This is a genomic window from Dokdonella ginsengisoli, from assembly GCF_042652785.1.
Classification (GTDB): domain Bacteria; phylum Pseudomonadota; class Gammaproteobacteria; order Xanthomonadales; family Rhodanobacteraceae; genus Dokdonella_A; species Dokdonella_A ginsengisoli.
In genome coordinates, this window is sequence record NZ_JBHSHD010000003.1 from 392,681 (window position 1) to 449,876 (window position 57,196).

The following is a 57,196-nucleotide window of genomic DNA, read 5'->3' on the forward strand; positions in this document are numbered from 1 at the left end:
TCTTCTCGGTGTCGAGCCGATAGCGGATCAGATCGGCGATCGTGCCGATCTTGAGGCCGTGCTTCGCCGCGAACGCCTCCAGCTCGGGGCGCCGCGCCATCGAGCCGTCCTCGTGCAGCACCTCGACCAGCACGCCGGCCGGCTCCAGGCCGGCCATCGCGGCGAGGTCGCAGGCGGCCTCGGTGTGGCCGGCGCGCGTCAGCACGCCGCCGGGCTGCGCGGTCAGCGGAAAGATGTGGCCGGGCTGGGTCAGGTCCTGCGGCCCGGCGTCGGGGCGCACCGCGACCTGCACGGTGTGTGCGCGGTCGAACGCCGAAATGCCGGTGGTGACCCCTTCGGCCGCCTCGATCGAAACGGTGAAGTTGGTGTGGTGCGGCGAGGTGTTGTCGGCAACCATCGGCTTCAGGCCGAGCTGGCGGCAGCGCTGCTCGTTGAGCGCGAGGCAGATCAGGCCGCGCGCCTCGCGCGCCATGAAGTTGATGTCCTCCGGGCGCACCTTGGCGGCCGCCATGATGAGGTCGCCCTCGTTCTCGCGGTCCTCGTCGTCGACGATGACGACCATGCGGCCGGCGCGGATGTCGGCCACCAGCTCTTCGATCGTGGCGAAGCTCATGCCGCCACCCCGCGCTCGCCGTACAGCCGCTCCACGTAGCGCGCGACCAGGTCGACCTCGAGGTTCACCGCGTCGCCCGCCTTGCGCGCGCCGAAGGTGGTGGCTGCCAGCGTGTGCGGAATCAGCGTGACGCCGAAGGTGTCGGCGGAGACTTCGTTGACGGTCAGGCTGGTGCCGTCGACGCAGATCGAGCCCTTGACCGCGATGTAGCGCGCCAGCGCCGCCGGCGCGCGGAACGTCCAGCGCTGCGAGCCGCCGTCGTCGTGGACGGCGGCGACCGCGCCGACGCCGTCGACGTGGCCGGACACCAGGTGCCCGCCGAGGCGGTCGGCCAGGCGCAGGGATTTCTCCAGGTTGACCGCGTCGCCGGCGTCAAGCGCGCCGAGCGTGGTCAGGCGCAGCGTCTCGGCGGAGACGTCGGCGGCGAACTGCGTGCCGTCGAGCGCGACCGCGGTCAGGCAGACGCCGGCCACGGCGATGCTGTCGCCGAGCGCAACGTCGGCGAGGTCGAGCGCGCCGGCGTCGATCACGATGCGTGCGTCGCCGCCGCGCTCCTCGCGCCGGGCGATGCGGCCGACGGCCTGGACGATTCCGGTGAACATGGCTACTCCGTTGCTTGATTCGGGGGCCGCAGCAGCAGGCGCAGATCGTCGCCGACCTGGCGCCGCTCGACGCTGCGCAGGTGCCAGCGCGACGCCATTTCCGACAGCGGCGGCAGAGCCAGCAGGGGTCGCGCCGTGTCGCCGAGCAGCACCGGCGCGACGTACAGCAGGCACTCGTCGACCAGGCCCGCGGCGAACAGGGATCCGCTCAGCACGGGCCCGGCTTCGACCTGCAGCTCGTTGACGCCGCGCCGGCCGAGTTCGGCCAGCACCCGCGACAGATCGAGGCCGCCGGCGCCGGTTTCAACCGCGACGCACTCGACGCGGCCGAAATCCGCCGGCGCCGGCCGTGCCGCCGGAGCGTGGAAGATCAGAGTCGGCGCGCTGCCGTCGAGCACGTGCGCGCCCGGCGGCGTGCGCAGGTCGCGGTCGAGCACCGCGCGCAGCGGCGGCGGACCTGCGTATTGCAGTCCGCGCACGGTCAGCCGCGGATCGTCCGCCAGCACCGTGCCGATGCCGGTCAGCAGCGCCGAGCTGCGCGCGCGCCAGCGCTGCACGTCCGCACGCGCCGCCTCGCCGGTGATCCATTTCGACTCGCCGTTCGCCAGCGCCGTGCGTCCGTCCAGGCTCATCGCCAGCTTCAGGCGCAGCCACGGCCGGCCGCGCTCGACGCGGGCGAAGAAGCCGCGGTTGAGCTCGCGCGCGGCGTCGCGCATCAGGCCGGTCTCGACCACGATGCCGGCGGCGCGCAGGCGTTCGATCGCGCGCCCCTCGTTCTGGAACGCATCCTCGCTCGCGACCACCACGCGCGCGACGCCGGCGCCGATCAGCGCGTCGGCGCACGGCGGCGTGCGGCCGTGCAGGCCGCAGGGTTCGAGCGTCACGTAGGCGGTGCCGCCGCGTGCGTGATCGCCGGCCGCTTGCAGTGCATGTACCTCCGCGTGCGGTTCGCCGGCGCGCCGGTGCCAGCCTTCGCCGACGATGCGCTCGCCGTGCGCGATCACGCAGCCGACGCGCGGGTTTGGTTGCGTCGTGAACAGGCCGCGGTCGGCCAGGCGCAGCGCGCGCGCCATCAGCGCGTGGTCGACCGCGGAAAAGTTCATGGTGCGACCGGCCGCCGCCATCGCCGCGACCGCAACTTGATCCTGTCCGGCTCGGGAAAAGCGCGAGCGATTCCCGCGTTCGCGGGAATGACGGCGGGATGAGCCGATCCCTTCATCCAGGGACTCAGCGCTTCCTGGCAGGAGCGGCGGCGGCGGCTTCGCCGAGCAGCGGCAGCTGCAGGCCTTCGATGGCCGGCAGGTCGCGCTCCAGGCGCTCGATCTCCTCGCGGAACGCCTGCACGTCCTCGAAGCTGCGGTAGACCGAGGCGAAGCGCACGAACGCCACCTGGTCGAGCTTCTTCAGCGTGCGCATGACCAGCTCGCCGATCTGCCGCGACGGCACCTCGCGCTCGCCGCTCTTGCGCAGGTCGTCGATCACCGCGCGCATCGCCGCGTCCACGGCGTCGCGCGGCACCGGCCGCTTGTGCAGGGCGAGGTCGAAGCTGGTGCGCAGCTTGCGTTCGTCGAAGGCTTCGCGGCGGCCGTCGTTCTTGATCACGCTGGGCAGCTTGATCTCGGCCGTCTCGAACGTGTTGAACCGCTCGCCGCAGCGCTCGCACTCCCGCCGGCGACGGATCGTCGCGCCGTCCTCCGACACGCGCGAGTCGATCACGCGGGTGTCTTCGTTCTGGCAGAAGGGGCAATGCATGGAAGCGGCTCGGCCTCGGTGCGGGGCGGCTTATCCGCCGTAGACGGGGAACGAGGCGCACTGCGCCTCGACCTTCGCGCGCACCTGCGCGATCACGTCAGCGTCGCCGGGCGCGTCGAGCACGTCGCAGATCCAGTTCGCCAGATCCACGCAGTCCTGCTCGAGGTAGCCGCGCGTGGTCACCGCCGGCGTGCCGATGCGCAGGCCGGAGGTGACGAACGGCGAGCGCGGATCGTTCGGCACCGCGTTCTTGTTCACCGTGACGTGCGCCTGGCCGAGCGCGGCCTCGGCGTCCTTGCCGGTGACCTCGCGGCCGATCAGGTCGAGCAGCATCAGGTGGTTCTCAGTGCCGCCGGAAACGATCTTGTAGCCGCGCGCGAGGAAGGTCTTCGCCATCGCCTGCGCGTTCTTCACGACCTGCTGCTGGTAGGTCTTGAACTCCGGTTCCAGCGCTTCCTTGAAGGCGACCGCCTTGGCCGCGATCACGTGCATCAGCGGGCCGCCCTGGATGCCGGGGAAGACGATCGACTGCAGCTTCTTCTCCAGCTCCGCGCCGAGCCCCCTGGCGACGATGATGCCGCCGCGCGGGCCGCGCAGGGTCTTGTGCGTGGTCGAGGTGACGACGTGCGCGTGCGGCAGCGGGCTCGGGTACACGCCGGCGGCGACGAGGCCGGCGATGTGCGCCATGTCGACGAAGAGATACGCGCCGACCTGGTCGGCGATGGCGCGGAAGCGCGCCCAGTCCAGCACCTGCGAATAGGCCGAGAAGCCGGCCACGATCATCTTCGGCTTGTGCTCCAGCGCGAGCTTCTCGACCTCGTCGTAGTCGACCTTGCCGGTCGCCGGGTCGATGCCGTACTGCACCGCGTTGAAGATCTTGCCCGACAGGTTGACTTTGGCGCCGTGCGTGAGGTGACCGCCGTGGGCCAGGCTCATGCCGAGGATGGTGTCGCCCGGGCTCAGCAGGGCGAAGTAGACCGCCTGGTTGGCCTGCGAGCCCGAGTGCGGCTGCACGTTGGCGTAGTCGCAGTCGAACAGCTGCTTGGCGCGCTCGATGGCCAGGCTCTCGGCGATGTCGACGTACTCGCAGCCGCCGTAGTAGCGCTTGCCCGGATAGCCCTCGGCGTACTTGTTCGTCAGCACCGAACCTTGCGCCTCGAGCACGCGCGGGCTGGCGTAGTTCTCCGAGGCGATCAGCTCGACGTGATCCTCCTGGCGGCGCCGCTCGGCGGCGATCGCCTGGGCGAGCTCGGGGTCGAAACCTTCGATACGGGCATCCTTCGGGAACATCACGGGAACCTGTGCAAGCCGCGGGGGAGCGCATGTTACCGCTTTGTGGCGCGGCATATGGCGCGTCGGGCGGCCGGAACATGACGCACCGGCCGGCGATCGGCGATAATGCGGGGATTTCCCGTTCCCATCGGACCCGGCGCTGCCACCAGCGCCGCCGCGTCCTTCGCCCGGAGTCAGGCATGCAATACATCTACACGATGATCGGCGTCAGCAAGGTCGTTCCGCCGAAGCGGCAGATCATCAAGGACATCTCGCTGTCGTTCTTTCCCGGCGCGAAGATCGGCCTGCTCGGCCTGAACGGCGCCGGCAAGTCGACCGTGCTGCGCATCATGGCCGGCGTCGACAAGGACTTCGTCGGCGAGGCGCGCCCCAATCCGGGCACCAAGATCGGCTACCTCGAGCAGGAGCCCAAGCTCGATCCCGAAAAGACCGTGCGTGAGGTCGTCGAGGAAGGCGTGTCGGAGATCATCGGCGCGCAGAAGCGCCTGGAAGAGGTCTACGCGGCCTACGCCGAGGAAGGCGCCGACTTCGACAAGCTCGCCGCCGAGCAGCAGCGTCTGGAGAACCTGCTCGCCGCGAACGACGCGCACGCGCTGGAACGCCAGCTCGAAGTCGCCGCCGACGCGCTGCGCCTGCCGCCGTGGGAGGCCAACGTCGCCAAGCTCTCCGGCGGCGAGAAGCGCCGCGTCGCGCTGTGCCGCCTGCTGCTGTCCAAGCCGGACATGCTGCTGCTGGACGAACCGACCAACCACCTCGACGCCGAATCGGTCGAATGGCTGGAGAACTTCCTGCACGACTTCCCCGGCACCGTCGTCGCGGTCACCCACGACCGCTACTTCCTCGACAACGCGGCCGAGTGGATCCTCGAACTCGACCGCGGCCGCGGCATTCCGTGGAAGGGCAACTATTCGTCCTGGCTGGAGCAGAAGGACGAGCGCCTGAAGCAGGAAGAGAGCCAGGAAAAGGCGCGCCAGAAGGCGATCCAGCGCGAACTGGAATGGGCGCGCCAGAACGCCAAGGGCGGCCGCTCCAAGGGCAAGGCGCGCCTGGCCCGCATCGAGGAGCTGCAGTCGGTCGACTACCAGAAGCGGCAGGAGACCAACGAGATCTTCATCCCGCCGGGCGAGCGCCTGGGCAATTCGGTGATCGAGTTCAAGAACGTGTCGAAGTCGTTCGGCGACCGCCTGCTCATCGACGATCTCAGCTTCAACGTGCCGGCCGGCGCGATCGTCGGCATCATCGGGCCGAACGGCGCCGGCAAGTCGACTCTGTTCAAGATGATCACGGGGCAGGAAACGCCCGACAAGGGCGAGATCGCCAAGGGCCAGACCGTCAACATCGCCTACGTCGACCAGAGCCGCGAGAAGCTCGAAGGCAACCACAACGTGTTCCAGGAAGTCTCCGGCGGCGCGGACATCCTCACGATCAACGGCATCGAGATCCAGTCGCGCGCCTACATCGGCCGCTTCAACTTCAAGGGTCCGGACCAGCAGAAGCTGGTCGGCACGCTGTCCGGCGGCGAACGCGGCCGCCTGCACCTGGCCAAGACCCTGCTGCAGGGCGGCAACGTGCTGCTGCTCGACGAACCGTCCAACGACCTCGACATCGAGACGCTGCGCGCGCTCGAGGACGCCCTGCTGGAGTTCCCCGGCAACACGTTCGTGATCTCGCACGACCGCTGGTTCCTCGACCGCATCGCCACGCACATCCTCGCCTTCGAGGGCGATTCGCACGTCGAATTCTTCCCCGGCAACTACCGCGAATACGAGGAAGACAAGAAGCGGCGTCTGGGCGACGAGGCGGCGCAGCCGCACCGGTTGCGCTACAAGAAGCTGGTCTAGGAACCGGAGTTCGGAACGGGTTGTTGCGTCATTCGCGACGGCGAGCAAAACGAGCGAATGGCGAAGCCGGTCAGAGGGTGGACGCTCGGGGCGAGTCGAGCGGGAATCCATCCCCTCCGGTCAAGGCGGACATGGATGCCCGCTTTTGCGGGCATGACGGCGGCAAGAATGACGGGCGAATTTCGATGACGTTCATGCAATCGCTGCAAGCCGCTCGGCGAGGGAATGACTCGCTGGTCTGCATCGGCCTCGATCCCGAGCCGGCGAAGTTTCCCGCCGCGCTGCGCGGCGACCCGGATGCGATCTTCGCGTTCTGCCGCGCCATCGTCGACGCGACCGCGGATCTGGTGTGCTGCTTCAAACCGCAGATCGCGCACTTCGCCGCGCACGGTGCGGAGGACGCGCTGGAACGCCTGATCGCGCATATTCACGACGCGCATCCCGGCGTGCCGGTGATCCTCGACGCCAAGCGCGGCGACATCGGCTCGACCGCGCAGAACTACGTCGTCGAGGCGTTCGACCGCTACGGCGCCGATGCGGTCACGGTCAATCCGTATCTGGGCTGCGACTCGGTGCAGCCGTTCCTCGACCGCGCCGACAAGGGCGTGATCCTGCTCTGCCGCACCTCCAATCCCGGCGCGCGCGACCTGCAGGATCTCCTCGTGCGCGGCGGCGACGGCATCGAACGCAAGCTGTACCAGCACGTGGCCGAAATCGTCGCACGCGAGTGGAACGCCAACGGCAACTGCGCCCTCGTGGTCGGCGCGACCTACCCGGAAGAACTCGCCGACGTGCGTCGCCGCGTCGGCGACCTGCCGCTGCTGGTGCCCGGGGTCGGCGCCCAGGGCGGCGACGTCGCGGCGGTCGTCAAGAACGGCAGGACCGCGGACGGTGGCGGGCTGATGATCAGTTCCTCACGCGCGATTCTCTATGCGGGCAGCGGCGAGGACTTTGCGGCCGCGGCGCGAGCCGCGGCGCAGGACCTGCGCGAAACGATCAATCGTTACCGATGACTGCCATCAGGCGCAGCACAAGGCGCTCGCGCGGCACCGTCGCGACCGCTCCAGCCGCCCGCACGGGCACGCGATGAATGCGGCATCGAGTGTCCTGATGCTGCTGGGTTTTCTGGTACCCGGCGGTGTCATCTGCCTGATTCATCATCGGCTGCTGCGGAAACCGCGCTGATGTACATGGGCCACTTCGGCATCGCGCTCGGTGCGCGCCGCTGGCTGCGACCGCTGCCTCTGGTATGGCTGCTGTTCGCTTCCATCGCACCCGACTTGTACGACGCCCTTGCCGGATTGATGCCGGCCCTCGATACCGGCGGCATCTCGCATACTTTGCCCGGTGCGGTCGGCGCGGCGATATCCTTCGCGCTCGCCACCGCGTTGATATACCGCAACGGCACGCTCGCTCTGGGTGTCGGATTGCTGGCGCTGTCCCATACCGCGACCGACTACCTCACCAGCCGGATGCCGGTATGGCCCGATGGCCCGAGCACCGGACTGTATCTCTATGCGACGCCGTGGGCCGATTTCCTGCTGGAGAGCGCCGTGATCACCCTCGGGTTGCTGCTGTACGCCCGCTCGCCCGACCTGCGCCACCCGGCCCGCGCCGGCCTGATCGGCATGGGGGCATTGATGATCGCCTTGCAGGGCGTATGGAACTTCGTCATTGCCGGCCGCTGATGCGGCCCTGTAGCCAACCGACGATGAACCCCGCAACCCATGCGAGCGGCGGGACGCTACCGAAGCGACGGCGGGTGCTGCGCGAGGAGATCCGTCATTTCAGAGCGGTGAAAGTCGGGGCTTAAAGGCGCATGCCGTTTCCTCTCTCTTACGTGCGGGAGAGGGTTGGGGTGACGGCGCTCTTGCGCGGCGCTTCACCACGCTTCCCTCACCCGCCGCGCTGCGCGCGTCGACCTCTCCCGTAACGGGAGAGGTGAAAGCTGCTCAATCGTCGCCGAGTTCCACGCCCGGAAACAGCACCTCGGCGAAGCCGAAGCGCGAGAAGTCGGTGATCCGCATCGGATACAGCTTGCCGATCAGATGATCGCATTCGTGCTGCACGACGCGGGCGTGGAAACCCTCGGCGACGCGGTCGATCGGCACGCCGTCGGGATCGAAGCCGGTGTAGCGGATCGACGACCAGCGTTCGACCACGCCGCGCAGGCCCGGCACCGACAGACACCCTTCCCAGCCCTCCTCGCGCGCGTCCGACAGCGGCACGAGCGTGGGATTGAGCAGGATCGTGCGCGGCACCGCCGGCGCGTCGGGATAGCGCTCGCTGCGGTCGAAGCCGAAGATCACCAGTTTCAGGTCGACGCCGATCTGCGGCGCGGCCAGGCCGACACCGCCGGCGGCATGCATGGTGTCGAACATGTCTGCGATCAGCTCGCGCAGCTGCGGCGTGCCGAACTGCTCGACCGGCTGCGCCACGCGCAGCAACCGCGGATCGCCCATCTTCAGGATTTCGTGAATCATGCGGTCGCCCGCCCGGTCTTCATCGTCGGATTATCGCGCAGCCCGCCGTACTGCGGTGCACCTGCGCCGGCGTACGGACGCCCGCCGCGTGACGCCCGGCGGGGCTTGTGCTTTGATACGGCAGCGGACCGCGCGGTGCTGTTCGCGCGATCATCACCTGCAAGGGGCAGTGCATGAATTCCCAACCCGTCGCGACCCAGCCCGTCGCGCAGCTCACGGCGCGCGCCGTGATCCTCTCCGTCATCCTCGCGGTGATCCTCGCCGCGGCGAACGCCTACCTCGGCCTGTTCGCCGGCCTGACCATCGCGACCGCGATCCCGGCCGCCGTCGTGTCGATGGGCGTACTGCGCCTGCTCGGCGGCGGAACGATCTTGGAAAACAACATCGTGCAGACCGGCGCCTCGGCCGGTTCGTCGATCGCCGCGGGCGTGATCTTCACGATCCCGGCGCTGGTCATCCTCGGCTACTGGCAGGATTTCCGCTATTCCTGGGTGCTGGCGATCGCCGGCCTCGGCGGCCTGCTCGGCGTGCTGTTCTCGGTGCCGCTGCGCCGCTCGATGATCGTCGAGGACCCGCTGCCGTTTCCCGAAGGCAAGGCCGCCGCGGAAGTCCTCAAGGCCGGCGAGAATCCGGGCCCGGGCCTGAAGATCCTCGGCCTGTCCGGCGCGATCGGCGCCTTCGTCAAGCTGGCCGCCGAAAGCGGCCTGCGCATGATCCCCGACGCCGCCGCCGGCGGTACGTACGTCGGCAAGTTCATCGCCTACCTCGGTACCAATCTCTCGCCCGCCCTGCTCGGCGTCGGCTACATCGTCGGCCTCAATGTCGGCATCGTCGTTCTGTCCGGCAGCATTCTGTCCTGGCACATCGCGATCCCGCTGTACAACGCGTTCTTCCTCGACGGCAACACCGCACTCGCCGCGCAGCTCGCAGGCAAGGACGCGGTCACCACCGCCTTCGCGATCTGGAGCACCCAGGTGCGCTATCTCGGTGTCGGCACCATGCTGATCGGCGGCGTGTGGACCCTGTTCTCGCTGCGCAAATCGCTCGCCTCCGGCATCCGCAGCGGCCTGGCCGCCGCGCGCAAGGGCAGCGGCGGGGTGGTCGCGGAAACCGAACGCGACCTGCCAATGAAGTGGATGCTGGTGGCGCTGGTCGCCTTCGTGGTGCCGCTGGCCCTGCTCTACCAGGCGATCGTCTCCAACTGGGGCGTGAGCATTCCGATGACGATCATCATGATCGTGGCCGGCTTCCTGTTCGTCTCGGTCTCCGGCTACCTGGCCGGCCTGGTCGGCTCGTCGAACAACCCGGTGTCGGGCATCACCATCGCGACGATCCTGTTCGCCTCGCTCGTGCTGGTCGCGCTGATGGGCCGCGACTCGCAGATCGGCGCGGTCGCCGCGATCATGATCGGCGCCGTGGTCTGCTGCGCGGCCGCGGTCGGCGGCGACAACCTGCAGGACCTCAAGGCCGGCTATCTGGTCGGCGCGACGCCGTGGAAGCAGCAGGTGATGCTCGCGATCGGCGCCTTCTCCTGCGCGCTGATCATGGCGCCGGTGCTGAACCTGCTGGCCACCGCCTACGGCATCGGCGCGCCGACGGCCGAGCACCCCAATCCGCTGGCCGCGCCGCAGGCTACCCTGATGGCGTCCGTCGCCAAGGGCATGTTCGGCGGCCACCTGCCGTGGACGATGATCGGCATCGGCGCCGTGATCGGCGCGGTGGTGATCGCGCTCGACGAATGGCTGAAGTCGCGCAAGTCGCACTTCCGCGTGCCGGTGCTCGCCGCCGCGATCGGCATCTACCTGCCGCTGGAACTGATGGTGCCGATCTTCCTCGGCGGCCTGATCGCGCATTTCGTCGAACGCAGTCACGGCATCGATCCGCACAACGAGGCCGAGCGCGACCGCGTGCATCGTCCCGGCACGCTGTTCTCCGCCGGCCTGATCACCGGCGAGGCGCTGATGGGCATCGCGATCGCGATCCCGATCGTCGTCAGCGAGCGCGCCGACGTGCTCGCGCTGCCGGCATCGCTGCATTTCAACCAGTGGGTGGGCCTTGTGGTGCTCGCCTTGATCGGCTGGCTGCTGTACCGGGTCGCGACGAAGCGGCACGCTTCGTAGGCCGCAATCCCCGCATAGGAACGGGCGGCGGTCCGCCGCCCGTTCCGGCGACGGCAGCGCGCCGATCGCCTCAGTTCACCGTGTTCTGCACATTCACCTTGCACAGATTGCCGCTGCAATCGGGGTGGGACGCGTCCGGCGTCGTCAGGACGATGTTGATGTAGTAGTCCTGCCCCGGCGTCAGCGCGCAGGCATTGACCGCCGGATTGCCCGTGCTGATCTTCCAGGCGGCAATCCGCGCGCTCGGCCCCCGATTGGTCGTCAGGCAGTAGGGCGCCACCGGCGCGAAGTCGCCGCAGACGGGGCTGATGGCGGTGGTCAGATTCGGGCCGGGATAGTTCTCGCCGTGGAAGAAGGCTCCACTGAGCGTCGGATCCACGCCGGCGGGCACGTGGAACTTGACCGAGACGAACTTGTTCCGCTCGAAATTCTTGAAGACCGTGTAGAAATTGACGCCGGGCCACGAGCCGGGAGGCTGACCTGCGGAACTCCTTCCCCACACCTCGTCGAAGTTGTTGACGTTGGCTCTCACGTCGGGAAGCAGGGTCACCGTGTAGGCGAGATTCGAGAACTCCTGACGCAGATCGGAATAGTCGAAGGAGCTGCGGAAGAACGTGTCCGACGTGGCTTCCTGTGCCGCGCAGTAGTAGTCCTGTATCGCCGTGATCTGTTGCTCTTCCGTCGCATGGGCATGCGGCGCCAAGGCAAACACGAGCGACAGGACGGCAGCCGTTTTCGTTCCGATTCGATCCATCTGAAACCTCCCTCGCAGGGCCACAAGTACGAAATTTGATGTAATCCGCTTGCAGCGCGCCCCGACGCGCTCATGGCTCAGGCCGGCGACCATCGTACCCGGCGCGCCGCGCGCGATCTTTGCATCACGCACGTAAACGAAAAGTTCAGAGCCGCTCAGCTGCGCCGGGCGCGGAGCGCGGAGCGCAACGGATGCACGGCGACGACGACGGCGAAATGCGACCAGATGCCGAACCAGACCGCGGCGCTCGCCAACGGATTGCCGGCGAGGGAATCGAACTTCCGGAAATAGCGCCACATGCCGCGGTGCTTGTGGCGGGAAACGAACACCGGACGCGAGCGGCTCGACGAACCCTGCGCATGCACGATGCGCAAATCGCCGGCCATGGCGACGCGCCACCCGGCGTCGCGCGTGCGGCGGCACAGGTCCAGGTCTTCCACGTGCAGGAAGTAGCCCTCGTCGAAACCGCCGATCGACTCGAAAACCGCGCGCGGCATCGCCATGCAGGCGCCCGAAACGGCTTCCACGAACTCCACTCCGGAGCCCCCCGCAGGCGACGGCGGCATCTCGACGCCCTGCAGCGATGGCCAGCGCGACTCGAAGCGCGCCAGTCCGCTCAGGCTCGCCAATGCGCGCCGCAGGGTCGGGTCGCGACGCCGGTTGCCGCGCGCCGGCGTACCGTCCGCATTGCAGACCGCGACCCCGAGCAAGCCGATCCGGTCATCCGCGTGCAACGCCTCGCGCATGCCGCCGATGCTGTCCCCGAGCAGCTCGCAATCGGGATTGAGAAATACGAGCACGTCGCCGCGCGCCGTCGCCGCGCCACGATTACAGGCCGGCCCGAAGCCGAGGTTCGCGCCGTTGCGCAGCAGGCGAAGTCTCGCGTCCGCGACGTGTTCCGCGGCGACGCGCTCGACTTCGCCGTCGCTCGAGGCGTTGTCGACCAGAATCACCTCGACCGGGACGGACGACGCCAGCGCGGTGCCGACGGATTTCGCCAGCAGCGGGCCGCTGTCGGCCGCGACGACGACGATGCTAGTCAGGCCGGGGACGACGTCGGGCATGCCGCCCCCTGCGGACTCAGATTGCGCCGAGCAGGCGTTCGCCCTGCTCGCTCGCGTGCTCCCACAGGTCCGGCCACGCCTCGTAGGCGTCGGCGAGCAGCGAGGTTTCCTCGCGCAGCAGGGTCGCGCAGGCGGCGGCGTCGACCGATTCGTTCCAGTCGCCCAGGCGCGGCGCACCCTTGGCGATCAGCGCGCGTCCATTGGCTTCGATGATCGAGCGCACGTCGGCCTGCCAGTAGACCGGCGCGTCCTGCGCCCCGTCGTACTGCTGCTGCAGGCGTTCGATCAGGTCGGCGCGCACGTAGGCGAGGTATTCGCGCAGCTGATGCAGGCGGCCGCGTTCGCTGGCCGCTCCGACGTCGCGCAGGTGCGCGGCGAGCAGGCGCAGCCGCTGCGCCGGCGCCTCGGCGTAGAACTCCGACAGCTGGCGCTGCACGAAGTCGGTGACGAAGTAGTTGAAGCGCGGCGTATGGGCGGCCAGCGTGCGCGCCGAGCGCGAACGCTGGCCCTCCTGCACGTGACCGATCGCGACCGGAAGCTCCAGCGTGAGCGCGTTCGGATGACACAGGCGCACGACCTGCGAGAACAGCGCGTCCTCGCCGCGACCGAACGGATTCGTGCACGGCAGCATCACGGTGTTGTCGAGCGCGAACGGCGTGAACGTGGCGGCGATCGCCGCGCGCGCCTGCCGATAGCCGTACCAGATGCTGCCCAGTTCGACGTTGCGCAGGTAGCTGTCCCTGTCGCGCACGAACTCGGCGCGCTCGGCGGGCGGGAGCTGGTAGAGCCACGTCCCCGATTCGGAGCGGGAACTGCCGTAGCTGCCGTGATGCGTGGCGAGGATCGGGGCATCGCCGTCGAGGTGATCCAGACGGCTCAGCGGCAGACCGCGCAATGCATTGCGCTCGATCGCGTACTCCGTGCCGCCGGTCAGCGCGCCGAGCGGTCGGCCGACGGCCGCGAGGTGCAGTTCGAAGGGATCGACGTCGATCTCCTCTCCGGCGCCGAGCGCGTTCTCGATGTTGCGATAGAACTGCGTGCTCGCGCGCGACGAGGGATTCGGATCGAGCCCGGTGCTGGCGCGTTCGGCGCGGCGCAGCGGCAGGCGGTGATCGTCGTCGAACAGGGTCAGGCGGGCACCTGCCGACAGCAGCAGGGCGAGATTCCAGCCACGCCCGCCGCCGAAGCGCGCGCCGTCGCTCGTCCCGCCCAGCAGATGCGGCAGGATCGTGGCGGCCTTCGGCACGGCGCGGGCGAGGCGCGTGATCAGGCGCTCGCGCTCGGAACTGCCGATGTAGGTCAGCTTGCAGCCGGACGAACGCGCGAACTCGCGCAGCAGGTCGCGGTGCCGGTTCGCCGCCTCGCGCGTGGCCGAATCGTCGAGCAGGACGTAGTGACGGTTCGCGCGGAAACGGCGCTCGTACTCGGCCAGCGAACCAAGCAGGTGCTCCAATTGCGCCGGCCGATCGCACGCGCGGATGAACACGGCGCGCATCGGCGCCGGTTCGCGCGAGCCGGCCCGCGCCAGCCGATCGAGGAAGCCGCGGTCGGACAGCATCAGCCCGCGCGCGATCAGGCCTTCGAAGACACGCGCCACGCCCTCGCGCTGCGCCTGCAGGCCCGGCACGGCCGCCATGACGCGGGCGACGTGCTCGTCCAGCGTGCGGAACTCGCGACTCTGGTCGAGCGCCTGCAGCACCTGGAAGGTCATGACGTGCGTGTCGCCGTTGCGCTTGACCTGGAAGATGCATTCGTTGTTCGACAGCGAGGCGACGACGCCGTCCTCGGACGCGTACAACGGCGCATCCGGATCCGGCCGCGTCCGCTGCGGGGTGGCAGCGAAGCTGCCGTAGTCGATCTGGTAGTTGAGTTCTGTGCTCATTCGTTCGGTCGTTTGCCACGCCACCAGGGCCAGGCGCGTCGGGGGGCGGTCGCTTGCGGCGATCGGCTTTCTTCCACCTGGGTCTTCAGTCGCGCGAGCTCGGCTTCGAGCTCGGCGATGCGCGCGCCGGCACCCATGTTCTTGCGAATCTCGTGATTGTAGTGCTCGTACACCGCTTCCCGGCGGTCGCCGAAGAACGAGTGTTCCGGCAGGTCCGGCGGCAGCTCCCCGCGGGTGCAGACGGCCACGTAGTAGATCGGCTCGTAGCCGAGGCCCGCGGCGATCGCGCCTTCCTGCTCCGCGGTCCAGGTCTCGCTGCGGCCGGAGGCCCCGTCCAGCGTCCACAGTACGGACTGGAACAGCAGCTTTTGACCGTACAGGCGAATATGGGGGAAATGCGGCTTCAGCAGCGCGAGCAGCTCCTCGCGGTAGAGCTCGCGCACGTGGAATTCGTTGCGGAATCCCGCCGCCTCACTGTAGGTCCGCTTGTCGGGCGAGGAAATGACCAGCACGCCGTCGTCCGCGAGCACGCGGGCGAAGCCGGCCAGCAGTTCTTCCTGCGCCGCGAGGTGCTCCAGCGTTTCGAACGAGACGATCACGTCGAAGGACTTGTCCGCGAACGGCAGGTTCGTCGCATCGGCCCGCTCGTAGCGCAGACGCGGCTTGGCGCCGTAGCGCATGCGTGCGTGGCCGATCGTCGCCTCGTCGACGTCCACGCCGATCACGTCGGCGGCCACGTCGGCGAGCAGGGCCGAGCCGTAGCCTTCGCCGCAGGCGGCATCGAGCACGCGCTTGCCGGCGGCCAGCGGCCGGGCGAATGCGTAGCGATGCCAGTGTTCGTACCAGATCTCGCGCACGCATTCGGGCGTGAAACGTTCGCCGGTGAACGGCAGTGGGTTCTGTTCGCCGCTCATGATCCGGAGCCGTTTGCGCAGACGTGATTCCAGCGATGGGCCAGGCGCACCAGGCCGAATTCGCGCGAGGCGCCGCGCACGACGAAGCTGCGCTCGATCGTGTCGAAGATGCGCACGCCTTCGGTGTCCATCGGATGCACGCGGATGCGATAGCTTCCCGGCAGCAGCGGGAGTCCGTCGAGCTGCAGCTCGCACAGGTACTCGCCTTCGGCGACGCGCTCGGGCGCCACCGCGTCGATTTCGGTGCTGGTGCCGTAGACCGCCGTCCCGTCCGCGCGCACGATGCCGACCATCACGCCGGGCGTGCGGCCGTCACGCGAGCGCACGCGTGCGCGTATACGCAATGCGTCGCCCAACTCCAGCAAGGCCGGGCGCTCCGATTCGTCGTCGTTCACCGCGACCGCGATCACGCTGAATTCGACGCCCGCCTGCGCGATCTCGCGGCGCTCGGCCACCGAAGCGGATTTTCGCTCGTGATAGGCGAGATACGCCTGGGTCACGTCGAACACGTCGCCCTGCATGGCGATCTCGCCGCCGCGCAGCCAGCACGCGTGCCGGCAGAGCTTCTGGATGTGGTACATGCTGTGCGAGACGAGGATCAGCGTGCCGCCGCCGGCAAGGTAGTTCTCGATCCACTGCACGCATTTCTTCTGGAACGATTCGTCGCCGACCGCGAGCACCTCGTCGGTGACGAGCAGGTCGGGCTTGAGCGTGGCGATGACCGCGAAGCCCAGGCGCACGACCATGCCGGACGAATAGTGTTTGACCGGTTCGTCGATGTACTGGCCGATGTCGGCGAAGTCGATGATCTCCGGCAGGCGCTCGCGCAGCTCCGTGCCGGAAAGGCCGTGCAGCGCGGCCGCCATCGCGACATTGTCGCGGCCGCTGTATTCCGGATGGAAGCCCGCACCGAGTTCGAGCAGGGCGCCGATCTCGCCGCGCACGCGCACGCTGCCGGTGGTCGGCGTCAGCACGCCGGTGATCAGTTTGAGCAGTGTGGATTTTCCGGCGCCGTTCTCGCCGACGAGCCCGAGCGATTCGCCGCGGCGGATCTGCAGATCCACGTCGCGCAGCACGCTGATCCGCTCGGCGCCCCGGCTGCTGAACAGCAGGCGGCCGAGCGAGCGCAGGCGATCGCTGCTGCGATGGACCTTCGGATAGGCCTTGCCAAGACCCTGCGCCTCGACCAGCAGCTCGCTCACAGGAAGTCCTCGAAGTGGCGATCGAGGCGGCGGAACGTCCAATGGCCCACGAGCAGCGCGAGCAGCGCCGTCAGCAGCGCGACAGCCAGCCTGGTCGCGTCGAACTGGCCGTAGTCGAGCAGCGCGACGCGGAACGATTCGGCGTAGAACGTGAAGGGATTGAAGTCGATCATCCCGCGGAACCGTTCGGGAAGCAGATCGCGCGCGTAGTAGATCGGCGCCGTGAACATCAGCAGCGGAAGGATCTGGCCCAGCGCCTGCACGAGATCGCGCACGAAGACCTGCACCGCCGCGCACAGCAGGGCGCAGCCGAGCGCGAGCGCGAACAGCGGGACGTAGAGCAGCAGCGCGAGCGGGACATGACCAAGCTGCAGGCCGTAGCCCAGGGCCGCCAGCACGAGTACGACGGCGAGGAAACCGACGATGTGGATCGCGAAGCTCGACGCCACGCTGGCGACGACGAGGATCTCGCGCGGCAGAGCCACCTTGCCGATCAGTGCGGCGTTGTCCTGGATCGCCGTCGTCGAACGCAGCACGGCTTCCGCGAAAGCCGTCCACGGCCAGAACGCGACGGCCAGGAAAGGAATGTAGCCGGGGCTGTCGGCGCCGGGGACGCGCGCCTTGAACACGTGCACGAAGACGAAGCTCGTGATCGCCAGCTGCAGCAAGGGCTGCAGCAGCGCCCACAACCCGCCCGAGAGGCTGCCCGCGAAGCGATTGCTCAGCTCACGACGGAAGAAGCGCGAAATCAGCGTCGGAGCGAACATGGATCCTGGCCAGTCCCGAAATGACGCTCCGCACAGCGGATTCGCATCCGCTTCGTCGTCCGCGGAGCGTCGAGCGGATGCGGTCTCGACGCTTCGGGCCGGGTCATCGCAGCGAACGAGCGCCGCGCGACCTCGTCATGGCGATTCCGCTCAAGGCGTCTTGGCCGGCGCGGCAGCATTGGCCGGCGGCTGCTTCACGTAGCGATCGCGCAGCGAAGCGACGACGTCCGGATTGGCGTCCATCTTCTGATTGCGCAGCTGATCGGCATAGTTCTTGACCTGCTTGTCGACGTACTCATTCGACATGCGGGAGATGATTTCCTCGCGTACGTCCGCAAAGGATCGCTGCTGCTGAGGGGTGCGCGCGATCAACTTGATGACGTGATAACCGAATTTGGTCTTCACGATCGGGGAAATGTCGCCTGGATTCTTCAGGGCTTTTGCCGCATCCGAAAATTCGGAGACGTATCGACCACTGTCCACCTGGGACATCAAGCCGAGATTGGCGGTCTTGCTCGGATCTTCGGAGTACTTCTCGACCAGGGCGTCGAACTGGTCCGGATTGGCTTTCGCTTCCTTCTCCACCGTCTCAGCGAGCGCCTTCGCTTCCTCATCGGTGCGGTTGTTCGTCGTGATCAGTACGTGCTTGACGTCGAACCTGCCCGGCGTCACATACTTTTCCTTCCGCGCCGAGTACTCCTCCTTGGCCATGGCGCTGAAGTCCGGCACCTTGATCTCCTTGCGCAGGCGCTCGAGACGAACCTTGCTCAAGGTTTCGTCCGCTGCGAGTTCGATCTGGCTCTTGACCACGGGATCGTTCTGCAGACCCGCCTTGCGCGCTTCGGCGGCCATCTGCTTCTGCACCAGCTGGTTGGTGATCAGCATTTCGATACGCTGCGGGCTGTTGAAGAACCCTGCGCGGTCCTTTTCGGGAATGCGGGAGGCCGCATACGCGTCCAGCTCGCCGAGGGTGATGCTCACTCCCCCCTGACTCGCAACGACGGCACTGGAGTCGTCTTTTCCCTTCGCCACGTCCTGCGCAGACGCGAACAGCGTCCACGCCATCGCCATACCTGCGCCGACAACCATAACGGAGCGCAAAATCATGCTCATGAACATCTCTTCGAATCAGCGGAATGAATAAAGCACAACCTCCGCGTCGCTCGAGCTCTGGCTCGAGTGACGCGGAGGTGTGTTGAAACCAAGCTGCGAAATTCGGGCCTTCGCGCTATTGCGAACGATTCTGCACGTTCATCTTGCAGATGTTGCCCGCGCAATCTGCGTTCGGAGCGGCCGGATCCGTCACCTTGATATTGAGGTAGTACTCCTGCCCAGGCGTGAGAGCGCAGGCGAATACTCCGGGCGACCCGGTGGTGAGCTTCCACTTCGCGAGCACGGCGCCCGCGGCACCACGGTTCGTGGTCAGGCAGTAAGGCGCAATGTTCGCCTGATTGAATTCGCCGCAGGTGGTGCTAATCGACGTCGTGACGTACGGACCGATGTAGTTTTCACCCTTGCTCAAGGATCCGACCGTGGCGGGGTTGAGCCCGTTCGCCGGCACGCGGAACTTGGCGCTGATGTACTTCGTCCTGTCGAGCGTCTTGAAGATCGCGTAGAAATTCACACCAGGGAAATCGACGATCGTGTCGGACGTGGACTTGCGGCCCCAGATGTTCTTGAACTGCGTCAAGTCGACGTTCTTGGGATTGGTGGGTGCATCGTTGAAATTGACGCTGTAAGCGAGATCTCCGATGTTCTGCAATCCGGCAGGACAGGAAGTCGTGTTCTGCGTAACGGCAACTGTCGCATTCTGGCTCGTCACGGAGCCTGCCGTGTTCTCACAGCGCATGGACAGAACGTAAGACCCTTCCTGCGAGGCCGTCACGTTGCGAGGCGAGCTGGTCGTCTCGACCGTGGTCCAGCCGCTCAAGGTCACGGCAGCGCCGTCCTTGGTCGCCGTTCCTACGCACTTCGTCGCATTCTGAACGGCCCAGGAAACCTGGAACTGCTCGTTCACACCGACGCTCGTCGGAGCGGTGAGCGCGAAGTTCGCCGGAGTCGGAGCACCGACGCCGGCATTCACGCCGGCGCTCGCCGTGCCGGTCGAATTCGTGCACGTCACGCCGAACGTGTAGGCACCGGACGAGGTGATGGTCACCGGAACATTATGCGAACCCGCGCAGGCCGCCCCCGTACACGCGCTGGCTCCGACATTCCATCCGGACACACCCGACGTCGATCCGCCGTAGGTGCAGGATGTGGCCGCCGATGAGGCCGACCAGGTGACATTGAACGAACCACCGACCGTCGCCGTGGGCGGAGCGGTGACGGCAACCTGGTAATCGTCAGTCTGGCCTCCGGAGCCCCCACACCCCGTACCGGAAAGACTGACGCCGGTCGCCTGCAAATCCGTGCTTCCAGGAACAAGCTGGAGCCCGCTGGCGTCGGTGGTCGCGACACAGCTGGTCTGCTGCGTCGTGGTCATGCGGACGACGGCTTGCGCATGCGCCGACGATCCGGAGGCCAGGAGCATTGCGCCGGCCATCAGGGGCGCGCTCCGGAAGATCACTGAATGCATTTTCGATGACATGGAGTGTTATTCGACTGCTGGGAGGGGGTTGGCGCGCGATTGTACCCCCCCTGACAAGCGGCACGCCAGCCACATCTGAGACATGCGTAGCATCAAAAAAAAGGGGGTCGCAATGCGACCCCCTCTGGAACTTACTTTTTACCTTCAACCGATCAGGAGCAAGCGGCACCAGCAACGGTGCAGCTGCGGCTGGCGCGGTGACGGAACAGACCACCGTAGTTGGCCAGAACGCCGTTCTGCACGTTGTTGTTGACCAGGCTGTAGGCCATGAAGCCGGTGACCGGCAGACCGTGCAGCACCTTGCCCGCCACGTCCGGACGCAGCGCATGACCGCCGTCACCCGAAGCGAGGTCGAAGGACGCCCAACCCGTATCGGCATACGGCGGGATGTTCGGACGCAGGAACGAACCGAACACACCGGACGGCTCACCCGCACCCGTATCGGCCAGCCAGCTGATCACGTTCACTTCGAACGGCAGCGAGTTCGGGCGCGAGCTGATCGGCGGCGAGATGTCGTCCTGCGTCGTGCCGTGACCTTCTTCGCGGTCATACACAACGATGCCGATCTCGACGTTCGATTCGCCGTCGAACTCTTCCACGAACGGCGGGATCGCGCCGGCACCCAGGGTGTAGTAGGTGTCGACGTAGAAGCGCTTGGTCGGGAAGGTGACGACCCAGTCGGTGTTCGAACCAACGTTATCCGAAACGATGTACTCGTTGTAGATGTTGTTGGCCGTCAGCACCGCGCTGACCGCGTCGATGCCGTCCGCGTAGTCGAGCTGGACCAGCGTGCCGCCGCCCGTGAAGACGTAGGCGAGAGCGCCCAGCGCGGTCGACGCGTTGTTGTTGGCCTGAGCCAGCGACGGCGTCAGCAGCGACGAACCGGAGAACAGCGGCGTGTCGGTGAAGCCATCGAGCGCATCGGCGTTGTACGTGAAGTACGTACCTTCGTCGACGTTCACGATGCCAACCGAACCGAACAGACCGCCGGTCGGCGCGTCGAGGTAGGTGCCGGCGTTGTTGTTGATCACGCTGTTCGTGCAGCTCGGCGTACCTTCGTTCGGCACACCGGTCTGGGCGTGCAGGGTCGCGTCGTCGAGAGCGCTGCCCGGACGGATGTCGCCCATCGAGATGATCTCGAAGTAGCCTTCACGCGTACGCGTGATGTCCTTCGGACCGCCGTCGAGCGGGAACGGAGCATAGCCGCCGTCGAACGCCGCCGTACGGAAGCTGAAGCCGGTCGTGCGGATGTTCTCGCCAGCAGCCGTCTCCGGGTACACGCAGCTCTTGTCGGACGTGATCAGCTTACCGCCGGTGGTCTCGTCGCCCTTCGCCGTGATACCCGCCGTCCACACGTCGTACGGAGACAGGAACAGGTTGAAGTCGAGCACTTCGCGGCTGTTGTAGCCCTCGAGGAAGCGGACCTTAACGCCCTTACCGATGCTCGAGGTGTTGACCACGGACAGCAGCGTGTCCTGGCCCTTATTGACCGTGTAGTACGGATAGATAAGAACCTGGCCGAGACCATCAGGATTCAGGTCGACAGCGTTCGCCAGGCCCGCGAAGCCAGCGACGCCGGCGATACCGGCGACGACGGCGGTCGTCAAGCTGTTTCTCTTCATCGCAACACTCCTAAATTTGACCACAGGGCTTTTTTGCTTTACCGCCAACCTCACTCCGAATGATGCAAACGGATGCCCGGCGGGCGAGGGCGAGGTTAGGCAACAGCGCCGCCATGTTAAGGCAAAGGAAACAACCACGCAATCCCCTGCCGAAACGAACAGTTTCCACAAGCAAATCAACCGCTTGGGAGAAGGAACCATTCTCCGTCGATGAGCAGCCACGTCTCTGAACGGGACGAGGTCATATCGGCGACCGCACCACCGCCGAGCGTGACCGCATAGGTCACGTCGACCGTCACCTTGCACCGGTCGGCGTCGCATTCCTTCTTGTTGAACTTGACCGTCTTCCACTGCACCGGCCGCGAGTTCATCGCCGCCGCGTAGTTTTCGCGCGTCTGCGTCTGGCGGAAGCCGGGCGTGAGGTAGTCGTAGGCCTTCTCGGCCTGATGCGCGATCAGGTAGTTCCAGCGCTCGACCGAGCGGCGATCGATGGTGTCCGGACTGGACTTGTCCGTGCAGCCCGCCACGGCGAGCAGCACGCCGAGCAGTGCGAGGCCACCTTGGGCTTTGAAGAAATTAGCGGTCACGCAAAGTGTCCTCTTGGGGCTTGACGTCTGCTGGTGAAAGGTTCTGCCGACGCGAGACCTGGTGCCGCGCACCGGGAACGATGTTCGAGGTCAGTACGCCACGCGGAAGCTGCACGGCCACCAAACCACCCATTGTAGCGCCCACCAGCCCGGCGACCAATTTCCAGTTCTTTCGCGACCGTCATGTTCCGGTTATCCACCCACTGAACCTGGACTTTCGACCGAAACGACTTGCAGCACTGCGTGCTGCAAGTCGCTGCGGCGACGTAGCGCAATCAGCGGCTGGCGCTCACGCTGAGCGTTCCGATGATGTGCACCGTGTCTCCCGGAGGATAGAAACGATAGTTGTATGTCGTTCCGACAGGAATGGGCTGAGTCGACGAGCCCGACTTCGAGATCGCGAACGGCGCACCCCACGCACCGCCATTGACCTGACCGGCCAGATCCAGGGACTCGTACCCCGGGGCATTCCACGTGAACGTGAAGCTGCCCTCATTGGCCCCGGGAGGAACCACGACGTGCGCCGGACTGATGCTGAACGTCGGAGCCGGAGCCGCGACGCCACTCACCGACAGGGTCGCCAGGATCGGCGACGTCGCGCCGCGAGGCAGCAACCTGTAGGTATAGGTGGTGCCGAGCGATATCGGCTGGTCACTGGTTCCAGATGCAGGGATATTGAGTGGGCTCAGCCACGCCCCGCCATTGACCTGTCCCTGCAGATCCAGCGACGGGTATCCCGGCGCGTTCCAGCTGAAGGTGAACGGACCGGACGTCGGAGACGCCGTGGCAGGGATCAGCACGTTGCCGGACGACGGGCCCGTCTGTACGAGGTTGTACTTCGGCACCAGCTTCAAAGTGGGCTGCGCACCCGCTATGCCGTTCACCGTCATGGTAGCCAAAGCGGAGCTGGGCGTTGAATTACTGGGCGTCAGAATAAACTTGGTATTGCCTCCTGACGGAATGTAAGGCCAAGTCCCACTACCTGCTGTAGAGGCGCCACAAGTCCAGGGCGTAGGCGTCGCGCCATTGTTGCTGATCCACACACACGCACCAGGATATGCGGGGGCATTCCAATTGACAACCGTACTCCCGTTTGCCTGACCGTAAGGAACGATCACCGGGTTCGGGCTGGCACTCAATGAAGGCTGTGCTGCCGCCTGCCCCCGAACAATAATCGAAGCCAATTCCGGACTATTTGAAGTTCCCGAGGACGTAACAACAAAGCGACTATTGCCGCCAACGGGCACATAAGGCCACGAAAGAACGCCAGAATTTCCGGATGCACATGCAGCAACCTGGAGCCCCCCTCCATTCTGACTCACCCAGACGCAAGCCAAATTATTCAGAGTCCCAAAGGTGCTATACGATATCTGCGTCGTACCCTTGTCCTGGCCATAGGGAATAATGACAGGATTTGGCGCCGCCGTAATTGAACCGGTCCCATAACATGTACTAGCCGGCTGCCCGACGCACTGCACATGAGACAATTTAGAGACATTTGCAAATCCCGAAGGATTGCAGACCAAGTGAGCGGATTCCGTGGAGTTGATTTGCCACCCTGGTGGCGCGCTTGAAATCGCGCAAACAGTCAACTGCGATCCGACTGGCAAATTATCATATCGAACTATCGTTAATACATTCCCATATATTCCGTTCGTACCGCCACAGGCAGTAGGATCCCAATCCGTGCTCTTTACAAGCCACCCCTGCGGCAAAGCACTTCCGTAACATATGGTGGCCTCCTCTGCCGCATGAGATTCCCTGGAGAAAAATAACAGTAATAATAAAATTAAAGCGCAGGAAATGTATTTCATCGCTGATCCCTTGGATTGTATTGAGACAACCACCCCCACAGCAGAAGTTAACCTCTTATAGTTATAATCAACTGCTCACCCAGCTCACATGGGATCTAGACGCCCCCTCCCCCCGCACGATCAATCCTCTTGCGGCTTTGCGTTCTGAGGAACGGGATAAGTGTGCGCCGGCGTGGGAGATGGCGATTCCGGTTGTGCCGGACGTGAATCTGCATCGCCCTGAACTCGCAACGGCGCCAGCGACTCGAACTGACGACTGTAATCCACTGTCATCTGGCGCGTCTCGTCGACACTCGACACGACACGCGGCGTGATCAATACGATCAGCTCGGTGCGATCGCGATGATTGGTCGAATTTCCGAACAAGCTGCGCAGGATCGGAATCTTCGCCACACCGGGAAGACTGTTTGCCTGTTCGTTGGTGAACTCTGAAATCAACCCGCCCAGCAAAACGGTTTCGCCGCTCTGAACGGCAACCTGCGTCTGGATCTGGCGCTGATTGATCGGTGGGTTGTTGGTTCCCGTCGCGGGGATTCCCGGGCTGCTCACCTCTTGCTGCACATCCAGGTAAACCAATCCACCCGGATTGACGCGAGGCGTCACGGAAAGCTGCACGCCGGTGTTGAGATATTGAACGCTGTTGTATGTCGCCGTCGTTCCGAAGCCGGCAACGGAAGTCTGAGTGACCGGAATCTGCTGACCCACGTTGATCTGCGCTTCCTGGTTGTTCGCTACAACCAACGAGGGAGCGGAAAGCGTCTTCGCCGTACCATTCGACTCGAGTGCGTTGATCGCCACTTCAAAATTCCTGTTGAGGAACGAGTAGTAGAAACCCCCGGCACCATTGTTGTACGGAGCGATCGCTCCCGTAGCACCAACTTGAGACCTGTGCCTGTCCTGCTTGTTGCCGCGGAACCGAGCATCGTAATCCGTACCGTTTCCGACGGATCCTGTAGCAGTACCAATCAGACCGCCGAGATACCACTGCACTCCGAGATTGAGGTCTCCCTTGAGAACCACCTCGAGAATTCGAGCCTCGATCTGCACCTGCAGCGGCACCACGTCGAGCTTGCGAATCGCCGATTGAATGCTTTCCCATTCATAAGGCGTCGCCATGATCATCAGCTGATTGTTTTCCTCGATCGCCGAGATGCGGATGTCGGTTTCCCTCTTCGAGCCGGTTCCACCCCCACTTGTCGGCGTCGAGGTGGTGCTTGGAGTCGTCGCCGGCGCGTTCTTCTCCTGCGCCGATTGCTGCCGCAACGAGTTCTGGTAGTTCATCGCGGAACCCCCTGCTCCGCCGATGCCACCGACGGTCATCGGCCGCAGGCCCTGCCCGACTCTCCCCGACGTGCTGCTACGACGCGACGTACCGGAGGAAGCGCCGAGGAAAATCTGGCTCAAATAGTCGGCCAGATCCGGCGCCTTCACGTTCTTGACGTTGTAGACGTACAACTGCACCGAATTCTCGGCACCGCCGCGATCGAGGCGGTACAGCCATTCCTCGGCCTGTTTCAGGTATTCCGGCTGCGGCGTGATCGCGACGATCGAGTTGGTCGATTCGATCGGCATGAAGCGGAACATGCCGGCCAGGGGCGACTCGCCTTCGGTGCCGAACAGCTTCTGCAGGTCCGGGATCATCTTGGCGACTTCGACGTGCTGTAGCGTGAACACGCCGATCGACATGCCGCGCATCCAGTCAACGTCGAACGTGTCGATCGTGCGCTGGTAGTTGTCGAGCTCGCTCGGCGTGCCGGCGAGCACGAGCAGGCTGCGGTTCGGATCGATCTGTACGAACGCATCCGCCTTCGCGTAGGGCTTGAGCAGCTTGGCCGTCTCGCTGGCCGAGATGTACTTGAGCGGGAAGATGCGCAGGCCATAGCCGGGCTGCTGCGAAGCGCCCAGGCGCGGCGTGAGCTTGCCCGGAATCGCGTCCTTCGCCTGCATCACCGTGTAGCGGCCGCCCTCGCGCACGAGCGCGTTGCCGGTCCACGACAGCAGCATTTCCAGCACCGGTAGCGCGTCCTCGCGACGGATCGGCCGCGACGTGGAATAGGTCACGTTGCCGCCGACGTTCGGCGCAATCGTGTAGTTCTCCTGCAGCATGTCGCCGAGGATCGCCTTGACGACCGCCTGCACCGGCTGATTCTCGAAGTTGAACGTGACCTGCCCCTCGCCGCTCGGCGCCTTCGCCGCCGGCTGCGGATTGACGAACTTGCCGGTGCCGAGATCGATCTCGGGCTTCGGCGGCGGGCGATTCGACTTCACGTCCGGGGTGACCGAGATGCCGTTGATGCTGTCGTCGGCCTTCATCGGCGGAGCAGGCTTCAGGATCGTCTCCGCGGTCAGGATGTCGCCGTCGCGCTTTCCTTCCTTCTTGCCCGGTGTCGCACAGCCGGCCAGCAAGGCCAGGCCGAGGACGGTCAGGAATGTCGGGGTTCTCGATCGCACGTGGCTCTCCATCACTTCTTCTCGGTCGCGGGCTTGTTCCCGCCGTTGCGCAGGCGTTCGGCATCTTCACGCATCTGCCGACGCCGCTCTTCGATCCGACGCGCCAGATCGGCGCTGCTGCCGGACGCGTCTTCCTTCGCATTGGAGCCGGTCTTGGCACCGCCGGCGGCTCCCTTGCCGGGTACCGCCGGCGCCTTGCCGCCGGCGGCCGGCCTGGCCGGTGCGCGCGGCGCCGGCTTCGGCGGCGCGGGCTGCACGACCGAAGTTTCCAGTGCAACCTCGGTCGTTTCGTTCGCGGCGCTCTTGAACACGACGCCGCGCGGTTTGACGTCGACCAGGGTCCAGCTCGCCTGTTCGCCCTCCAGCGGCATTCCGACCCGCAGGGCCACCGCTTGGTTCCGGGACTTGTCCTGCACCATCGCGATGCGCACGTTGTTGGCGTCGTCGAGAATGACACCGGTCAGCGCGATGTTCAGCGGACTGGGCGGCGCGGCTTCTTCCGTACCCTCCCCGTCGCCGGCGCTCACCGGCGTCGGCTGGCGGTCCTCGTTGAACAGCGGGTGCTCCTCGATGCTCGCGAACGCCGATGCCGACGGCAGCTGCACCGGCTTGCTGTCGATCGCGCCGATCTGCGAGTGATTCGCCTCGCCCTCGGAGTCGGGAGCCCAGCCGTAGCCGCGACCGAAGCCGGCGTACTGCACCACGGCCAGCAGCGCCAGCACGCCGCAGACGCCGGCGAGACCGTTCGTGACGAGACGGGCGGTCTGTACGTTCATTTGCCGCCCCCCTTCGCCGCCTTGGCGCCGGCCTGACGCAGATAGCCGGACAGGTTGAAGCGCACGTCGAGCGGACTCGCCACCGTCTTCGCGCCCGGCGGCGTGTAGGTCTGCTGCTTGTAGATCATCACCTGGTCGACGAACAGGTAGGGTTTCCCGTTCTCCAGATCGTAAAGGATCGCCGCCAGCGGTTCGAGGTCGCACTTCAGACGCGCCTGAACGGTGACGCGCTTGTACACCTCGTCGTCCGGACCGCTGAAGTTCTGCGTGCCGACGCTCTGACAGCGCTTCTCGTCCTTGGCATGGTCCTTCAGCGACTGGTTCAGGCGCTGGATCAGCGCAGCCGACGCGGCATTCGCATCCGCCTCGGACAGGAACGCCTGATTGCCCTGCTCGTAATCCTTGACCTCGGCCAGGCGCTTCTCGATCTCGGGCTTCTCGGCCGTGGTCTGACGGAACCGCAGCTGCTGCTCGCGCAGGTCCCGCATGTCCGCGCGGAACTGCAGGTGCGGTGCCACGAACCACCAGTGCACGCCGATCAGATAGACCAGCATGAGCACGATCAGGAGCAGCACGATCGCGAGGAAGCGGCCGTCCTTGGGCTGGAAGCGACTAGTCTTCACGCACGGCCTCCGCGTCCTTGCCCGGATCGTTGCCGGCGGCGCGCTTGTCGCGCTCGGCCTTTTCCTGTGCCGCCTTCTCCTGCGCGGCCCGGCTCGGCGGCGGGCGCCTGGGCGCATTCGCGGCGGAACCGCGCTTGTCCTCGGCGGACGGCGCGGACCCGGGCTTCTTCGAGCGATCGTTGGCCGGCGGCACGTCGAGGACGGTCTTGGGCTTGTCTGTCGGCTTGGCCGCCGGTTTCGCGGCCGGCTTGGCCGGATCCGCCTTCGCGCCGGCCGGCGGCCTGGCCGCCTCCGGCTTGCCGGTTTCCGCCGGCTTGGCAGCGGCGCCCTTGGGCGCGGCCGCTGCCGCAGTCTTCGGCGCCGGAGCCGGATCGCATTCCTTCAGCTCCGCATTGATCTGGAAGCGCTCCTTGCCGGTGCGCGCATCCGGCTGCACCTGGCCCTGGAAACCCGGGTTGCCCAGGCACGGCGAGGCGGCCAGCAGGGCGATCAGCTTGGCCGCTTCCTGGCCCTGGCCCTGCAGCTGCACCTGCTTGTTCTCGATCTGCAGGCGTTCGAGATAGGTATCTTCCGGAACGCGCTCGGTCAGGTCGTTGATCAGCGCGACGGTCAGCGGCCCCTTGCGCTTGCGGTCGGTCAGGAAGTTCGCTCCCGAAATGGAATCGGCCAGCGTCTTGCGCAGCGCCGCGACCTGCTTGGCCTCGACGCCGGCCTTGTCGACCTCCGCGCGCATCGACTCGACCGCCGCGGCGCGGTTGGCCAGCGACTCGTTCATGTTGACGATGAGCAGGATCACGGCGAGCGCGGCGAGGCCGAGATTCAGCGGCAGACGCATGTCGCGCCGGCGCGCGCGGCGCTCCGGCGGCAGCAGGTTGGTGTGCCGGCGCCCGCTGCCGGGCGTGCCCTTCCAGCTGTCGACGGCATCGAGGTCGGCGGCCCCGGCCGGCAGCGCCGACAGCTCCTGGTCGAGCTGCGCGCGCGGAATCAGCACTAGCTCCACCTGCACGCTGCGGCCGTTCGCGTCGCGGCCGATCACCCGGCTGTCGAAATAGACCTGGTCGGCCTTGAACGGCGTCTGCCGGTCCATCTCGAACGAGAGCACCTGGCGCAGGTTGTCCTCGGCCGCGGCCGGCAGGCTCAGCGTGCGCGTGAGCACCCGCTCGGCCGGAATGCAGAACACGGCGCGCACCATCGGATCGTCGATCGCCTCGCGCAGGCGCCGGAACTCGGCCACCTGCGCCTCCGCCGGCAGGTCACGGCGGATGCGTGCGTATTCGCGGATTCCCGCACCGTGCTCGCGCCAGACCACAATCTCCTCGCCGCGCAGGTCGAGCAGCAGCGATTCGGAACGCTCGGTCAGCACCTTGCGCCAGCGTTCCGGCAGGCAGGCGAGCAGTTCGCGCCCCCACCAGGCGAAGAATCCCGGCAGCGGCGTCTTGGCAAGGCGCGTCCGCAGACGCGCGAGTTGTCTGTCGAGGGCAGGATTCACGGCGGATTCTAAGAAGCTTCCCCATCGCGCCAGCGCAGGATCGAGTACGGCCGTCCGCCCGTACCGACCCCGCCCATGCGGATGGTGGCATCCAAGGTTGTGCTGGCGCCGTTCGGCAGCTTCGCACGGGACTTCACACTATACGTCAGCCCCCCGCCGCCCGCCATGAGCGGGGTGCCGTCCGGCAGGGTCAGCCCGGCGCCGGCGAGATCGTTGGGGGACATCGACTGGCGCATCTGGATCAGCGCCTGCAGCTCTTCCGGCGAGGATTCAGGGAACATCGCCTGCAGCGCTTCCAGCGGCGCCGCGCCGGCGCTGGGCGAGGAACGGCCGGAATAGATCGTCAGCGCCGGTTCGACCTTGGAAAACAGGTCGTAGTTCATGCCGAACACCTGCTGCAGCTCGGAAACGGTGTCGAACGGCGCGTTCTTTGGCCCGTAGGACAGGCCGGCAGCCTTGTAGTCGTCGATTTCGGCGCCGTTGGGCTGGCTCAGGTCGTCGGGATCGCACCAGTCGGCGATCGCCGCGCCGAGCGCCTCGGCCTGTTCCAGCGGCACCCCTTTCGACATGAACAGGTTCACCAGGATGTTGGAACCCATCGTTCCTCCCGCCGCGCCCGTACCGGTGCCCGCGCCGGCGCTCATGCCCGAGTTGCACGCCGAATTGAGGTCGATCTTGCCCGATTCGTCGGTGATCTGGACTTCGATCTCGGCGCCGCCGTAGTTGAAGCGGTACGGGCGGCCGTCGCCGACCCAGCGCTCGATCGGATCGGCCTTGCGCAATTCGTAGACGGCGAGATTGAGCCCGGCCTCGGCCGCGTAGCGCGCCTGCGTGGTGTCGAACATGTGCCGCGCCTGCAGGTTCTCGGTGCGCGCGATCAGCGAAAAGCTGCCGAGCAGGATCGCCAGCATCGCGATGACCCACAGCACGAGCACGAAGGCCACGCCGCGCGTCCGCGCCGGCGCGAACGCCGGGCGGGCGCGCCGTTTCGGCGGGCGGACGGGGATCGCGGCGGCGCTCATCGCGACCGCCCCGAGCGGGAGCGCATCCCGCCCATGTTGCTCTGCAGACCCACGCCGCGCAGCGTCTGTCCCGGCCGGTTCACGCGCATCGCGCCCACGTCGAGCATCAGCGGAATCTCCATCTCCGGAAACTCGACGTGCGCCTGCGGCTGCATGCGCACCACGATGCGCACCATCACCGGCGTCACGCTCGGATCCTCCCAGTCGTCGAGCCAGTCGGTCAGCTCGCCGTTTTCGTCGAGCATGCGGTACTCGAAACGGCCCTCGGCGATCTGGTCGAGCAGGACCACCGGCTCGTTGCCCGACTTCTCCTCGGGGTCGAAGCCGTTCAGCATCTCGTTGCCGAACATCAGCTGGCGCCCGCCGCTGCGGTTGCCGGCGAATTCCAGCGTCTGCACGTAGGCGCCGCCCTTCGACAGGTAGCCCGGCATCGGCGCGACGAAGCGCATGAGCTTGCCGTCGCCCTCGAACACGATGTTCGTGTTCTCGTTTTCGTCGGTGCCAAAGGACAGCGGCATGATGCGGCTGATCTGGCGGCGCAGGAATTCCTGCGCCACGCGTACGCGATTGGTGCGATCGATCGCCGCCTCGCCCGAATGCATCGCGTTGACGGCGGTGCGGATCGCGCCATAGGTGCCGGCCAGCAGCAGCGCCAGCAGCAGGATCGCGAGCATTACCTCGAGCAGGGTGAAGCCCCGCGCACGCGACGGCGGAAAGGGCCGCGTCATCGCGTGCCCCCGCCGAAGCGCGGATTGGCCATCGCGCCCTGCTGCTGGTTCAGGCCGACGCCGGGCATGCCGTTGTTCGGATCGGGATTCTGCGCACGCAGGGTGCTGAAGGTCGCGGTGCGCGGGCGACCGCCGAAGCGACCGCCCCAGAAGACCGTGAGGTCGATCTGGTAGAGATCGAACGGCGACGCCTGCATGCCGCCGCCGAGGCCGGCGTTCGACACCGACGACTGCCCGTTGCGCTGCGCGCCGCCGACGGCCTGGTTGCCGGCCGCCAGCGTCTGCTGCTGCGGCGGCGGTTCGATCGCGGCCGGATCGACCTGCTGGATGTCGAGTTCCCAGCCGTAGACGTCGTCGAAGCGGCCGCTGCTGCGGCCCGGTTCGATCGGCTCGCCGACGCCGACGACGTCGAGCTTGGATTGCGCCCACAGCGCGGCCATCGTGTAGTCCGACGACTGCCGTGTGTTGCGCATCGAGCCGGCCAGCACCTGCATCAGCACGCCGATGCCGATCGCGAAGACGAGAAAGGCCGCGACCATCTCGATCAGGCTGAAGCCGCGCATGCGGCGTGCGTTGGCTGGGGGGCGCTGGCGATTCATCGGAAAGAGTGGACCGCGCGAACCGCGGCTAGTTCGCTTCCGGCGCTTCGTCGAGCGCGATTTCGCCGGTCAGCCAGGCGACGTTGACGCGCCACTCGCGCTGGCCCTGCAGCACCGAGATGTGGCCGCCGGTCGAACTTCCGTCCGGGAAGAAGCGGATGCCGCCCGAATTGCCGCCGGTGACCTCCGTCTCGGCCGTGGTCAGGCGCAGGTTCATGCCCTTGGGCAGCTTGACGGCGCCCTTGCCGGGCGCGGTGTAGGAATTGTTGTCCAGATCGAGCAGCAGGACCGACTGCTTGCCCTTCACGATCGCCTGTCCGCGCGTGTAGCGCAGCGCCGCGACGAGATCGCGGCTGGCGCCGCGGATCTTGGCGCTCTGCAGGCTCTTGGAAAAAGAGAACGTCACCGCCGTCAGCGCGATCGCCAGCAGCACGATCACCGCCATCAGTTCGACGAGGGTGAAGCCGTTCGCGCGACTGCGCGCGAACGGCTGGGAATGGGGAATCGGGAAACGGGAATCGGAAGAGCGCGCGGGTGCGACCGCTCTTCCCCATTCCCCATTCCCTATTCCCGATTCCCGGCTTTTCATTGCCAGTTGCCGTAGTCCTGGTTCACGCCATCGCCGCCGGCCTGGCCGTCCTTGCCGAGGAAGACGATGTCGAAGTCGCCGTGCTCGCCGGGCGACTTGTACTGGAACGGACGGCCGAACGGATCCTTCAGGTCGGATTCCTTCGCGTACGGCCCCTGCCAGTTCGAGGCATTGCCCGGCTTGCTGACCAGATCCTCCAGGCGCGCCGGCGGCGAGCCGTTGTCCAGCGCATAGCCTTCGATCTTTCCGGCCAGCGCCTGCACCTGCGCCTTGCCCGAGCCGTACTTGCCCTTGTCGACGTTCTTGCCGACCTGCTGCACGACGATGCCCGCGACGATGCCGATCAGCACGATCACGGCCAGCATCTCGATCAAGCTGAAGCCCGCCGCGCGCGGCAGGCGATGGTTACGCTTTGCTTTCATCTCTGCTTCCTCTTCTACGAACCCCGAACCCGAAATTCCGTCGTTCTCACTGCACCGCACCGGCGATGTTCATGATCGGCAGCACGATCGCCATCATGATCATCGCCACGATGACCGTCATCACGATCGTCGTCGCCGGCACCAGCGCGGCGAGCAGACGATCCAGCGTGTTCTTCACCTCGACGTCGAACGTGTCGGCGACCTTCAGCAGCATCGTGTCGAGCTCGCCCGATTCCTCGCCGACGCTGATCATCTGCAGCGCGAGCTTCGGGAAGCGCTTGGACTGCGTCAGCGCGTAGCCGAGGCCGCCGCCGGTCTTGACCTCTTCCGCCGCATTGCCGACCGCCTCGGCGAGCACGCTGTTGCCCATCACGTTGCGCGCGACGGTCAGCCCGTTCAGCAGCGGCACGCCGTTCTTCAGCAGCGTGCCGAGCGTGCGCGCCAGGCGCGCGGTCTCGACCTTGCGGATGACGTCGCCGGCGACGCGCAGCTTCAGCAGGCGCTCGTCGACCTTCAGCCGCGACACCGGATCGGCCATCTGCCGCCGCAGCCAGCCGGCACCGAAGATGACCGCGCCGAGGATCGCCCACCAGAAGTTCTGCAGGGTCGAGCCGACCGCGAGCACGATCTTGGTGATCAGCGGCATCTCGATGTTCATGTCCTGGAACATCGGCGCGAACTGCGGCACCACGTAGATCAGCAGCACCATCAGCGACAGCAGCACCATGCCGACCAGGAAGGCCGGATAGATCATTGCGTTGATGACGCTGCTCTTGAGCTGCGCGCTGCGCTCGAGGTAGTCGGCCAGGCGCGCGAGCGTGTCGTCGAGCGAACCGCCGGCCTCGCCCGCGCGCACCATGTTCACGTACAGGCGCGAGAAGCTGCCGTGCTCGGCCTCGAGCGCGTCCGACAGCGGCGTGCCGCCGCGCACCTGATCGCGGATGCGCTCGAGCATGCGCTTGGCTTTCTCGCCCTCGGGCAGGTCGAGCAGGATCTGCAGCGCGCGGTCGAGCGGCTGGCCGGCACCGAGCAGGGTCGCCAGCTGCTGGGTGAACTGCACGACCTGCGCCTCGCTCAGGGTCGCGCGCTTGAACAGGGCGGCGAACAGGCTGGCGGAATCGCCGCCGTCCGCCTCGCGCACCTCCAGCGGAATGTTGCCGGCGTCCTGCAGCTTGCCGATCGCCTCCTCGTGGGTGCCGACGTCGAGCTGGCCTTCCAGCGTCTCGCCGGAGGGCGTCACCGCCTTGTAGTAGTACAGGGTCATGCGGTCAGTTCTCCGACGAGGTCACGCGCAGCACCTCCTCGATCGTGGTGCTGCCCTGCAGGGACTTGACCAGCCCGTCCTCGAACATCGTGCGCATGCCTTCGGCGCGGGCCTGCTGCTCGATGTCGCCCATGCCGGCGTGCTGCATGATCTGGCGGCGGATCGCGTCGGACATGACGAGGAATTCCATGATCGTCGTACGGCCGAAGTAGCCGGTCGGATTCGCCACGCTGGAGCCGGGCTTGTAGATCTTGATCGGACGTTCGTCGGTGAACTTCTCCAGTTCGTATTCCTTGATCACCTCGGGCATCGCCTCGACCCGCTGCGCATTGGGCAGGTCGAGCCGCCGCACGAGACGCTGCGCGAGGATGCCGTTGACGGTAGAGGTCAGCAGGTAGTCCTCCACGCCCATGTCGAGCATGCGCGTGATGCCGCCGGCGGCGTTGTTGGTGTGCAGGGTGGAGAGCACCAAGTGGCCGGTCAGCGCGGACTGGATCGCGATCTTCGCGGTTTCCAGGTCGCGCATTTCGCCGATCATGATGATGTCCGGGTCCTGGCGCACGATCGAGCGCAGGGCATGCGAGAAATCCAGGCCGATCGCCGCCTTGGCCTGGATCTGGTTGATGCCTTCGATCTGGTACTCGACCGGGTCCTCGACCGTGATGATCTTGACGTCGTCGGTGTTGAGCTTGGACAGCGCCGTGTAGAGCGTGGTCGTCTTGCCCGAGCCGGTCGGGCCGGTGACCAGCATGATGCCGTGCGGCAGCTCCAGCACGTTGAGGAACTTCTGCAGGAACTGGTCGGTGAAGCCGAGCGTCTTGAAGTCGAACACGACCGCTTCGCGGTCGAGGATACGCATGACCACCGATTCGCCGTGCGCGGTCGGCACCGTCGACACGCGCAGGTCGAGCTCCTTGCCCTGCACGCGGATCATGATGCGGCCGTCCTGCGGCAGGCGGCGCTCGGCGATGTTGAGCTTGGCCATGATCTTGATGCGCGAGATGACCGCGGCGGTCGACGCCGCCGGCGGCGACTCGACCTCGTGCAGCACGCCGTCGATGCGGTAGCGCACCTTGAGGCGGTTCTCGAACGGTTCGACGTGGATGTCCGAGGTGCGCTGCTCGACCGCGCGCTGGATGATCAGGTTGACCAGGCGGATGACCGGCGCTTCCGAGGCGAGATCGCGCAGGTGCTCGATGTCGTCCTCGCTGCGATTGTTCTCGTCGGTCAGGTTCTCCACGATCGTGCCCATCGCCGAACGGCCGGAGCCGTAGTAGCGCTCGATGAGGTCGTCGATCTCGCTGCGCAGGCCGATGTTGAGCTTGATCTCGCGGCCGGTCGCCAGCCTGAGCGCCTGCAGCGGGAAGGCGTCGGCGGGGTCGGCCACCAGCACCGTCACTTCCTCGTCGGTCTCGCCGATCGGGCAGAGGTGGTGATGCTTGAGGAACCGCACCGAGGTCTGCACGTTCTGCGGCGGCGTCTCGGGGAATTCCTTCGCCGACAGCAGCGGCAGCGACAGCAGTTCGGACACCGCTTCGGCCATCTCGCGCTCGGAGACGAGTCCGAGCCGCGTCAGCAGCGACACCAGGCTGCCCGAGGCGGGGTCTTCCTCGTGCAGGCGGCGGCCGCGCACGAGGTCGGTTTCCTTCAGGCGGCCGCGCGCGACCAGGAACTGGCAGATGCGGTCGTCGAGGCTGGCCTCGACGGCGGGCCGCGAAGCGGCGGATTCGAGCGGAGCGACGGCTACCATAATGTCCACCTGTGCGACCTTCCGTGATCGCGACGGTCGAGGAACGGCCATTCCTGGCCGCGCATTTCAGTGAAAAACGGATTGTTTCACATTGGCACTGTGCGGGATCAAGCGCTGTTCTGACCCCGGCTTTCCCCTTCCGGTTCCCTCGCCGGCCGCACCAGCCGTTCGATGAACGCCTGGTTCAGTCCGATCCACAGCGCCGCCGGCACCACCGCCGGCAGGATCAGGTAGCCGAACTGGTAGGCGAACGCGATCGCATTGGGCGCCAGCCCGGCGCGGGCGGCCGCCGCGGCGCCTTCGGCGCCGGAGTCGAAGGCGATCACTTTCAGGCTCTCGGCGACCACGCCGCAGGCCTGCGCGAGCCAGATCGCGAGGAACGCGAACAGCATCTGCACCAGCCGCCGCCGCATGTTCAGCGGCGTCGCCATCGCCAGGCCGCTGAACAGCGGCAGGGAATATCCGTAGACCATCGGATTGATCGTCGGCTCGAGCACGCCGACGCCGCCGGGCCCGCCCGGCCCGGCCGGGATGGTGACCACCACCGTGGTCGTGAGCTGCACCAGGTAGCCGGCGTGCGCGACGACCTTGCCGCCGGCGTCGAGGATTTCACCGCCCTGCACGACCGCCGTGAAGAGTTCGTTCCACATGCCGAGCAGCATCATCCGCGCCAGCGCCACCGCCGGCTGCACCCACAGCGGCGCCAGCCAGAACCACACCACGAAGCACAGCGGCAGCCAGAGCAGCGCCTTCAGCGCGAATTCGCGGATCGGCGACAGACGCATCAGCCGACCCAGACGCGCGCGTTGCGGAACATGCGCATCCACGGCGAATCCTCGCTCCATTCGCGCGGTCGCCAGCTCAGCTGCGCGCTGCGGAACACCCGCTCCGGATGCGGCATCAGGATCGTCACGCGCCCGTCCGCCGCGGTGAAGCCGGCGTTTCCGTCGGCCGAGCCGTTGGAGTTCAGCGGGAACCGCGCGGTGGCGTGCCCGTGGTTGTCGACGAAGCGCACGCTGGCAATCGCACGCGCGGCGTCCGCCACGGCGGCGAATTCGGTGCGGCCCTCGCCGTGCGCGACGGCGACCGGAATGCGCGATCCGGCCATGCCGGCGAAGAAGATCGACGGCGAATCCAGCACTTCGAGCGTGACCAGACGCGCCTCGTACTGTTCGCTGGCGTTGCGCACGAAGCGCGGCCAGTGTTCCGCACCGGGGATGATCGATTTCAGGCTGGCCAGCATCTGGCAGCCGTTGCAGACGCCGAGCGCGAATTTCGACGCATCGGCGAAGAACGCGGCGAATTCCTCGCGCAGGCGCTCGTTGTACAGGATCGACGCGGCCCAGCCGCGGCCGGCACCGAGCACGTCGCCGTAGCTGAAGCCGCCGCAGGCGGCCAGCCCGGCGAATTCCGACAGCCGGCGCCGGCCGGTCTGCAGATCGGTCATGTGCACGTCCACCGCGTCGAAGCCGGCGCGCGTGAACGCGGCCGCCATCTCGACCTGCCCGTTGACGCCCTGGTCGCGCAGCACGGCCACGCGCGGACGCGCGCCCGTGGCGATGAACGGCGCGGCCACGTCCTCGGCCGGATCGAAGCCGAGCCTGGGCGTGATGCCCGGATCGCAGTCGTCGCAGCGCCAGTCGTTCTCGCCGTCGGCGCTCGCCGGATTGTCGCGCCGGCGCTGCATCGCGTGGCTGGTTTCCGACCATGCGCGCATCAGCTCGGCCCACTTCCACTTGGCCACCGGCTCGCCGCCGACGGCGAGCTTCACGCGCATGCGCGGATTCGGTGCACCGACGCGGTGGGCCAGCTCGCGCACGCCGTGCGCGTCCAGCAGCGCGAGGAATGCCTCGCGGTCGACCGTGCGGATCTGCACGACCGCGCCGAGCTCCTCGTTGAACAGCGCCGCCAGCGAATGCTCGGCCCAGCCGTCGAGCTTGAGATCCAGGCCGCAGTGCCCGGCGAAGGCCATTTCGAGCAGGGCGACGAGGACGCCGCCGTCGCTGCGATCGTGGTAGGCGAGCAGCAGGCCCTGCGCGTTGGCCGCCTGGACCGCGGCGAAGAAACCGGCGAACCGGCGCGGATCGTCCAGATCCGGCGGGGCGCCGCCGTCGCGGCCGAATACCTGCAGCAGTGCCGAGCCGCCGAGGCGGTTGGCGCCGGCGCCGACGTCGAGCAGCCACAGCTCGCTGTCGCCCTGGTCCAGCGCCAGCTGCGGCGTCAGCGCCTGGCGCACGTCGAACGCGCGCGCGAACGCCGAGACGATCAGCGACACCGGGGATACCGTCTGCTGGTCGATCGTTTCCAAGCCGGCGCCGCCCGCGCTCGACCAGCGCGTCTGCATCGACAGCGAATCCTTGCCGACCGGAATCGACACGCCCAGCGCGGGGCACAGCTCCATGCCGACGGCCTGCACCGCGTCGTACAGCGCCGCGTCCTCGCCAGGGACGCCGACCGCGGCCATCCAGTTCGCCGACAGGCGTACCTGGTCGAGCGCCACCGGCGCAGCGGCCAGATTCGTCAGCGCCTCGCCGACCGCCATGCGCGCGCTCGCGGCGGCATCGAGCAGCGCCAGCGGCGTGCGTTCGCCCATCGCCATCGCCTCGCCGGCGTAGCCGTCGAAGTCGCCGAGCGTGACCGCGCAGTCGGCCACCGGCACCTGCCAGGGTCCGACCATCGGATCGCGCGAGCACAGGCCGCCGACCGTGCGGTCGCCGATCGTGACCAGGAACGACTTGCTACCCACCGCCGGCAGGCGCAGCACGCGCCCGATCGCCTCGTCGAGCTCGATGCCTTCGATGTCCGGCACCAGGTCGACGCGCACGTCGCGGCGGCGTGCGTCGCGCTGCATGCGCGGCGCCTTGCCGAACAGCACGTCGAGCGGCAGGTCGATCGGTTCGCCGCCGAGCAGTTCGTCACTGACCAGAAGACGGCGCTCGGCGGTCGCCGTGCCGACCACCGCGAACGGGCAGCGCTCGCGCGCGCAGATCGCCTCGAAGCCGGCCAGGTCGTGCGCGTGCACGCCGAGCACGTAGCGCTCCTGCGATTCGTTGCACCAGATCTGCATCGGCGACAGCTGCGCGTCGTCGCTGGGAATCTTGCGCAGTTCGATGCGGCCGCCGACGCCGGAGTCGTTGAGCAGCTCGGGGATCGCGTTCGACAGGCCGCCGGCGCCGACGTCGTGGATGGAGACGATCGGGTTGTCGTCGCCTCGCGCCCAGCATGCGTCGATGACTTCCTGGCAGCGTCGCTGCATTTCCGGGTTGTCGCGCTGCACGGAGGCGAAATCGAGCTGTTCGCTGCTGGCGCCGCCGGCCATCGACGAGGCGGCACCGCCGCCGAGGCCGATCAGCATGGCCGGACCGCCGAGCACGACGACCGCATCGCCATCCTGCAGGCGGCGCTTTTCGACGTGCTGCGGACGCAGGTTGGCCAGGCCGCCGGCGATCATGATCGGCTTGTCGTAGCCGCTGCGCACCTGCGGCGTCGCGCCGGGCTGCTCGAAGGTGCGGAAATAGCCGCCCAGGCAGGGGCGGCCGAATTCGTTGTTGAACGCGGCGCCACCGAGCGGGCCGTCGCGCATGATCTCGAACGCGCTGGCGAAGCGCGGCGGCAGCGGACGTTCCTTCTCCCACGGCCGCGGCAGGTCCGGAATGCGCAGGTGCGAAACCGTGAAGCCGACCAGTCCGGCCTTCGGCTTGCCGCCGCGGCCGGTCGCGCCTTCGTCGCGGATTTCCCCGCCCGAGCCGGTCGACGCGCCCGGATACGGCGAGATCGCCGTCGGATGGTTGTGCGTCTCGACCTTGATCGCGTACGGCGCGCTCTCGGCGTGGCGGCGGAACACGCCGTCGCCCGCGTCGGCGAAGAAGCGCTGCACCGGATTGCCTTCGATCACCGCGGCGTTGTCGTGATACGCCGACAGCGTGTACGCCGGCGAGGACTGGTGCGTGTGCTTGATCATCGCGAACAGCGAGCGCGCCTGCGCCTGGCCGTCGACGCTGAACGAGGCGTTGAAGACCTTGTGCCGGCAGTGCTCGGAATTGGCCTGCGCGAACATCATCAGCTCGGCGTCGCTCGGATCGCGGCCGAGTTCCGCGTAGCGTTCGGCGAGGTAGGCGATCTCGTCGTCGGCCAGCGCCAGACCGAGCCGCGTGTTCGCCTCGGCCAGCGCCGCCGCCGCGGCGGCGTGCAGTTCCACGCGCAGCAGCGGCCCCGGCGCACCGGCATCGAACAGGTGCGCGGCGTCATCCAGCGAGGAAACCACCGACTGCGTCATCGGGTCGTGCAGGATGCGCACGACCGCGTCGCGCGCCTCACCGGCGGCGGGCAGCCCGACGAGGTCGAAGGCCAGGCCGCGCTCGATGCGCCGGACGGCGAAACCGCACTCCTGCAGGATGTCGGTCGCCTTGCTCGACCACGGCGAGCGCGTGCCGAGCCGCGGCACGACCCACACGGTGGCGGCGCGGGCGGGGCCGGCCTGCGCCTCGACCACCTCGCACAGGCGCGGCAGGTCGAGCGCCGCGTCGGCGGCCGGGTCGACGAAATAGACGTGATGCGCCGCCAGCACCTTGCAATCGGGCGCGGTGCGCGCGAGTTCGATGTTGAGGCGGTCGATGCGGAACGGAGACAGCGCAGGCAGGCCGTCGAGGGCGATCATGGCGCTCGGGCGATCAGGAACAGCTCGCTATGATACCGGATGCCCGCCTGCAACGCGGAAGACGAGTGCCTGCCGGAACCTGCGGCCAGGCACAGCCGCGGCCGGATCCGCACGCAGCCGTCGGCCGCGGAGCCATGTGCTCCGCGACCGCGGCAGTCACGGACGATCGCGCAGGTCAGTTCCCGGCCAGATGCACCGCGCCGAGCGACTGCAGCTTGGCGACCATCTGGTCCGGCGGCAGGTAGCCGCCGATCTTGGTGCCGTCCGCGGCGAGGATCGTCGGCGTGCCGTCGACGCCGACCTGGGTGCCGAGCTTGAACTGGTCGGCAATCGGGTTGTCGCACTTCGCCGGCGGCAGCGCCTTGCCGGCCTTGGCGTCGGTGAAGGCCGCATTGCGGTCCTTCGCGCACCACACCGAGACCGCCTTGTCGTACGAGGGCGTGTTGAGGCCGGTGCGCGGGAAGAACAGGTAGTCCACCTCGATGCCGCGCTTGTTGTACTCGGCGATCTGCGTGTGCATCTTGCGGCAGTAGCCGCAGTCGATGTCGGTGAACACCGTCACCTTGTACTTCGGCTTGCCGCCGGCGGCGGGAAACACGATGCGCTGGTCGGCGGGCACCGCGTCGAGCTTGACCTTGCTCTGCTGGGCGATGCGCGCAGCGGTCAGGTCGCGTTTTTCCTGCGCGTCGTAGAGCGAGCCCTGCATGAGGTACTGGCCGTCGTCGCTGATGTAGAGCATCTGGCTGCCGATGATGACCTGGCGATAGCCCGGAATCGGCGCTTCCTCGATCTTGTCGATCTTCGCCTGCGGCACCAGCGCCTGCAGCGCCTTGCGTGCGGCGGCATCGGCCGGGGAATCGGCGGCCTGGGCCAGCGGCGCCACCGCGCAGGCGGCGAGGAGAGAGGTACGGAGGACGGAACGGCGGAGGTTCATTTCGAAAAGTCCCAGGGTCAGTTCTTCGCCACGGCGACCTGCGCCAGGCGATCGAGTTCGGCGGCGAGCTGGTCGGGCGACTGCGCGAGCTGCGTCGGGATCTGCGTGCCGTCCGGGCCGAGGATCGTCGGCGTACCGCCGATGCCCAGCGAGGTGGCCAGCCGCGACAGCTCCGGGACCGGGTTCGGGCAGGTTCCCTTGCCCGGATCCTGCCCGCTCATCGCGGCGGTGAAGGCGGTCGAGCGATCCTTCGCGCACCACACGGCCTCGGCCTTCTTGTCGGCGCCGGGATGGATCGTCAACGGGTAGAACAGGTATTCCACCGCGATGCCCTTGGCGTTGTAGCCGGCGATCTGCTGGTGGAAACGACGGCAGAACGGACAGTCGATGTCCGTGAAGACGGTGATGGTGTGCTTGGTCTGCATCGGCGGCTGCGGCGCGAACACGATGCGCTTTTCCGGCCCGACCTTGTCGAGGGCGATCTTGCGCGCCTTGGCGCGCGACTTCGCGGTGAGGTCGCGCTTGTTGGCGACGTCGTAGGCGTTGCCGTCGACGATGTAGCGCCCGTCCTTGCTGATGTAGAGGAACTGGCCGCCGGCCATCGCCTCGTAGAAGCCGGGAATCGTCGACTCCTGCGCCACGTCCACTTTGATGTTGGGCGCCAGCGCCGCCATCGCCTTCTGGGCCGTCTCCTCGGGAGTGGCCGCCGTGGCCGTGACGGCAGCCAGCAGGCCGGCAATGAACAGGGGAAGACGCATGACGACCTCGTAGTTCGGAAAGGAAGCGGAATCCAGGACCGGCCACAGGCGGCTCGGCTTGCACGCGACCGGCGCGAGTTCCCTGCAGAAGGGATCGGACCGCCGCCGGACGGCTTGGTTCCGCGAAGGCCGGCGATTCTCGCACGTGGGGGTGGACGGGGGAAAGTGAAGCTCTTGACAGGTGCGAAAGGGATGTGGAAGGGCGGACCCAGTGCGGGTGGCCGAAAATGGGGGCTCCAGTGATCGCCCGGCTGTCGGCGCCGGGTGCTGGCGGGTGATGCTTGGTTCTATTCCTCTGGGAGGTATTTCCCGGCAACCGTCCCTGGTGCCGACGCCAGTCGGCTCCTGCCTCCTCCTCGCGGCACCGGAGGGCGCCGCTCGACCTCGGCGTTCGTCGCTGCAGACGACGCCCGATGGCGTCGTCTGAACGCAGCAGCGCTCGCTGCGCGAGCGGACGCTGTTGCTAGGCTCGGCCTTCCCGGCCTCGCCAAGCAACCCGGCCTCGGGCTCCTGCCCTCGGCGTTCGTCATCGCACGCGATGCCCGGCGGCATCGCGTAAGCGCGATGACTCACCCCCTCGGGTGGTGTTTCTGGTGGAGGCGTTTCAGGCCCTCCTTGGCCACCAGGGTGTAGATCTGCGTCGTCGACAGCGAGCTGTGGCCGAGCATCAGCTGCAGTGCGCGCAGGTCGGCACCGTGGTTGAGCAGGTGCGTGGCGAAAGAATGCCGCAGCACGTGCGGCGAAATGCGTTGCGGCGAGACGCCGACCGCCAGCGCGTGCTTCTTGACCAGGGTCCAGAACATCTGCCGCGTCATCGCCGCGCGGCGGTTGCTGACGAACAGCGCCTCGCTGCGCCCGCCCTTGAGCAGCACCGGACGCGCCTCGCCGACGTAGCGGGTCAGCCAGTGCGCGGCCTCGTCGCCGAGCGGAACCAGGCGCTCCTTGCCGCCCTTGCCGAGCACGCGCAGCACGCCCTGGCGCAGGTTGACCTGGGCGGCGACCAGGCCGACCAGCTCGCTGACGCGCAGGCCGGTCGCGTACATCAGTTCGAGCATGGCGCGATCGCGCAGGCCGAGCGGCGTTTCCGGCGGCGCGCGCAGCAGGTTCTCGATCTCGCCTTCGGACAGCGCCTTGGGCAGGTTGCGCGGCAGTTTCGGGGCGTCGACCAGCAGGGTCGGGTCGGCGTCGAGTCGCCCCAGGCGCACCAGCAGGCGATGGAAATGACGCAGGCTCGACAGCAGGCGCGCGTTCGAGCGCGCGGCGTAGCCGCCCGCGCTGCGTTCGCCGAGATAGGCCTGCACCTGCTCGCGGCCGGCGCTGGACAGCGACAGGCCGCGCGCGGCGAGCCAGCGCGCGTAGCCTTCCAGGTCGCGCTGGTAGCTCGCCAGCGTGTTATCGGCGAGGCCGAGTTCGGACCAGGCGCGTTCGCGGAAGTCGGCGATCAGGCGCGCGTCGTCCGCTGCGAGGCCGGCCGCCGCCGTGGGAGATTTCATGCCGGATGCGATCCGTCGCGCGCGGCGCGCGCTTGCGCCGGGCAGCCTAAACCGTGACCCTAGCCTTCGTCACTGCCGTCCGCCCTCGATGACCCCGCAACCGTCCGCTCCGCTGCTGCTGCGACTGGCCGCCGCCGTCTACGACCTGTTTCCCCTGATCGCGCTGTGGATGCTGACCGCGGCGCTGTTCCTGCTCGCCGTCCGCGGCGAGGTCGACGTGGCGCATCCGCCGGCGACGTTCCATCTGGCGCAGCAGCTGGCCACGCTCGCCGTGACGGCCGCCTATTTCGTGGTTTCCTGGGCGCGCGGCGGCCAGACCATCGGCATGCGCGCGTGGCGGCTGCGCGTGGTCGCGGCCGAGGGTGGCGCGCTGCCGTGGTCGCGCGCGCTGCTGCGCTTCGCGGTCGCGCTGGTGTCGCTGTTCGCGCTCGGCCTGGGCTTCGTGTGGTGCCTGATCGACCGCGAACGCCGCAGCTGGCACGATCTGGCCGCCCGCAGCCGCATGGAGCGACTGCCCGCGCGCTAGCGCGCGGCGGCGGCGGGTCAGGCCGCCAGCGCCTGCGCGATCAGGCCTTCGATCGCGTCCAGGTCCGGGATCACCGCGCGGTCGTCGCGCACCAGAACTTCGGAATGCACGCCGACCGCGTGCGGCGTCTCGTCGGCGGTCGGCAGCAGCAGCTCCGAGGTAATCGTGGTCAGGCGCGGGAAGCCCTGCGCGAGCAGCGCGATGAACGGCATGCCGGCATTGCCGCCGATCGCCTTCAGCACCGCGACGCGCGCGTTCGCGCGGCTTTCCTCGGCCAGCGCGCCGGTCAGCATCGGGAAGGAGAACAGCGGCAGCCGCCAGCCGCGCCAGGCCAGCCGCCCGAGCAGCCAGACCGGCGCGTTGGCGACGCGCTCGGGCGGCGTATAGCTGATGACTTCGGCCACGGTCGCGTTGGGCAGCAGGACGCGCCCGCCGGTGACGGGCACCATGACGCCGCGGATTTCGCGCGGTAGATCGGCCATCTTCAGATCCCCTGTTTCGATTCCGCCAGCAGCTGTTCGGCCAGGTCGCGCGGCGAGCCGACGAAGCCGACCACGCCGGTGTCGCGCACGCCGTCGACCATCGCGCTGACCACGCAGGTTTCCGGGTCCTGCGCGTAGACGCGGCCGCCCTTCTCCGCCAGGTAGCGGCAGCCCTCGACGGCGTCGTTGGACATGCCCGAGAAGATGATCGCGCCGGCGGCGGGGCCGAAGCGGTCGGCGACGTCGCGCAGCACGCGGTCGATCGACGGGCTGTATTCGCCGCGCGTGCCGTCGCGTTCGAGCACCACGATGCCTTCGGGATCGACCTGCAGCCGGTGCGTGGCGGGCACCACCGCGACCTCGCCGTGGCCGATGCGCTCGCCGTGCGTGGGCATGCGCACGGTCAGCGGTGTCGCCTTGGCGAGCTGGCGCGCCATCAGGTCGACGAATTCGTTGCCCAGGTGCTGCGCCAGCAGGAACAGCGCCGGATAGTCGCGCGGCAGCCCGGCCAGGAACTCGCGCACCGATTCCGGTCCGCCGATCGAGGCGCCGAGCACCCACACGCGGCGCACCTTCGCCGGCACGACCACCGCATCCGGGTCGAGCCAGGCCTCGTGCGGCTCGGATTCGACCGCCGCCGGCGCGACCGCCTCCTCCATCGGGATCAGCTCCAGCACGCGCCCGCCTTCCGCCACGGCCGGCACCGGCGGCGCTTCGTCGTCGGCGCCCTGCGGGGCGAGGTATTCCTCGGCGCTGAGCGTTTCGATGCCGAACGCCGCGGTGTCGTCGGAGGCTTCCGCCTCGCCGGCGTCGAGCACGTCCTCGAGCGACCAGTGCGACGGCGCGCCGGGCGCCGCCTCCGCAGAGGGCGGCGGCGCAGGCGCGTCTTCGTCGAAGGCCGCCACCAGCGTCTGGTCGATGGCGAAATCCTGCACGTCGAAGTCGTCGAGCGCGGCGGCGTCGAAGTCGACCTCGCCGGAGTCCGCTTGCGCCATTTCACCCGGTCGTTCGAGGGCCGGCACGACCGGCTCCGCGGCCGCCTCGCCCGGCGCCGCGGAGTCGTCGAAATCGGTCAGGTCGAAGGGCTCCAGCAGCAGGGCCTCGATCTCGTCGTCCGCCTGAGTCTCGCCGGTCTCGACGACGAAGGCCGATTCGGCCAGCACCAGACCGCCCGCGTCGTCGGCCGCTTCGAGCGGCGCGTCGTTCTGCGGAGCGACCTCGTGCAGCGGGAACGCCTCGGCTTCGGCGTCCGCGACGCTCGCCACGGCGTCTTGGGCCTCTGCGCGCCACGGCGAAGGCACCGCCTGCGCGTCCGCCGGCCGCGGCGGATCGATGTCGGCCTGGCCGAGCACCTTGGCCGCCAGATGGCGCGCCCAGCGCGCCTGATCCCAGCCGGACAACGCGCTCGACACCTCGGCGTCGTTGAAGACGACCCGATAGCGCGTATCGGCGAGCAGCCCGTCGAGATCGTCCAGCTGCGGCTCGGATTGCGAATCGAGATTGACCACGACGACGTTCGCGTGCGAGCGCTCCAGCGCGGCGCGATCGACGTCGTGGGTGGAGGTTTCATAGACCACCGGCGCGCCGAGCGAGAGCAGCGCTTCGCGCAGGTGCGCGCCGCGCTCGGGCGTCTGGCTCAGCAGGGCGACGGCGACGGCGTCTCTAGACATGATCGCGCCTCAGGATTTCCTGCACGTGCCGCAGCAGATCGTCTTCCTGGTACGGCTTGCCCAGATACCGCTCGACGCCGATTTCCAGCGCGCGCTGGCGGTGCTTCTCGCCGGTGCGCGAGGTGATCATGATGATCGGCACCGCCTGCATGCGCGGATCGTTGCGCATGTAGGTGGCCAGCTCGTAGCCGTCCATGCGCGGCATCTCGATGTCCAGCAGCATCAGGTCCGGCACGCTGTCCTGCAGCTTCTCCAGCGCGTCGAGTCCGTCCTTCGCGGTGATCACGTCGAGGTCGGCGCGCTCGAGCACGCGCGTGGTGACCTTGCGCATCGTGATGGAATCGTCGACCACCATCACCAGCGGCTTCTGGCGCGTCTCCGGCGCGTGGCCGATTTCGGCGTCGAGCCAGGCCGGCGCCTCGTCGACCGCGCCGGCCTCGACGCGTGCGCGCAGCGAGGCGAGACGGCGCACCAGCGGCGCGAGGTCGAGAATGATCACGACCGCGCCGTCGCCCATGATCGTCGCGCCGAAGATGCCGGGCACCGAGCTGAGCTGCGGGCCGACCGACTTGACCACGATTTCGCGCGAGCCGACCACGCTGTCGATGCGCACGGCGGCGCGCTGGTCGCCGCTGCGCGTCATCAGCAGCGGCACCTGCACGTCTTCTCCCGCGCGCTGGCGCGGCAGGCCGAGCAGCTGCGCCAGGTCGTGGATCACGTATTCCTCGCCGGCGTAGACGTGCTTCGGGTCGCCGGCCGCGAGACGGCGTTCGAGGTCGTCGCGCGCGACGCGCGCCACGCCCTGCACCGACGACATCGGAATGGCGTAGCTGGCATCGCCGAGCTTGACCAGGATCGCCTGCGTGACCGCCAGCGTGAACGGCAGGCGGATGGTGAACATCGTGCCCTTGCCGGGCGTCGAGTCGATCGCCAGCGAGCCGCCGAGCTGCTTGATCTCGTTGTGCACGACGTCCATGCCGACGCCGCGCCCCGCCAGCTGGGTGACCTCGGCCGCGGTCGAGAATCCGCTCTCCAGCACGAATCCGTACAGGTCGCGGTCGGACAGCACCGCGTCGGCGGCGAGCAGGCCGCGCTCGATGGCCTTGCGGCGGATCGCCTCGCGATCCATGCCGCGGCCGTCGTCGGACACGTGCAGCACGACTTCGGTGGCTTCGCGGCTGACCGCGATGTCGACCGTGCCTTCGGCCGGCTTGCCCGCGGCGACGCGGTCCTCCGGCGCCTCGATGCCGTGCGCGAGCGCGTTGCGCAGCATGTGCTCGAACGGCGCCTTCATGCGCTCGAGCAGGTTGCGGTCCATTTCGCCGTGCGCGCCGTCCACCTTCAGCTGCACGCGCCGGCCGGTTTCCTGTGCGGCCTGCCGCAGCGTGCGGCGCAGGTTCGGCACCAGCGAATCGAACGGCACCATGCGCGTACGCATGAGGCCTTCCTGCAGCTCGGAGTTCACGCGCGACTGCTGCAGAAGCAGCGTCTCGGACTGGCGCGTCTGCTCGTCGAGCAGGCCCTGGATCGAGATCAGGTCGGACACCGACTCGCTCAGCGCGCGCGACAGCTGCTGCAGCTGGGAGAAGCGGTCCAGCTCGAGCGGATCGAATGCGGTGGCGCCGTGGTCGTGCTGTTCGCGCTGGTAGCGCGCGATGATCTGCGCCTCCGTTTCGATCTCCAGCTTGCGCAGCTGGTCGCGCAGACGCGTGACGGTCTGGTCGAACTCGACCAGGTTGAAGCGGAAGGTGGAAACCTGCTGCTCCAGGCGCGAGCGGTAGATCGACACCTCGCCGGCGTAGTTGACCAGCGAGTCGAGCAGATCCGAGCGCACGCGGATCATTTCCTGCGGCGCGCGCGCGGTGTCGTCGTCGACCGTCGCGGTCAGATGCCGCGGTGCCGGACGCTGCGGCGCCGCGGGTTCCGGCGTCGGTGCCGGCTCCACCGCGGCGCGGTCGAGCACGGACAGGCGCTCGGCGACCTGGCCTTCGCCGGCGACCAGCCGCTCGAAGTGCGCGATCGCGTGATCGGGCATGGCGATCGCGCGACGGTGCGCGACACGCTGGACCAGGCCGTGCAGCCGGTCGAAGCCGCGTTCGAGCGATTCGACGGCGGCGCGGTCGACCTCGCGACGGCCGTCGCCGAGTGCATCGACCAGCGATTCCATCGCATGGCTGAGATCGCCGATCGGCGCGAGCCCGGCCATGCGCGCGCCGCCCTTGAGCGTGTGCAGCTCGCGCTGCAGGCCGGCGATCGGCGCGCGTTCGTGCGGCGCCTCGCGCAGCTGCGCGACGAGCGCGTCGGCCTGGTCGAGGATGTCGGCGCCTTCCTGCGCGAAGATGTCGAGCAGGTCCGAATCGATGTCCGGTGCGTCGAGCGGACCGTCCGGCTGCGGATCGTCGGCGATCGCCGGCGCCGGAGCACCGAACAGCGGCACGCGCACCGGCGCGGGCGCGGGGGCCTGCGCCACCGGCTCGTTCGCCACCGGTTCGAACGGCGGCTCGAACGGCACCGGCTCGTCGACCGGCGCCGCCGTGTCGTCGGCGGGCGCGTGGGGAAGGTCCGTGCCGGCCGTGCTCTCCAGCACGAATTCCTCGATCTCGGACGACGCGGATCCGGATGCCGGCTCGTCGGCCGCTTCCGGCGCGAAGAACGCCACCGGCTCGTCGAGCTCGTCCGCACGTTCCGCAGGCGATCCGGTGTCGATCGTTGCGTCGTCTCCGATATCCGCGTCGCGCTCGTCCTCCGCCTCGAAGGACAGGGAACGCTCGCCGGACAGATCCTCGAGCGAGAATTCGTGAACGGTCGGCGCGGACTCCGGCGTGTCCGCCGTCGGCGCATCGGGATCGAAGCTTTCCAGCGAGGCGATCAGGTCTTCCGGAATCGCGATGTTGCGCAGAGTGTCGTCCGGCTCGGTCTCGATCGCCTGCAGGGCACGTTCGAGATCGTCGACGGAGTCGCCGCTGCCCACCGGCGACGACGGTTCGGACGCGAACGCGGACTCGCGTTCGAACGTGCCCACACTGGCCTCGCCGTCGTACGCCTGCGGCGCAGCCGGCCCGCCGGCATCGGCACCGGCGTCGTACAGCGACAGCACCGCCTCCGGTTCGGGCAGCGAGTCGCGCAGCGCGGCGACGCGGTCGGCCAGTGCGTCCGAATCGGGCAGATCCGGCCGACGCGACTCCAGGCGCTGCATGACCTCGCGCGTCAGCGCGACGGTTTCGTGCAGCGCCGCGATGCCTTCCGGCTCCGGTGCGGCGGAGGCACCGCGCAGACGCTTGACGTAGCTCTCCAGCGGCGCCAGCACGTTGCCGATGGCCGGGATGTCGACCATCGCGATCGCGCCGTTGAGCGTGTGCACCGCGCGCAGCAGCGGCTCGCTGGCGCGCACCGGCTCGGGCGCGCAGCGCGCGAGGTAGTCTTCGATCGTGCCCAGGTGCGCGGCGACTTCGCTCTGCAGGATGTCGAACAGCACCGGATCGACGTTCGGCAGCGGACCGGCGACCAGCTCCTCGCCCGGCGCCTCGAACGCGGCCAGCGCGTCGTCGCCGTGGACGTCCTCGGAAAAGGCCGGCAGCACGGTATCGGCCGGCGGCACGCGCCGGCGCACGACGCGACGCTGCGTGCGCGTCGCCGCGCCCGCCGGCGGCAGCACCGCGTCCTCGCCGGCGGCCAGGCGCTCGGCGACGTCGGCGATCGCGTCGACGCGCGCCGCGCCCACGCGCTCGCCGCGCAGCGCGGACAGCAGCGAGGGCACCGCGTCGATCGCCTCGTCGACCAGCGCGATGACGTGATGACCGGGCTTGACCGTGCCGTCGAGCACGCGGTTGAGCAGGTTCTCGACTTTCCAGCTGAACTCGCCGAGCGCGCGCGCGCCGACCAGGCGGCCGGAGCCCTTCAGCGTGTGGAACGAGCGCCGCACGGACTTCAGCTCGTCGAGGTTGTCGACGTCGCGCTTCCAGACCGGCATCTGCTGGCGCAGGTTGGAAATCTCCTCGTCCACTTCCTCGACGAAGATCTCGCGGATGCCGTCGTCGATGTCCTCGCCCGGCGCGGCCTGGAAGCCCGGCAGCGGTTCGTCGTCGAACGGAACCTCTTCCTCGATCTCCTCGTCGATCTCGATCCAGCCGGCGTCCTCGTCGGCGCCGGTGTCCGCAAAACGCAAACCGGTCAGGTCGTGTTCGTACGGCGCGCTCGCACCGGCCTCGCCGATCAGCAGGTCGTGCAGATCACGGCCGGGAGCGACCGCGACGTGCGGCGTCGGCGTCTGGCCCATGTCGCCGGCGGCCGGTCGCGCCGGGGATCCGTCCGCCGGCTCGTCCGCGGTCTGCAGCGGCAGTTCGGTGAACGGCCGCGCCGGCGCGCGTTCCAGCGGCCAGTAGCCGAGCGCCTCCAGGCTTTCGCGCGCGACGTCGAGGATCTTCTCGCGATGGCGGCGCTGTTCGCGCGTCGCCTCGAGGTAGTACTCGATCGCCGCCAGCGCATCGGCGAGCTTGTCCATCTGCTCGGCGGTCGGCACGCGCCGGTGCGCGATCAGCTCGACCTCGACGAAACGCACCACCGCAGCCATCAGCTCGGCCGCGTCGGGCAGCCCGAGCATGCGCAGCGCGCCGGAGATCTCCTCCAGCAGGCGCGGGATCTGGCCGACCCGCTCGTGGTCCCACGGCGACTCGATGAAGGCGACGATGTCGTGCTTGGCCTGCACGATGTTGACCGAGGCCTCGCGCATCAGCGCGTCGAGGATGCGGCGCACCTCGGCCTTGGGCAGTTCCAGCCCTTCGATGCGCGCGGTGCTGCCGTCGACGGCGTCACCGAGGCGTTCGATGTGGTCGTCCAGAGAAGCTTCGACGTAGAGCAGCGCGCCGGCGACGTCGAGCAGCGCGCCTTCGTCGACGCCGCGCTGGCGCGCGGCCATCTCCTCGACGATGTCGCGCTGCTCGTCGACGACGCGGCGCGGCACGCCCAGGCCGAGCATGCCGAGCGTGTCGCCGACGCGGCGCAGCACCTCGACCTGGCCCTGCAGCTCGGCCGGATCGGCGTCGCGGCTGCGCAGGAAGATGTCCAGCGCTTCCTTCACGCGCAGCAGGTCGTCCTTGATCGCGGCGGACACGGTGCCGAGCAGGTTCTTGTTGCGCCCGGTCATCGAGCCTTGCGCGTGCTGCAGCTCGACTTCGGTCGGCAGCAGCGTGTCGAGCCGGTAGACGCGACTGATCTCGGCGCAGCGCGGACCGCGCGCGCCGGAATGCGCCACGTAGTACAGGAGGTTCTTGGTCAGCTCGCGCGGCGGCGCCGCGTCGAAGCCGGCGTCGCCCTCGCCGGCGTAGCGGTGGATCTCGCGATCGACGCGGCCGAACAGCAGCTTCACCGCGACGCTGGCCTCGAGCCCGCCGTCGCGCACCGCCTCGATCGCGCCGGCGGCGATCCACCACAGGCGCCGTGCCGGATCGGAATGCGAGATCGCGCGCAGGCGGTCGAGCACGTCGATCAGGCGGTTGAGGTGTTCGGAGGCACCCTCGTCGCGGAACCACTTCAGCAGCGCCGCCTGGAAGCCCAGGCGCAGGCGCAGCGCCTGCGTGCGGCGTTCGGCCGCCGCCAGCGGCTGCGCGCTGCCGGCCGCGGAAAGCGGCAGCGCGGCGGCGAGGTCGGGCGAAAACAGCGCCGATTCGCTGAGCAGGTTCTCGCCGCGGCAGGCGCGCAGGTCGTTGAGCAGCGGCAGCAGGACGATCGGGATGTCCTTGTGGCCGCTCTGCAGGCGTTCGAGATAGTCCGGCAGCTGCACCATGCCGCGCATCAGCACCGAGTACGCCTCGTCGCGCTGGCGCACGGTGTCGGCGACGAGCGCGTCGGCCAGACGCTCCATGTTCTCCACCACCATGGCCGCGCCGTACAGCTCGACCATGCGCAGCGTGCCCTGGACCTGGTGCAGGTGCGTCACGCACTCGCGCATCGGCGTCAGATCCTCCGGCGCCTCCACGTAGCGCTCGAGCGCGTCCCGCGCCTGCGCCAGGGTCGCGTCGAGCGCCGGCTTGATCCAGTTGAGTGCGGTGAAGTCGCCGTCCTCGTGCAGTTTCATGTCGCATCCTCTGCCGGCGACAGTCGTCGTCGCGCGGGGAGCGCGCGAGCGACGGAATCAATGTGTGCGAAACCCCGCTGCATGGGCGTCGGCCTATCCGGGCAGCTTGAAGTCCGCGACCGAACGGCGCAGATCCGCGGCGAGCTGGGCGAGGTTGCCGATCGAGGCGGCCGTCTGGCTGGCGCCGACCGAGGTCTGCGAGGTGATCTCCTGAATCACGTTCATCGTGGAGGAAATGTTGGTCGCCGCCGACGACTGCTGGCGCGCCGAGCCGGAGATGTTCTGGATCAGCTCGGCGAGGTCGCTGGACACCGTTTCGATCTCGCCCAGCGCGTGGCCGGCGTCTTCGGCCAGGCGCGCGCCGGAGACCACTTCGGCGGTGGTCTGCTCCATCGAGCTGACCGCCTCGTTGGTGTCGGACTGAATCGTCTGCACCAGCGTCTCGATTCGCTTGGTCGCGCCGGAGGCGCGTTCGGCCAGGCGCTGCACCTCGTCGGCGACGACCGCGAAGCCGCGGCCCGCCTCGCCCGCCGAGGCGGCCTGGATGGCCGCGTTGAGCGCGAGGATGTTGGTCTGCTCGGCGATGTCGTTGATGAGTTCGACGATCGAGCCGATCTCCTGCGAGGACTCGCCCAGGCGCTTGATGCGCTTGGAGGTCTCCTGGATCTGGTCGCGGATCGAGTCCATGCCCTGGATGGTCTGGCGCACCACGGCGGCGCCGTTGGTGGCGATCTGCACCGAACGCTGCGCCACCTCGGCGCTCTCGCTCGAGTTCTGCGACACGTTGTCGATCGACGAGGCCATCTCGTTGATCGCGCCCGAGGCGGAGGTGATCTGGCGCGCCTGGTGTTCGGCGGCGTCGGCCAGCTGCATCGCGGTGCCCTGCGTCTCCTGCGCCGCGGCCGAGACCTGCACGGCGGTCTCGTTGATCGTCGTGACCAGGCTGCGCAGCGCTTCCACCGCGAAGTTGACCGAGTCCGCGATCGCGCCGGTGATGTCCTCGGTGACGGTCGCCTTGACCGTCAGGTCGCCTTCGGCGAGCGAGCCCATCTCGTCGAGCAGGCGCAGAATGGCGTCCTGGTTGCGCTGGTTGAGCTCGACCGTCTGCTGGTAGCGGCGCTGCTGGTCGCGGACCAGGTTGTAGCCGAGCACGAGCAGCAGGAGCAGCGCGCCGGCGGCGGCGATCGCGCCCCAGATCGGGCTGCGCATGATGTCCTTGCTGGGCAGCTGCTCGATGCGCTGGGCGACGGCGCCCGCACGCACCAGCACGCTCAAGCTCTCGTTGAAGCTCGCGTCGGCCGCGTCCTTGGCTTCCTGCAGGTTGGTCGCGGCGTTGAGGATCGTGCGGATCGAGGCGTCGGCCGCGGTCCACTGCTGCGCCACGTCGCCGACGATCTGCTTGGCGTTGGCGTTGTCGAGCGGCTTGATGTTGAGTTCGGACGCGCCGTCGAGCAGGCCGGTGACGACGGTCTGGTACAGGCGCGCGTCGCGCTCGAGCCCGGCGGCCGAGCTCTGCGTGTCGGCACCGCCGGCGACGATGCGGTTGACGCGGCCGCCCATGCGGTCGGCGAGCTGCATCTGGCGCGAGGTGATGTAAACCTGCGAGGCGCTCGCGTTGCGGTCGGTCAGGATGTTGACGACCTCGCTCATGCGCGCGTTGAGGCCGGACAGCCTGTCGGTGAAGTCCTTCGCCCCCGCCACGGCGCCGAGCACGAGGTCCTTGTTGTCGAGGATCTTCTTCGCGTTGGCCTGCAGCTGCGCCCAGGCCTTGGTCAGCGCCTGAAGCTCGGGAGCGACGCTGGGCTTGCCCGCGTACGTCGGCATGCCGGTCTTCGGATCGCCGTTGTTGAGCGCCTTCACGTAGACGTCGATGTTCGCGCGGGTGCTTTCCAGCTCCTGGAAGGCCAGTTCGTTACCCGCCGCCGCTTCGCCGGCGTACTTGGCCAGCTGCTGGGACGAAACCTGGATCTGCGTGGTCAGCGCGGTCGCCTTGCGATCGTCGGCGCCGGCCAGGTACAGGAACACGAAGTCGACGATCGCGAACAAGAACAGGAATCCGAGCAGCACGAACAGTACGGTGTTCGCACCGCCGCTGCGCTCGCGGCCGAGTGCACCCGACGTAGTACTCACACTTCACCCCCTACCTTCTGCGAATGCCATTGCAACCCGATCATGCCGCCGCCTGCTGGAATTCCGCCGTGCGCACCAGCTCGGCCACGCTGAACAACCCCCACAGGACTTCCCCCAGCTGCACGTTCTCGCCGACGAAGCGCGTGTAGCGCTCGTCGATCTCGCCGACGGCCGCGGCGATCTGCTCCAGCGAAAAGCTGCGCTGCCCCAGCACCTCGTCCACGAGCAGGCCGACGCTGCCGCCTGGCTGGCGCACGACCAGCACGCGGCTGGTCTCGCCGATCGCGCTGCGCTGGCCGGCGATGAATTCGTACAGGTCCACCACCGGGACCAGGTTGCCGCGCACGTTGGCGATGCCCAGCAGCCAGCCGCGCGCGCCGGGGACGGCGGTCAGCGGCGGCAGGGTCAGGATTTCGTTGACCTCGGCGATGCTGCTGACGAAGTGGCGCGCGCCGAGGCGGAAACCGATGCCGCGCCACAGGCCCGGCGCCTCGATCTGCTCGGGCGCGCCGGCCGCGTGCCCGAGACTGCGCTGCTCGTAGGCCGCCAGCGCCTCGAACGGCGACAGGGCGGAGACGTCGACGCGGCTCATGCGCGGCTCCGGCGAACGCACGGCGGCCGCGCGCGGCCGAACGCGGCGTCGGCGGCGGCGCATCCCGCGCCGATGCGTCGCGCGCGCGGCAGGCGGGCTTCGTGCTGGTGAATGGCTGCCATCTCTTCCCCTGTCGATCGAATGGCAAGTCGAAACTTACTTCCAGTCCACGTGGCGGCGGATCGCTCCGAGCAGCTCCTCGCGCGTGAACGGCTTGGTCAGGTACTGCTCCGATCCGACGATGCGTCCGCGCGCCTTGTCGAACAGGCCGTCCTTCGACGACAGCATGATCACCGGCGTCGACTTGAACATCTGGTTGTTCTTGATCAGCGCGCAGGTCTGGTAGCCGTCCAGCCGCGGCATCATGATGTCGACGAAGATGATCTGCGGCTGCTGATCGGAGATCTTCGCCAGCGCCTCGAAACCGTCGGTCGCGGTGACGACCTCGCAGCCTTCCTTGCGCAGCAGCGTTTCGGCCGTGCGGCGGATGGTCTTCGAGTCATCGATGACCATCACCTTGATGCCGGCCAGGCCACCCTCGTTGCTGTCGTCCACTCGTCCCCCTGCGTGAAACCGATGACGCGCCGCCGGCCCGGCACCTTGCCGCGAACAGGCAAGGCCCATACCCGATGACGTTCGAGCGCGGCACGGAGCAACCCAAGAACCCGCCTTATCCAACACGTCAGCGAAGCTGTCAAGTTATTGCCGTAAGCCCGCGAATTGACGAAAGATCGAGCCCGCGTCCCGTCCTGTCCATGACCCCTCCGAGTGTAATATAGGCCAGCCCGCGCCAATGCGACGCGCGTCGCGTCACGCGCTCCGCGCCGGCCCCGCCCGGCTCCCGCCGGCGCGGCAGGGTTCGCAGCACGGGCATGCGCTTGCCCCCTATCCTTGCCGCTTTCCGGACCACGCCCGATGACCCGCACCCTCGCCGTTCTGATGGATCCGATTGCGCGGATCCAGCCGAAGAAGGACACCACCCTCGCCCTGCTGCTGGAAGCCCAGCGCCGCGGCTACCGCCTGCTCTACATGACCCAGGGCGATCTCGCCCTGCTCGACGGCAAGGCCTGGGCGCACATGACCGAGCTGACCGTGCGCGACGACCCGCGCGACTGGTTCAGCCTCGGCGAGGCGAGCTGGCGCGATTTCGCCGGCATCGACTACGTGCTGGCGCGCAAGGACCCGCCGGTGGACTCCCAGTTCATCTACGACACGATGGTGCTCGAGCTGGCCGAGCGCGACGGCGCCGTCGTCATCAACCGGCCGCAGAGCCTGCGCGACTGCAACGAGAAGCTGTTCGCGCTGCATTTCCCGCAGTGCTGCGCGCCGACCACGGTCGCGCGGCGCGCGGCGGACATCAAGAACTTCGTCGCCCGCCACGGCGAAGTGGTGCTCAAGCCGCTCGACGGCATGGGCGGCCGCAGCATCTTCCGTTCGCACCACGGCGACCCGAACCTCAACGTGATCCTCGAGACGCTGACCGCCAACGGCCGCGATTTCGCCATCGCGCAGAAGTTCATCCCCGAGATCCGCTCCGGCGACAAGCGCGTGCTGCTGATCGACGGCGAACCGGTGCCCTACGCGCTGGCGCGCATCCCGCAGGGCGACGAGTTCCGCGGCAACCTCGCCGCCGGCGGGCGCGGCGAAGGCGTGCCGCTGACCGAGCGCGACCGCTGGATCGCCGCCCAGGTCGGCCCCGAGCTGGTCCGCCGCGGCCTGCGCTTCGTCGGGCTGGACGTGATCGGCGACTGGCTGACCGAGGTCAACGTGACCTCGCCGACCTGCGTGCGCGAACTCGACGCCGCCTTCGGCCTGAACATCGCAGGCCAGCTGTTCGACCGCCTCGAAGCGACGCGATGAGCGATTCCGTTCCGGCCGACGTCGCGCCCGGCGGCGCGGACCGCCTCGGCGTCACCCTGCTCTTTTCGGTCGTCGCGCACGCCGTGCTCGCGCTCGGCATCACCTTCGAGTTCGAGAAGCCGGCGCCGCGCCTGCCCTCGCTCGACGTGATCCTGGTGCAGTCGGCCAACAGCGAGAAGCCGGAGAAGGCCGATTTCATCGCGCAGGCCAGCAACAGCGGCGGCGGCGATTCCGACAAGGCGCATCGCCCCGCGCAGCCGCTGTCCGGCCCGGTGCCGAAACTGCAGACCGGCGTGGCGCCGATCCCGCTCGAGGACGGCGCGCCGCGGCCGACGCCGCCGACTCCGGTCGAGCGCCTGACGCAGCGCAAGTCCGACTTCAGCGTGGAGACCGAGCGCCAGGCGCCGG

The 57,196-nt window shown here is 67.9% G+C and carries 47 protein-coding genes (2 of these 47 cut by a window edge); 7 read left to right on the top strand and 40 right to left on the bottom strand.

All coding sequences use genetic code 11. From position 1 onward, the window contains the following. The 5 genes from ribB to glyA form a co-directional block, all read right to left on the bottom strand. Positions 1-613: the 5' portion of a 3,4-dihydroxy-2-butanone-4-phosphate synthase gene (gene ribB / locus ACFO6Q_RS03920; RefSeq protein ID WP_380019215.1), read on the bottom strand. 494 nt of this gene lie to the left of the window's left edge; 613 of the gene's 1,107 nt are visible here — the first part of the coding sequence; the start codon lies at positions 611-613; its stop codon lies off the left edge, out of view. Further along, positions 610-1,215 carry a riboflavin synthase gene (locus ACFO6Q_RS03925; protein ID WP_380019217.1) on the bottom strand — a complete coding sequence of 202 codons (606 nt, stop codon included), beginning with the start codon at positions 1,213-1,215 and terminating at the stop codon, positions 610-612. Before ACFO6Q_RS03925 ends, ribB begins: the two co-directional genes overlap by 4 nt. Before the next feature lie 2 nt (positions 1,216-1,217). After that, a complete protein-coding gene (ribD, locus tag ACFO6Q_RS03930) occupies positions 1,218-2,318 on the bottom strand; it encodes a bifunctional diaminohydroxyphosphoribosylaminopyrimidine deaminase/5-amino-6-(5-phosphoribosylamino)uracil reductase RibD (protein ID WP_380019218.1) in 1,101 nt (366 codons plus the stop codon). 124 nt (positions 2,319-2,442) lie between these two features. After that, entirely contained in the window at positions 2,443-2,967 is a 525-nt protein-coding gene (nrdR, locus tag ACFO6Q_RS03935; RefSeq protein ID WP_380019219.1) for a transcriptional regulator NrdR, read from the bottom strand. A gap of 30 nt (positions 2,968-2,997) precedes the next feature. Then, the gene (gene glyA, locus ACFO6Q_RS03940; protein ID WP_380019221.1) at positions 2,998-4,257 is read right to left on the bottom strand and encodes a serine hydroxymethyltransferase; all 1,260 of its coding nucleotides are present in this window, start codon (positions 4,255-4,257) and stop codon (positions 2,998-3,000) included. Positions 4,258-4,439: 182 nt separating this feature from the next. Between glyA and ettA the strand changes: the two genes are divergently transcribed. Together ettA and pyrF are read left to right on the top strand one after the other, a co-directional pair. Next, positions 4,440-6,101: an energy-dependent translational throttle protein EttA gene (gene ettA, locus ACFO6Q_RS03945; RefSeq protein WP_380019223.1), complete on the top strand. Its 1,662-nt coding sequence runs from the start codon at positions 4,440-4,442 to the stop codon at positions 6,099-6,101. Positions 6,102-6,286: 185 nt separating this feature from the next. Next, positions 6,287-7,114 carry an orotidine-5'-phosphate decarboxylase gene (pyrF, locus tag ACFO6Q_RS03950; RefSeq protein WP_380019224.1) on the top strand — a complete coding sequence of 276 codons (828 nt, stop codon included), beginning with the start codon at positions 6,287-6,289 and terminating at the stop codon, positions 7,112-7,114. Here pyrF and ACFO6Q_RS03955 read toward each other — a convergent pair. After that, positions 7,098-7,262: a hypothetical protein gene (locus tag ACFO6Q_RS03955; protein WP_380019225.1), complete on the bottom strand. Its 165-nt coding sequence runs from the start codon at positions 7,260-7,262 to the stop codon at positions 7,098-7,100. The two genes, pyrF and ACFO6Q_RS03955, sit on opposite strands and share 17 nt — an antisense overlap. 23 nt (positions 7,263-7,285) lie before the next feature. Between ACFO6Q_RS03955 and ACFO6Q_RS03960 the strand changes: the two genes are divergently transcribed. After that, complete coding sequence (locus ACFO6Q_RS03960) at positions 7,286-7,789, top strand: hypothetical protein (protein ID WP_380019226.1); 504 nt, start codon at positions 7,286-7,288, stop codon at positions 7,787-7,789. A gap of 264 nt (positions 7,790-8,053) precedes the next feature. On the opposite strand, the gene def is transcribed toward ACFO6Q_RS03960, so the two are convergent. Further along, entirely contained in the window at positions 8,054-8,584 is a 531-nt protein-coding gene (gene def / locus ACFO6Q_RS03965) for a peptide deformylase (protein ID WP_380019227.1), read from the bottom strand. 173 nt (positions 8,585-8,757) lie between these two features. Here def and ACFO6Q_RS03970 point away from each other — a divergent pair, with 173 nt between their 5' ends. After that, a complete protein-coding gene (locus ACFO6Q_RS03970; RefSeq protein WP_380019228.1) occupies positions 8,758-10,704 on the top strand; it encodes an OPT family oligopeptide transporter in 1,947 nt (648 codons plus the stop codon). A 70-nt stretch (positions 10,705-10,774) separates the two neighbouring features. On the opposite strand, the gene ACFO6Q_RS03975 is transcribed toward ACFO6Q_RS03970, so the two are convergent. The 27 genes from ACFO6Q_RS03975 to xerD all read right to left on the bottom strand — a co-directional run bounded on the left by ACFO6Q_RS03975 (position 10,775) and on the right by xerD (position 43,455). Beyond that, positions 10,775-11,458: a hypothetical protein gene (locus ACFO6Q_RS03975; RefSeq protein ID WP_380019230.1), complete on the bottom strand. Its 684-nt coding sequence runs from the start codon at positions 11,456-11,458 to the stop codon at positions 10,775-10,777. Between the two features lie 155 nt (positions 11,459-11,613). After that, the gene (locus tag ACFO6Q_RS03980) at positions 11,614-12,522 is read right to left on the bottom strand and encodes a glycosyltransferase family 2 protein (protein WP_380019231.1); all 909 of its coding nucleotides are present in this window, start codon (positions 12,520-12,522) and stop codon (positions 11,614-11,616) included. Positions 12,523-12,538: 16 nt separating this feature from the next. Then, positions 12,539-14,404 carry a hypothetical protein gene (locus ACFO6Q_RS03985; RefSeq protein ID WP_380019232.1) on the bottom strand — a complete coding sequence of 622 codons (1,866 nt, stop codon included), beginning with the start codon at positions 14,402-14,404 and terminating at the stop codon, positions 12,539-12,541. Then, the gene (locus ACFO6Q_RS03990; RefSeq protein WP_380019233.1) at positions 14,401-15,318 is read right to left on the bottom strand and encodes a class I SAM-dependent methyltransferase; all 918 of its coding nucleotides are present in this window, start codon (positions 15,316-15,318) and stop codon (positions 14,401-14,403) included. The genes ACFO6Q_RS03985 and ACFO6Q_RS03990 overlap by 4 nt, the downstream gene beginning before the upstream one ends. Beyond that, on the bottom strand, positions 15,315-16,520 hold the full coding sequence (locus ACFO6Q_RS03995) for an ABC transporter ATP-binding protein (RefSeq protein WP_380019234.1): 1,206 nt from the start codon (positions 16,518-16,520) through the stop codon (positions 15,315-15,317). Before ACFO6Q_RS03995 ends, ACFO6Q_RS03990 begins: the two co-directional genes overlap by 4 nt. Beyond that, positions 16,517-17,287 carry an ABC transporter permease gene (locus ACFO6Q_RS04000; RefSeq protein ID WP_380019235.1) on the bottom strand — a complete coding sequence of 257 codons (771 nt, stop codon included), beginning with the start codon at positions 17,285-17,287 and terminating at the stop codon, positions 16,517-16,519. The genes ACFO6Q_RS03995 and ACFO6Q_RS04000 overlap by 4 nt, the downstream gene beginning before the upstream one ends. Before the next feature lie 150 nt (positions 17,288-17,437). Next, positions 17,438-18,400 (bottom strand): peptidylprolyl isomerase, encoded by a 963-nt coding sequence (locus tag ACFO6Q_RS04005; protein WP_380019236.1) that lies wholly within the window; start codon positions 18,398-18,400, stop codon positions 17,438-17,440. Positions 18,401-18,515: 115 nt separating this feature from the next. Further along, positions 18,516-19,877, bottom strand: coding sequence for a hypothetical protein (locus ACFO6Q_RS04010; protein ID WP_380019237.1), 1,362 nt, complete (start codon positions 19,875-19,877; stop codon positions 18,516-18,518). Between the two features lie 152 nt (positions 19,878-20,029). Further along, a complete protein-coding gene (locus ACFO6Q_RS04015; RefSeq protein WP_380019238.1) occupies positions 20,030-21,499 on the bottom strand; it encodes a hypothetical protein in 1,470 nt (489 codons plus the stop codon). Positions 21,500-21,675: 176 nt separating this feature from the next. Continuing rightward, positions 21,676-22,086 (bottom strand): hypothetical protein, encoded by a 411-nt coding sequence (locus tag ACFO6Q_RS04020; protein ID WP_380019239.1) that lies wholly within the window; start codon positions 22,084-22,086, stop codon positions 21,676-21,678. Positions 22,087-22,361: 275 nt separating this feature from the next. Beyond that, complete coding sequence (locus tag ACFO6Q_RS04025; RefSeq protein ID WP_380019240.1) at positions 22,362-22,976, bottom strand: hypothetical protein; 615 nt, start codon at positions 22,974-22,976, stop codon at positions 22,362-22,364. Positions 22,977-24,020: 1,044 nt separating this feature from the next. Further along, positions 24,021-26,363 carry a type II secretion system secretin GspD gene (gene gspD, locus ACFO6Q_RS04030; RefSeq protein ID WP_380019241.1) on the bottom strand — a complete coding sequence of 781 codons (2,343 nt, stop codon included), beginning with the start codon at positions 26,361-26,363 and terminating at the stop codon, positions 24,021-24,023. Further along, positions 26,363-27,127 carry a hypothetical protein gene (locus ACFO6Q_RS04035; protein WP_380019242.1) on the bottom strand — a complete coding sequence of 255 codons (765 nt, stop codon included), beginning with the start codon at positions 27,125-27,127 and terminating at the stop codon, positions 26,363-26,365. Before ACFO6Q_RS04035 ends, gspD begins: the two co-directional genes overlap by 1 nt. After that, positions 27,124-27,750: a type II secretion system protein GspM gene (gene gspM, locus ACFO6Q_RS04040; RefSeq protein ID WP_380019243.1), complete on the bottom strand. Its 627-nt coding sequence runs from the start codon at positions 27,748-27,750 to the stop codon at positions 27,124-27,126. The genes ACFO6Q_RS04035 and gspM overlap by 4 nt, the downstream gene beginning before the upstream one ends. Beyond that, positions 27,740-29,239, bottom strand: a complete 1,500-nt coding sequence (locus ACFO6Q_RS04045) for a PilN domain-containing protein (RefSeq protein ID WP_380019244.1) — start codon at positions 29,237-29,239, stop codon at positions 27,740-27,742. Before ACFO6Q_RS04045 ends, gspM begins: the two co-directional genes overlap by 11 nt. 8 nt (positions 29,240-29,247) lie before the next feature. Next, a complete protein-coding gene (locus ACFO6Q_RS04050) occupies positions 29,248-30,183 on the bottom strand; it encodes a type II secretion system minor pseudopilin (protein WP_380019245.1) in 936 nt (311 codons plus the stop codon). Between the two features lie 74 nt (positions 30,184-30,257). Continuing rightward, positions 30,258-30,989, bottom strand: coding sequence for a prepilin-type N-terminal cleavage/methylation domain-containing protein (locus tag ACFO6Q_RS04055; RefSeq protein WP_380019247.1), 732 nt, complete (start codon positions 30,987-30,989; stop codon positions 30,258-30,260). Next, the gene (locus ACFO6Q_RS04060) at positions 30,986-31,552 is read right to left on the bottom strand and encodes a hypothetical protein (protein ID WP_380019248.1); all 567 of its coding nucleotides are present in this window, start codon (positions 31,550-31,552) and stop codon (positions 30,986-30,988) included. Before ACFO6Q_RS04060 ends, ACFO6Q_RS04055 begins: the two co-directional genes overlap by 4 nt. 64 nt (positions 31,553-31,616) lie before the next feature. Continuing rightward, positions 31,617-32,093, bottom strand: a complete 477-nt coding sequence (locus ACFO6Q_RS04065; RefSeq protein ID WP_380019298.1) for a GspH/FimT family pseudopilin — start codon at positions 32,091-32,093, stop codon at positions 31,617-31,619. Positions 32,094-32,173: 80 nt separating this feature from the next. Further along, a complete protein-coding gene (gene gspG / locus ACFO6Q_RS04070) occupies positions 32,174-32,599 on the bottom strand; it encodes a type II secretion system major pseudopilin GspG (protein WP_380019249.1) in 426 nt (141 codons plus the stop codon). A gap of 46 nt (positions 32,600-32,645) precedes the next feature. Then, positions 32,646-33,863, bottom strand: coding sequence for a type II secretion system inner membrane protein GspF (gene gspF, locus ACFO6Q_RS04075; protein ID WP_380019250.1), 1,218 nt, complete (start codon positions 33,861-33,863; stop codon positions 32,646-32,648). A gap of 4 nt (positions 33,864-33,867) precedes the next feature. Next, positions 33,868-35,613 carry a type II secretion system ATPase GspE gene (gene gspE, locus ACFO6Q_RS04080; RefSeq protein ID WP_380019252.1) on the bottom strand — a complete coding sequence of 582 codons (1,746 nt, stop codon included), beginning with the start codon at positions 35,611-35,613 and terminating at the stop codon, positions 33,868-33,870. A 107-nt stretch (positions 35,614-35,720) separates the two neighbouring features. Further along, positions 35,721-36,398, bottom strand: coding sequence for an exosortase H-associated membrane protein (locus ACFO6Q_RS04085; RefSeq protein ID WP_380019254.1), 678 nt, complete (start codon positions 36,396-36,398; stop codon positions 35,721-35,723). Next, positions 36,398-40,270, bottom strand: coding sequence for a phosphoribosylformylglycinamidine synthase (purL, locus tag ACFO6Q_RS04090; RefSeq protein WP_380019255.1), 3,873 nt, complete (start codon positions 40,268-40,270; stop codon positions 36,398-36,400). Before purL ends, ACFO6Q_RS04085 begins: the two co-directional genes overlap by 1 nt. A gap of 175 nt (positions 40,271-40,445) precedes the next feature. Continuing rightward, positions 40,446-41,204 (bottom strand): DsbC family protein, encoded by a 759-nt coding sequence (locus tag ACFO6Q_RS04095; protein ID WP_380019257.1) that lies wholly within the window; start codon positions 41,202-41,204, stop codon positions 40,446-40,448. A gap of 17 nt (positions 41,205-41,221) precedes the next feature. After that, positions 41,222-41,962 (bottom strand): DsbC family protein, encoded by a 741-nt coding sequence (locus tag ACFO6Q_RS04100; protein WP_380019258.1) that lies wholly within the window; start codon positions 41,960-41,962, stop codon positions 41,222-41,224. A gap of 569 nt (positions 41,963-42,531) precedes the next feature. After that, positions 42,532-43,455 carry a site-specific tyrosine recombinase XerD gene (gene xerD, locus ACFO6Q_RS04105; RefSeq protein ID WP_380019259.1) on the bottom strand — a complete coding sequence of 308 codons (924 nt, stop codon included), beginning with the start codon at positions 43,453-43,455 and terminating at the stop codon, positions 42,532-42,534. Positions 43,456-43,543: 88 nt separating this feature from the next. Here xerD and ACFO6Q_RS04110 point away from each other — a divergent pair, with 88 nt between their 5' ends. Further along, a complete protein-coding gene (locus tag ACFO6Q_RS04110) occupies positions 43,544-43,981 on the top strand; it encodes an RDD family protein (protein ID WP_380019260.1) in 438 nt (145 codons plus the stop codon). A gap of 17 nt (positions 43,982-43,998) precedes the next feature. Here ACFO6Q_RS04110 and ACFO6Q_RS04115 read toward each other — a convergent pair whose 3' ends face one another. The 6 genes from ACFO6Q_RS04115 to ACFO6Q_RS04140 form a co-directional block, all read right to left on the bottom strand. Next, positions 43,999-44,463, bottom strand: coding sequence for a chemotaxis protein CheW (locus tag ACFO6Q_RS04115; RefSeq protein ID WP_380019261.1), 465 nt, complete (start codon positions 44,461-44,463; stop codon positions 43,999-44,001). Between the two features lie 2 nt (positions 44,464-44,465). Continuing rightward, a complete protein-coding gene (locus ACFO6Q_RS04120) occupies positions 44,466-46,133 on the bottom strand; it encodes a chemotaxis protein CheB (protein WP_380019262.1) in 1,668 nt (555 codons plus the stop codon). Further along, on the bottom strand, positions 46,126-52,206 hold the full coding sequence (locus ACFO6Q_RS04125; RefSeq protein WP_380019263.1) for a hybrid sensor histidine kinase/response regulator: 6,081 nt from the start codon (positions 52,204-52,206) through the stop codon (positions 46,126-46,128). The genes ACFO6Q_RS04120 and ACFO6Q_RS04125 overlap by 8 nt, the downstream gene beginning before the upstream one ends. A 93-nt stretch (positions 52,207-52,299) precedes the next feature. After that, positions 52,300-54,336, bottom strand: a complete 2,037-nt coding sequence (locus tag ACFO6Q_RS04130; RefSeq protein WP_380019264.1) for a methyl-accepting chemotaxis protein — start codon at positions 54,334-54,336, stop codon at positions 52,300-52,302. 40 nt (positions 54,337-54,376) lie between these two features. Continuing rightward, entirely contained in the window at positions 54,377-54,928 is a 552-nt protein-coding gene (locus ACFO6Q_RS04135) for a chemotaxis protein CheW (protein ID WP_380019265.1), read from the bottom strand. A 156-nt stretch (positions 54,929-55,084) separates the two neighbouring features. Beyond that, positions 55,085-55,441 (bottom strand): response regulator, encoded by a 357-nt coding sequence (locus ACFO6Q_RS04140; protein ID WP_380019299.1) that lies wholly within the window; start codon positions 55,439-55,441, stop codon positions 55,085-55,087. Positions 55,442-55,843: 402 nt separating this feature from the next. Between ACFO6Q_RS04140 and gshB the strand changes: the two genes are divergently transcribed. Then, positions 55,844-56,788 (top strand): glutathione synthase, encoded by a 945-nt coding sequence (gshB, locus tag ACFO6Q_RS04145; protein ID WP_380019266.1) that lies wholly within the window; start codon positions 55,844-55,846, stop codon positions 56,786-56,788. After that, on the top strand, positions 56,785-57,196 hold the 5' end (the start) of the coding sequence (locus tag ACFO6Q_RS04150) for an energy transducer TonB (protein ID WP_380019267.1). The gene runs 464 nt beyond the window's last position; only the first 412 of its 876 coding nucleotides appear in the window; the start codon lies at positions 56,785-56,787; its stop codon lies off the right edge, out of view. The genes gshB and ACFO6Q_RS04150 overlap by 4 nt, the downstream gene beginning before the upstream one ends.

What these genes read in the sequence shown, in the direction of transcription:
- ACFO6Q_RS03925 (WP_380019217.1), bottom strand. Translation starts at nt 1,215, where the DNA reads ATGTTCACCGGAATCGTCCAGGCCGTCGGCCGCATCGCCCGGCGCGAG.
- ribD (WP_380019218.1), bottom strand. Translation starts at nt 2,318, where the DNA reads ATGAACTTTTCCGCGGTCGACCACGCGCTGATGGCGCGCGCGCTGCGC.
- nrdR (WP_380019219.1), bottom strand. Translation starts at nt 2,967, where the DNA reads ATGCATTGCCCCTTCTGCCAGAACGAAGACACCCGCGTGATCGACTCG.
- glyA (WP_380019221.1), bottom strand. Translation starts at nt 4,257, where the DNA reads ATGTTCCCGAAGGATGCCCGTATCGAAGGTTTCGACCCCGAGCTCGCC.
- ettA (WP_380019223.1), top strand. Translation starts at nt 4,440, where the DNA reads ATGCAATACATCTACACGATGATCGGCGTCAGCAAGGTCGTTCCGCCG.
- pyrF (WP_380019224.1), top strand. Translation starts at nt 6,287, where the DNA reads ATGACGTTCATGCAATCGCTGCAAGCCGCTCGGCGAGGGAATGACTCG.
- ACFO6Q_RS03955 (WP_380019225.1), bottom strand. Translation starts at nt 7,262, where the DNA reads ATGATGAATCAGGCAGATGACACCGCCGGGTACCAGAAAACCCAGCAG.
- ACFO6Q_RS03960 (WP_380019226.1), top strand. Translation starts at nt 7,286, where the DNA reads ATGTACATGGGCCACTTCGGCATCGCGCTCGGTGCGCGCCGCTGGCTG.
- def (WP_380019227.1), bottom strand. Translation starts at nt 8,584, where the DNA reads ATGATTCACGAAATCCTGAAGATGGGCGATCCGCGGTTGCTGCGCGTG.
- ACFO6Q_RS03970 (WP_380019228.1), top strand. Translation starts at nt 8,758, where the DNA reads ATGAATTCCCAACCCGTCGCGACCCAGCCCGTCGCGCAGCTCACGGCG.
- ACFO6Q_RS03975 (WP_380019230.1), bottom strand. Translation starts at nt 11,458, where the DNA reads ATGGATCGAATCGGAACGAAAACGGCTGCCGTCCTGTCGCTCGTGTTT.
- ACFO6Q_RS03980 (WP_380019231.1), bottom strand. Translation starts at nt 12,522, where the DNA reads ATGCCCGACGTCGTCCCCGGCCTGACTAGCATCGTCGTCGTCGCGGCC.
- ACFO6Q_RS03985 (WP_380019232.1), bottom strand. Translation starts at nt 14,404, where the DNA reads ATGAGCACAGAACTCAACTACCAGATCGACTACGGCAGCTTCGCTGCC.
- ACFO6Q_RS03990 (WP_380019233.1), bottom strand. Translation starts at nt 15,318, where the DNA reads ATGAGCGGCGAACAGAACCCACTGCCGTTCACCGGCGAACGTTTCACG.
- ACFO6Q_RS04000 (WP_380019235.1), bottom strand. Translation starts at nt 17,287, where the DNA reads ATGTTCGCTCCGACGCTGATTTCGCGCTTCTTCCGTCGTGAGCTGAGC.
- ACFO6Q_RS04005 (WP_380019236.1), bottom strand. Translation starts at nt 18,400, where the DNA reads ATGAGCATGATTTTGCGCTCCGTTATGGTTGTCGGCGCAGGTATGGCG.
- ACFO6Q_RS04010 (WP_380019237.1), bottom strand. Translation starts at nt 19,877, where the DNA reads ATGTCATCGAAAATGCATTCAGTGATCTTCCGGAGCGCGCCCCTGATG.
- ACFO6Q_RS04015 (WP_380019238.1), bottom strand. Translation starts at nt 21,499, where the DNA reads ATGAAGAGAAACAGCTTGACGACCGCCGTCGTCGCCGGTATCGCCGGC.
- ACFO6Q_RS04025 (WP_380019240.1), bottom strand. Translation starts at nt 22,976, where the DNA reads ATGACGGTGAACGGCATAGCGGGTGCGCAGCCCACTTTGAAGCTGGTG.
- gspD (WP_380019241.1), bottom strand. Translation starts at nt 26,363, where the DNA reads ATGGAGAGCCACGTGCGATCGAGAACCCCGACATTCCTGACCGTCCTC.
- ACFO6Q_RS04035 (WP_380019242.1), bottom strand. Translation starts at nt 27,127, where the DNA reads ATGAACGTACAGACCGCCCGTCTCGTCACGAACGGTCTCGCCGGCGTC.
- ACFO6Q_RS04055 (WP_380019247.1), bottom strand. Translation starts at nt 30,989, where the DNA reads ATGACGCGGCCCTTTCCGCCGTCGCGTGCGCGGGGCTTCACCCTGCTC.
- ACFO6Q_RS04060 (WP_380019248.1), bottom strand. Translation starts at nt 31,552, where the DNA reads ATGCGCGGCTTCAGCCTGATCGAGATGGTCGCGGCCTTTCTCGTCTTC.
- gspG (WP_380019249.1), bottom strand. Translation starts at nt 32,599, where the DNA reads ATGAAAGCAAAGCGTAACCATCGCCTGCCGCGCGCGGCGGGCTTCAGC.
- gspF (WP_380019250.1), bottom strand. Translation starts at nt 33,863, where the DNA reads ATGACCCTGTACTACTACAAGGCGGTGACGCCCTCCGGCGAGACGCTG.
- gspE (WP_380019252.1), bottom strand. Translation starts at nt 35,613, where the DNA reads ATGGTAGCCGTCGCTCCGCTCGAATCCGCCGCTTCGCGGCCCGCCGTC.
- ACFO6Q_RS04085 (WP_380019254.1), bottom strand. Translation starts at nt 36,398, where the DNA reads ATGCGTCTGTCGCCGATCCGCGAATTCGCGCTGAAGGCGCTGCTCTGG.
- purL (WP_380019255.1), bottom strand. Translation starts at nt 40,270, where the DNA reads ATGATCGCCCTCGACGGCCTGCCTGCGCTGTCTCCGTTCCGCATCGAC.
- ACFO6Q_RS04095 (WP_380019257.1), bottom strand. Translation starts at nt 41,204, where the DNA reads ATGAACCTCCGCCGTTCCGTCCTCCGTACCTCTCTCCTCGCCGCCTGC.
- ACFO6Q_RS04100 (WP_380019258.1), bottom strand. Translation starts at nt 41,962, where the DNA reads ATGCGTCTTCCCCTGTTCATTGCCGGCCTGCTGGCTGCCGTCACGGCC.
- xerD (WP_380019259.1), bottom strand. Translation starts at nt 43,455, where the DNA reads ATGAAATCTCCCACGGCGGCGGCCGGCCTCGCAGCGGACGACGCGCGC.
- ACFO6Q_RS04110 (WP_380019260.1), top strand. Translation starts at nt 43,544, where the DNA reads ATGACCCCGCAACCGTCCGCTCCGCTGCTGCTGCGACTGGCCGCCGCC.
- ACFO6Q_RS04115 (WP_380019261.1), bottom strand. Translation starts at nt 44,463, where the DNA reads ATGGCCGATCTACCGCGCGAAATCCGCGGCGTCATGGTGCCCGTCACC.
- ACFO6Q_RS04120 (WP_380019262.1), bottom strand. Translation starts at nt 46,133, where the DNA reads ATGTCTAGAGACGCCGTCGCCGTCGCCCTGCTGAGCCAGACGCCCGAG.
- ACFO6Q_RS04125 (WP_380019263.1), bottom strand. Translation starts at nt 52,206, where the DNA reads ATGAAACTGCACGAGGACGGCGACTTCACCGCACTCAACTGGATCAAG.
- ACFO6Q_RS04135 (WP_380019265.1), bottom strand. Translation starts at nt 54,928, where the DNA reads ATGAGCCGCGTCGACGTCTCCGCCCTGTCGCCGTTCGAGGCGCTGGCG.
- ACFO6Q_RS04140 (WP_380019299.1), bottom strand. Translation starts at nt 55,441, where the DNA reads ATGGTCATCGATGACTCGAAGACCATCCGCCGCACGGCCGAAACGCTG.
- gshB (WP_380019266.1), top strand. Translation starts at nt 55,844, where the DNA reads ATGACCCGCACCCTCGCCGTTCTGATGGATCCGATTGCGCGGATCCAG.